This window comes from Nonomuraea sp. NPDC050786 (assembly GCF_040654115.1).
Classification (GTDB): Bacteria; Actinomycetota; Actinomycetes; order Streptosporangiales; family Streptosporangiaceae; genus Nonomuraea.
On sequence record NZ_JBFAHJ010000036.1, the window covers coordinates 56,380 to 112,406 of the forward strand.

Consider the following 56,027-nt stretch of genomic DNA (forward strand, 5'->3'; position numbering starts at 1 on the left):
GGCCAAGCTGGAGTTCGGCACGGCGGGCCTCCGCGGCGAGCTCGGCGCGGGCCCTAACCGGATGAACCGCGTCACCGTCATGCGCGCCGCCGCCGGCCTGGCCAAGGTGCTCGGGCCGGGCAAGCACGTGGTCATCGGCTACGACGCCCGCCACAAGTCCGACGTCTTCGCGCGCGACACGGCCGCCGTGCTCACGGGCGCCGGACTGCACGCCTCCCTCCTGCCCGGACCGCTGCCCACGCCCGTCCTCGCCTTCGCCGTACGGCACCTCGGCGCTGACGCCGGGGTGACGGTGACGGCCAGCCACAACCCGCCGCGGGACAACGGCTACAAGGTCTACTGGGGCGACGGCTCCCAGATCGTGCCGCCCGTCGACCGGGACATCTCGGCCGCCATCGACACCGTGGGCCGCGTGGACCTGCTCCCCCTCCACGGTCCCGGCACGCTGACGGAGCTCGGCGAGAGCATCGTCGACGACTACATCTCGGCCGTGACGTCCCTGCCCCTGGGCGACGCCCGCGGCCTGCGGGTGGCGTACACGCCGCTGCACGGGGTGGGCGGCGCCACCCTCACGGGCGCCTTCCTCGCCGCCGGCTTCGAGAACCCGGTCGCCGTCGAGGAGCAGCGCAACCCCGACCCCGACTTCCCCACGGTCTCCTTCCCCAACCCGGAGGAGCCCGGGGCGATGGACCTGGCCGTCGCGCTGGCCGCCAAGCTCAACGCCGACCTGGTCCTGGCCAACGACCCGGACGCCGACAGGTGCGCGGTGGGGGTGCCGCTGCCGGACGGGACGTGCCGCATGCTGACCGGCGACGAGGTCGGCGGCCTGCTGGCCGAGCACGTGATCACCCACACCACCGGCGATCGCATGGTCGCCACCACCATCGTCTCCTCCACGCTGCTGAGCAAGATCGCCCGCGCGCACGGCGTCCGTTACGGGGAGACGCTGACCGGCTTCAAGTGGATCATCAAGGCGGGTCCCGGGCTGGTCTTCGGCTACGAGGAGGCCATCGGCTACAGCGTCGGCTCCGACGCGGGCCTCCCGGTCCACGACAAGGACGGCATCGGGGCGGCCCTCACGGTGGCCGGCATCGCTGCGACGGCCAAGCGCTCGGGCCGCACCCTGCTGGACCTCCTGGACGACCAGGCCCGCCGCTACGGCCTGCACGCGACCTCCCAGCTCTCCTTCCGCGTGAGCGACCTCTCCCTGATCGCCGACGCCATGACCCGCCTGCGCGCCCACCCACCGTCCGCCCTGGCCGGCCGGGCGGTGGTGCGCACGGACGACCTGACGAAGGGCGACGGGGGCCTGCCGCCGACGGACGGGCTGCGCTACCTGCTCGCCGGCGACGCCCGCGTGGTCGTCCGGCCTTCGGGGACGGAGCCCAAGCTGAAGTGCTACCTGGAGGTCGTGGTTCCGGTGAGCGGTGAGGTGGCGGAGGCACGCGCCCAGGCCACCCGCGACCTCGACGCCCTCAAGGCCGACCTGTCCACCTCTCTGGGCCTCTGAGCAGTCTCACTGAGGCAGCGCGTGCTGACAGCAAGCCATCTTCCCGAGTAACAACCATTTTTGGTTGCTCCAAGTCTGGTACAACCAAAGATGGTTGTTACTCGGATGGAGGAGCCGTGGACGGATTCATAGGGCGAGGTCGAGAGCTCGCCGCACTCGGCCGCTACTTCGCGCGCGCGAGCACTGGAGACCGCCCCGGGCGTGCCATCCTCATGCGAGGCCGTCGCCGTGTAGGCAAGTCACGTCTGGCGGAGGAGTTCATCCACCGGAGCGGCGTGCCCAGTCTGTTCTTCACCGCAGCCCACGAGCCCATCACCGACCAGCTTGAACGCTTCATCGCGGACGCGGCGGCATCCGACCTCCCCGACGCCTCGCTCTTCGAGGGGGTGACACCGACCTCATGGGACAGCGCGCTCAGGCTGCTGGCTCAGGCAGTGCCCCAGGACTCACCAAGCATCGTGGTCCTCGACGAACTGCCCTTCATGATCGCGCAGGATCCTCATCTGGAGGGAAAACTGCAACGCCTCTTCGACCGCGAGTTCTCGCGCCGCCCCATGCTGCTCATCCTGATCGGCTCGGATCTGTCCATCATGGAAGCGATCAACCAATACGACCGACCGTTCTACATGCGGGCGTCAGAAATGGTGATCAATCCTCTCACCCCTGCCGACGTTGCCGAGAAACTGAACCTGTCGCCCGCTGATGCGATCGACGCGTATCTCATCACCGGCGGCCTCCCCATGATCTTGGATGAATGGCCCATGGGCGCCAACGCGCGGGACTTTCTGAACACAGCCATACCTGACCCCACTTCGGCTCTGACTGTGAGCGGCGAACGCGCCGTGGCCGCCGAGTTTCCGCCGGAAGCCCAAGCCAGAGTCCTGTTGAAAGCCATCGGCTCAGGTCAGCGGACCTACTCGGCCATCTCGAAGGCCTGCGGCGGGATATCTGGTACGTCGATCCAACGCGGTCTGCAGATTCTCCTCGAGAAGCGCATCATCACCGCGGAGCTGCCCCTGTCCGTCCGTCCTTCGAAGGACCGTCGCTACCACGTGACGGACTCTCAGCTGCGCTTCTGGCTGTCCTTCATCGACCCCGGCATGCCGGAGATCTACCGCGGCCGGGGCGATCTCGTGCTGCGGCGCATCTCGCGTTCATGGACGGCCTGGCGCGGCACCGCCGTGGAGCCGGTCATCCACGAGTCCCTCAGACGCATGGACGGGCTCCCCGAGCCGACTGGCGCCGTTGGCGGTTACTGGACACGCAGCAACGATCCGGAGATCGACATCGTCGGCGCCGACCGGGAGCCGATCGCGAAGCAGATCACCATGCTCGGGTCCATCAAGTGGCTGGAGAACCGGCCATTTGATCACCACGATATGAAAGAACTCATCGTCCACCAGTCGAAGATGCCGGGAGCGGACACGTCCACGCCGCTCTATGCGGTCTCCAGAAGCGGGTGCGACGTGGCGGGCATCACGCACATCACGCCGGAGCAACTGCTGGACGTCTGGCGATAAGGGGACTCCTCAGCCCGCCTCGGGATCGGCCAAGCCCGGCAGCCGCCCTCGCCGCCTCCGCCGCGATCACCGGCCTCGCCCTCTCCCCCGCCGCTGCCCAGGCGGCCACCACGTCGCTGAACCCGCGGCCGACCAGGGCCTGCCTTTGCCCGGGCCCTGCGGCGTCGCGTGCGGCGGCACGAACCTGGCCTGATGACGTGTCCGCGTCATCCGCGCCGGGTGTGACCTGCGGCGCATCACCCGCAGCACCGGCGGCTGCTCCGGCGGCGGAGCCCCCTTTTCCTCGGTCAGCGCCTGCTCCAGCGCATCCAGGGTCTCCCCGGCGACCGCCGGCCCCGGCTCCCAACCCAGACTCGGTGCCCGAAGCACGTACGGCGAGTGACATGACTTCTGTCATCACTCACTTGTGACTCCGGCGTCTACGCAGGCCCCATCCCCCTCGCGAAGATGGAACCATGACGAAGCGAGCGAAGAACACCCCCAGGTGGACCGCCGGCATGGCCTGCGGCCTCGCGATCGGCATAGGCCTCGGCATCGTCCTGGACAACATCGTCCTGGGCATCGCGCTGGCGCTCTGCCTCGGCGTGGCCCTCGCGTACGCCCTTCCCTCGAAGGACACCCAGGCTTAGCTTGTCGTTTACCCTCTGGCCTGGACAGCGAAGCGCGCCTGTCGCGAAGGCGATGCTTTTATGGGCTGGTGGTGTGGGGGGCCGCGCCCCCCACAAGGCGCTGTCTGAAGCTCTCGACGCGCGGAGCGCGCCCCTTGCGAAGGCGAGGCTTTAGGCGCCTTTGGCGGTCAGGCCAGCCGGAACTGGAGGTCGGTGTCCCAGTTGTTCATGTCGGGCTCCTCCAGCGGATTGGTCTTGTAGAACTCCAGGCGGCAGCCCCAGTGCTCGGTCCCGTCCTTCTCGGTCATGTCCCAGCTCAGCCCCTGCTCCTCGCCCCACTGCAACGTCGAGGAGATGACGCCGGCCAGCTGGTCCGGGTGGCCGTGGTGGGAGGCCGTGACGTAGCGGCCCGCCGGAAGGACGTCGGCGAAGATGTCGCCCTCTCCCTCCACCGGCGTGGCGACCGGCACCCCGGCCTGCACCACCAGCCGGTCCTCGGCCATGTTGATGCTGTCGTACCTGAAGAACGGGGCTCCGGCGGGGGCCACGCCGCGTTCGGCGAGCCAGCCGATCAGGCCGGCGATGCGGTCCCCGACCAGGCCGAAGCTGGTCATGGTGATGGTCTTGCGGATCCCGATGTATGGACGGTCCGGGAAATCGATGATGTGTGGCATGTTTCCTCCTTCACCCCTCAGTACGGAGCGCGCGGGCGAAACTCATCGGCAGATCGAAGAAGGGGAACAGACCGGGATCCAGGTAGGTGGTCACGCCCGTGATCCGGCCGCCCGCGACGTCGAGGACGACCAGGGCGAACGGCCGGCCGTCCAGGTACTGGCCGAAGGCCGGGGAGCCGTTGGCCCTGGTGGGCAGGAGGCGGGCGCCGGCGCACGGCGCGTCCGACGCCAGCAGCACCGCCCGGATGCTCTCGCGGCCCCGCAGCCACCACGTGAAGGGCGGCATCGACATCGTGGCGTCCTCGTGCAGCAGCGACACCAGTGCGGACACGTCGTACCGCTCGAAGGCGGACACGTAGCGGGACAGCAGTGCCTCGTCCACCTCCAGGTCGGCCGGCTCCACGGCGGGAAGCTTGGCGCGGGCCCGTTGCAGGGTGCTGTTGACGGACGCGACCGTGGTGGACAGCAGGACGGCGGTCTCGGCGGCGCTCCATCCGAGCACGTCGCGGAGGATGAGGACGGCGCGCTGCCGGGGCGGGAGATGCTGCAGGGCCGCCACGAAGGCCAGGCGGACGCTCTCGCGGGCCACCGCCAGCTCCTCGGGGCTGACCCGGCTGTCCGGGATGGGGTGGATCCAGCGTTCGGGAGGGAGGGGCGCGCCCAGTTCGGCGCCCGGGGCGGCGGCCGGGCCGAGGTCCATGGCGCGGGCGCGGCGTTGCGGGCCGCGCAGCATGTCGAGGCAGATGTACGTGGCCAGGTGGAACAGCCACGAGCGCAGCGGCCCGCGCGAGGCGTCGTACGTGCGCCACGCCCTGACGAACGTCTCCTGCACCGCGTCCTCGGCCTCGAACCCCGAGCCCAGCATGCGGTAGCAGTAACCGGTGAGCTCGCCCCGGTGCCGCTCCAGCTCCGTCGCGTCCACTACGCCGGGGTCACCTCGATCTGGAGCTCGGTGACCCATTCGTCCAGATTGTCGGGGCAGTAGAGGGAGATCTCCCTGGCCAGCCCCACAGAGCGGTAGCCGTTCTCCTCGATCCAGTGGGCCAGCGCCTGGAACGTCGGCATCACCGCGTCCATCGGCCCATGGTGGATGATCGTGGCCGCGGTCGGCATCGCGGGCAGGTCCACCACCTCGAAGTCGTACGGGTCGCCGGACGTCACGGCGACCGGCAGGCAGGCGTGGATCATGACGGAGCCGTCGTCCTCCGCCTCGTAGTAGGCGAGCCCCGGACCGGTGATCCGGACGGAGGCGGCCTCCAGCCGGCGGCAGATCTCGCCGAAGAGCGGCCCGACCACCGGGCCGATGTGCTCGCCTTCGTAGCCGGCCGCCCGGGCGCTCAGCTCCGCGACCCGGACGGGGCTCACGGACTTGAGGACGATCTCCGCCGTTCGCAAGTGGCCCTCCCTCTCGATGGTGCGCAATCGCGCCTCGACGCCTCGGAGCCTGGCCAGGTCGGCGTTGATCTGGGCTTCGAGCTGGGCGCGGCGCATGCGTACCATGCCGTGCAGCTCCTCCGCGCTGACCTTCTCGTCCAGGATCGCGCTGACCTGCTCCAGCGTGAAGCCGAGGTCCTTGATCGCGACGATCCGGTTGAGCCTGGACAGCTGCGCGGCCTGATAGGAGCGGTAGCCCGTGGCGGGGTCCACGTGCGCGGGGCGCAGCAGGCCGATGGCGTCGTAGTGGCGCAACATCCGCACCGACACCAGCCCGAGCCTGGCGAAGTCTCCGATGCTGAACATGACGCCTCCAGGTGTAGGGCCTCACACCGTGTCAGGGTCAACCTGCGCCGGGACCTAGGCGATGACGATCGCCACGACCACCAGCACCACGGCCACCACCAGCACCGCGATGGCGTCGTAGGACCACGTGACCCGGCCCGGCGCCGCCTCCTGGTCGCGGAACCTGGCCGACTCGGCGCGCTCGCGGATCTGCTCGCCCACCCAGTCGGCGTGCGTCTTGCCCGCGAACGCCTCCGCCGCCGCCTGCTCGGCCTTCGACAGCGTGGGCTCGGTGCGGTAGCGCCCCCGCGTCTGCCTGGGCACCCCGCGCCGCTGCGCCCTGGCCCGCTCCCGGGCGCTGCTCATCGGCGTCCAGAGCCGCAGCACCTGCCCGTCGCCGTGCTCGACGTTGATCGAGTGGGACACCGTCACGTCCCCGACCGAGGCCCACGGCACGAACGTGGTGCGCAGCGGGTTGCGGCCCACCAGGCCCTCCTCCGTGAACACGGTGGCGGGGCGCAGCGCGACCACGTAGACCAGCGCCGTCAGCGCGCCGAGCACGGCCAGGGCGACCAGCGAGGACTTGCCGGTGTAGTGGGCGATCAGGTCCCACACGTTGAAGGCGACGAAGGCCAGCCAGACCCACCCCAGCACGAACGCGGTCCTGGACCGGTAAACCTGCTTCACGGCTGCCACTTGAGCTGCGCGAAGCCCGGCTTGATCACGCCGTTGATCAGCGCCAGCCGCTCGTCGAACGGGATGAACGCCGACTTCATCGCATTGACCGCGAACCACTGCAGGTCATCCCAGCCGTAGCCGAACGCCTCGACCAGCTTGGCGCACTCCTGTGACACGCTGGTCGCGCTCATCAGCCGGTTGTCGGTGTTGACCGTGACCCGGAAGTTCAGCCGCCGCAGCAGCCCGATGGGGTGCTCGGCGATCGACGCGGCGGCGCCGGTCTGCAGGTTGGAGGTGGGGCACATCTCCAGCGGGATCCGCTTGTCCCGCACGTACGCCGCCAGCCGCCCCAGCTTGGCGGAGCCGTCCTCGGCCACGGAGATGTCGTCGATGATCCGCACGCCGTGCCCGAGCCGGTCGGCGCCGCACCACTGGATCGCCTGCCAGATCGACGGCAGGCCGAACGCCTCGCCCGCGTGGATGGTGAAGTGGGCGTTCTCCCGCTGAAGGTATTCGAACGCGTCGAGATGGCGCGTGGGCGGGTAGCCCGCCTCGGCCCCCGCGATGTCGAACCCCACCACGCCCACGTCGCGGTAGCGCACGGCCAGCTCGGCGATCTCCATGGAGCGCGCCATGTGCCGCATGGCCGTGAGCAGCGTGCCGACCCGGATGCCGCGCCCCGCCGAGCCCTGCCTGAACCCCTCGAGCACCGCCTCGACGACCTCGTCGAGGCTCAACCCCATGGTGGTGTGCTGCTCGGGCGCGAAGCGCACCTCGGCGTAGACCACGCCGTCGGCCGCCAGGTCCTGAGCGCACTCGGCGGCCACGCGCTCGAGCGACTCGCGCGTCTGCATGACGCCGACGGTGTGCTCGAACGTCTCCAGGTAGCGCTCGAGCGAGCCCGAGTCTGACGCCTCCTCGAACCACTGGCGAAGGTTGTCGGGGTCGGTCGTGGGCAGCCGATCGTAGCCGGTCTCCCTGGCCAGCTCGACGATCGTCTCGGCGCGGAGCCCGCCGTCGAGGTGATCGTGCAGCAGCACCTTGGGAGCCCGCCGGATCGCGTCAAGCGTGGGACTCATCTGGCCATGATAAGGGCCTTCACGTGGTACGGCTCAGTCGCGACCGGCGCTCTCCGGCGAGAAGGCGGGCAGGCACACCGCGATGTACTCGGCGCCCTCGGGACCGGTGCTGTAGCGGACCTTCTCCCCCGGCGACGTCACCACCGACTGTCCGGCCGCGACCTCCGTCGTGCCCCCGGCGTGCTCGACCAGCACCAGGCCGCGCAGGACCACGGTGTACTCGGTGAACTCCGGAGTCTGCGGCGGCTCGGTCCAGCCGGGCGGAGCCGTCATGTGGGCTATGGAGATCGCGTCGTCACCACTGTTGACGCGGCCGACGTGCTCGTCGATGAGCTTCCCGCCGGGAACGGGTATGCGGGCCGGGGCCTCGATCTTTCTCACCACGAGGTCAGTGTGCCACGTCGATGATCAGGCGGCTGGGATCGCCCTGCTCGTTGAGCTGGAACGCGGCCTGCCTGGCCAGCACCAGCCCGATGCCGACATGGCCCTCGAAGTCGCCGGTCCTGATGACTTCGGTGAGGTTGTCCAGGTTCGCGGGGAAGACGGGGCCGCCTGTCCACGTGGGCTTGCCGGCGGCGTCGTGGGCGTCGGCCGGGGAGAGCGTGACCTGGAGGTACGTACCGCCGCGTGCCTCGATGGGCTTGCCTGATCCCTCCTCCAGGAACTGCTCCACCCACCTGACGGTGTATCCGGGGACCTCGCCCTTCAGGTCGACGACCACGCGGTCGTACGTGTCGTGGGCGGCGTACCGTACGCCCGTCACGACGGCGGGCTCGATGCCGTCGCGCTGGACGTCCACCTCGGCGGTGCTCGTTGGCGCGCCGGGCTCGCGCCCGGTGACGGACGGGGTGCCCGTCAGTACGGCCTGCGTGCCCGTGCCGCAGGCGGTGAGCAGGACCAGGCAGGCCGGCAGGACGGCCGCGCGACAGCGGGACGATCGGCGCGCGGCCGGGGATGACGAGCGCATGCCCGGTAGATGCCCAGGTTGCGGGCCTGCAAGCAGCGGATCGGCGTGGAATCACACGACAGGGCCCCGCCGCGTGCGACGGGGCCCTGTGCCACTGAGTGGCGGTCAGACGGTCTCGTAGACCCGGGCGTTCTCGCCCTGGTCAGACGGTCTCGTAGACCGGGGCGTTCTCGCCGGCCTCCGCGACGGCCGGAGCCTTGCGGGCGCGCAGGCCGGTGGCCGAGATCGCCAGGCCGACCACGGCCAGCACCAGCGACACCACGATCGCCGAGCGCAGCGAGCCGATCGAGAGCGTCTCGCCGCCGCCCGAGGTGAGCACGGCGGTGACCACGGCCAGCACGATCGCGCCGCCCACCTGGCCGGAGGTGTTCAGCAGCCCGGAGGCCAGCCCCTGCTCGTCGTCGTCCACGCCGTTGGTGGCCTGGATGTTCAGCGAGGGGAACGAGAGCGCGAACGCGATGCCCATGAGGAGCATGCCCGGGATCACCATGCCGGCCAGGCTGGGGTCGCGGTCGATGCCGAGGAAGATCGCGTACCCGCCGGCCAGCGCGGCGGAGCCGATGACGATCAGCTTGCCGGTGCCGAACCTGTCGGCGAAGTCGCCCATCTTGGTCGAGGTGACCGCGACGAGCAGGCCCGCGGGCAGGAACGCCAGGGCGGTGCCCAGGGCCGACCAGCCGAGGAGGTTCTGGAAGTACTGCATCGCCACGAACTGGAAGGCCACGTACGAGCCCATGAGGATGAGCAGCCCCAGGTTGGCGCGGACGATGTGGCCGGAGCGCAGGATGCCGAGACGCACCAGCGGGTGCCGCATCCGCTGCTCGGCGAAGACGAACAGGCCGAGCAGCACGGCCACGCCCACCAGCGAGCCGATGGTCTGCAGCGAGGCCCAGCCGGCCTCGGGCGCCTGCACGACCGTGAACACCAGCAGCAGCATGGACGCGGTGATCAGCACCGCGCCGATCAGGTCGTGGCCGCCCTCGGCCCGCTCGTCACGGCCGCGCAGCACCTTCGGCGCGACCAGCAGGGCGAGGATCGCCACGGGGACCGGCATCAGCAGCGTCCAGCGCCAGCCGATCTCGGTGAGCAGGCCGGACAGCACGAGGCCGAGCGAGTAGCCGCTGGCGCCACAGGCGGTGAAGATGCTCAACGCCTTGTTGCGCTCGGGCCCCTCAGGAAAAGTCGTCGTGATGATCGACAAGGCCGCGGGGGCGGTGAACGCGGCGGCCACACCCTTGACGAACCGGGCCGCGATCAGCAGCCCGCCGTCGTCCACAATGCCACCGAGCAACGACGCCACGGCGAAGACGCCCAGAGCGACCAGGAACACCCTGCGCCGCCCGAGCAGGTCGGCGGTCCTGCCCCCGAGCAACAGAAGACCGCCATAGCCGAGCACGTAGCCGCTGACCACCCACTGCAGAGATGAGGTACTCAGGCCCAGGTCGTGCTGAATGGCCGGCAGGGCGACACCCACCATGGAGACGTCAAGGGCGTCAAGGAAGATCACTGCGCAGAGCACGGCGAGCGCGCCCCAACGGGAGGATGAGGAAGAGGACATGGGACAGAACACTACATGCAAGCGCATCTAATGCAAACGCATTTAATGCCGTTGCATAAAATTTAGCGAAGTGGTAACCTCCGCGACATGGACGAGGAGTTCGTGGTCGACACCTGGCATTACGTCCTGGCCAAGCACGCCAAGGCCATGTGCGCGCTGGAGCGCGAGCTGGGCGATCGGCACGGGCTGGGACCGAGCGAGTTCGAGGTGCTGGACCGGATCGTCCATCACGACAGGAAGCTCCGCATCCAGGAGCTCTGCGACGAGGTGCACCTGAGCCAGAGCGCCCTGTCCCGGGTGGTGGCCCGCCTGGAGAAGGCCGCGCTCGTGTCACGCGGGGTCTGCGACGCCGACCGGCGCGGAGTGTTCGTCTGCATCACGGACGAGGGCCGCGCCCGGCACGCCGAGGCCCTGCCCACGCAGCGCGCCGTCCTCGCCGACGTCTTCGCCGACGCCCCCGCCCTCACCCGCTGACGGCGCCTGAGGCGCCCCACCAGCGGCGACCCGACCCCTGCCTTCCCGGAGGGACGCCCGCGCACGTCAGCGACGCGCCTGAGGGCACTCAGACGCGCGCGCCCACATCGGGTGAAGCAGCTACGAGGCCGTGATGCGGTCGATGATCAGGGGAAGCTGCTCCTCGCTCGCCTCGCCCACCGCGTAGGCGCCCTCCAGCGCCTCCAGAGCCCGCTGGAACCGCTCCGTCTCGTCCGCGTGCAGCGTCATCAACGGCTGCCCCGCGCGCACCAGATCGCCCGGCTTGGCGTGCAGCATGATGCCGGCCCCGAACGACACGGGGTCCTCCTTGCGCGCCCGCCCGGCCCCGAGCCGCCAGGCCGCCAGCCCCACCGCGTACGCGTCCAGCCGGGTCAGCACGCCGGACGACGGCACCTCCACCGTCACCGTCTCCGCCGCACGGGGCAGCAGCCCGTCGGGGTCCCCGCCCTGCGCGCGGATCATGCGACGCCAGGCGTCCATGGCCGACCCGTCCGCCAGAGCCTTGGCGGGGTCCTTGCCGGACACCCCCGCGGCCTCCAGCATCTCGTTGGCGAGCCGTACGGTGAGCTCCACCACGTCGGCGGGCCCACCGCCCTCGAGCACCTCGACGGACTCCGCGACCTCCAGGGCGTTCCCCACGGCCCGCCCGAGCGGCCGGTCCATCGCCGTCAGCAGGGCCACCGTGCGCACGCCCGCGTCCGTCCCCAGAGCGACCATGGTCTCGGCCAGCTCCCGGGCCGCCGCAGGGGTCTTCATGAACGCGCCGGAGCCCACCTTCACGTCGAGGACGAGCGATCCGGTGCCCTCGGCGATCTTCTTGGACATGATCGACGAAGCGATCAGCGGGATCGACTCGACGGTGCCGGTGACGTCGCGCAGGGCGTACAGCTTCTTGTCGGCCGGCGCCAGCCCCTCCCCGGCCGCGCACACGACCGCGCCCGCCGAGCGCAGGACGTGCAGCATCTCGCCGTTGGAGAGCGAGGCCCGCCAGCCGAGGATCGACTCGAGCTTGTCGAGCGTGCCGCCGGTGTGCCCGAGGCCGCGGCCGGAGAGCTGCGGCACGTACGCGCCGCAGGCCGCCACCAGCGGAGCCAGCGGCAGCGTGATCTTGTCGCCGACGCCGCCCGTCGAGTGCTTGTCGGCGGTCGGCCGGTCGAGCCCGGACCAGTCCATGCGCTCGCCCGAGCGGATCATGGCCTGCGTCCAGTCGGCGATCTCGCGGCGGTTCATGCCGTTCAGGAGGATGGCCATGGCCAGCGCGGACATCTGCTCGTCGGCCACGCCGCCGCGGGTGTACGCGTCGATCACCCAGTCGATCTGGGCCGTGGTCAGCTCCCCGCCGTCACGCTTGGCACGGATGACCTCGATGGCGTCCATTCAGGCGCTCCGGGTCTCGTCGTCGGCGGTCATTCAGGCGCTCCGGCTGAGGTCATGCGGGCCGAACGCGTACGGCAGGATCTCGGCCATCCGCTTGGGCCCGTCCACGGTCTCGACCAGCAGGTCGTCACCGCCGAACTCGTAGAGGAGCTGGCGGCAGCGCCCGCACGGCATCAGCAGCTCGCCGTGCCCGTCCACGCAGGTGAAGGCCACCAGCCGGCCGCCGCCCGACGACTGGAGCGCCGACACCAGGCCGCACTCGGCGCACAGGCCCACCCCATAGGAGGCGTTCTCGACGTTGCAGCCGGTGACCACCCTCCCGTCGTCCACCAGCGCCGCCGCTCCCACGGGGAACTTCGAGTACGGCGCGTACGCGTTCCGCATGGCCTCCGCGGCCGTGTCCCGCAGGCCGTCCCAGTCGATGGCGGTCAATGCTGCTCCCCCCGGCGATAGCGCACGCCGTCGGCCTTGGGCATCCGCAGCCGCTGCGAAGCCACCAGGAGCACGAGCAGCGTGAGCACGTGTGGTGTGATGAAGACGAATTCGTTCGGCAACTGGTCGACGGTCAGCCAGAGCCAGAACAACACAACCATGCCCGCGGCGGCACCGGCCATCAGCGTGTAGTCCTTGGGGCTCCGGGACGTCAGCTCGGCGGGCTGGTCGGACGACAACATCCGGCGGACCCTGATCACGAGGTAGGCGAGCAGCAGCACCGCGCCGAACAGAAAGAACGCCGTGACGGCCCCGGAACTGCGCAGTTTCAGGCCTTCGGCGTAGCCGAACAACGAGGCGCCGGCCGCGAGCCCGCCGGGACGCCAGTTGCCGAAGATCATGGCGGCCAGGCCGATGAAGCCACGCCCCTGCGTCTGGCCCTCGACGTATTTCGTGGAGACGAAGACCAGGAACACGCCGCCGAGCCCGGCGAACGCGCCGGAGATGACGACCGCGACGTACTTGATCAGATAGACGTTCACGCCCAGCGACTCGGCCGCCCAGGGATTCTCGCCGGCCGAGCGCAGGCGCAAGCCGAAGGCCGTGCGCCAGAGCAGGAAGAACGTCAGCGGCACCAGCAGCACCGCCAGGATGACCAGGACGTTCACGTCGCGCGTGAGGCCGCCCAGGATGCCGGCGAGGTCGGAGAGCAGGAACCAGTGGGTGTTCTCGAGCTTTCCGAGCAGGTCAGGGCCGTCCGAGAGCAGCGGCAGGCTGATCTCCCACGGCTTCCCAGCGATCGCGGGCGAGGAGGTGATGCCCGCACCCGCGGCGGCCGCCGGCGTGCCCTCCTTGTAGAGCACCTCGGACAGGAAGCGGGTGATGCCGGGGCCGAGCAGGTTGATCGCAACACCGCTGATGATGTGGTCGACGCCGAACGTCACGGTCGCGACGGCGTGGATGAGCCCGCCGAGCGCGCCGCCGAGCAACCCGGCGAGCAGCGCAGCCACGGGGCCCCACTGGTATCCGGCCCAGCCGGCGAACCAGGTGCCGAGCACCATCATGCCCTCGAGGCCGATGTTGACCACGCCGGCCCGCTCTGCCCACAGGCCGCCGAGACCGGCCAGGCCGATCGGCACCGCGAGCAGCAGCGCGGCGGCGAACGTGCCGGAGGAGGTGATGTCGTTCTGGCCTGACACGATGCGGACCAGGGACATCAGCAGGATGAGCGCGGCGATGCCGACGAGCACCAGGTGGTACTTGGTGAACCTAGTCATGCTGCCACCTCAACCGGAGTGTTCCTGCCGAGCTGCCGGGCGGCCCGCTGTTCTTCGAGTCTGTGCGCCAGCCGGTTGGTCACCTCGTTCGCCACGACGACCAGCAGGACGATCACTCCTTGAATGATCGTGACGACGGATGCGGGGACGTCCGCGAACTGCAGCGCGCCCTGCGCCCGGTCGAGGAAGGCGAACAGCAACGCGGCGAGCGCGATGCCCACGGGCTTGTTCCTGCCGAGCAGCGCCACCGCGATGCCCAGGAAACCCAGGCCGGCGGTGAAGTTGGAATTGAAGGCGCCCTTGTCGCCGAGGATCTCGGGCAGACCGATGAGCCCGGCGATGCCGCCGGACAACACCATCGCCGCGATGATCATCTTCTTCGGGTCGATGCCGGAGGCGACCGCGGCCGGGTCGTTGAGCCCGCTGGCCTTCACGTTGAAGCCGAATCGGGTGCGCTCCAGCACCACCCAGACCACCAGGCCGAGCACGACCGCCAGAAGGAGGAAGCCCCACAAACCGCCCCCGCGGGTCGGCGAGGGCTGTCCGAACCAGTCGAAGATGAAGTTGATGTTGGGGAACATGGCCGAGTCCGCCAGCTCGGGCGTGGTGGTGGTGAGCTGGCCCTCGGCGCGCTGTCCCGCGAACGGTCCCCGCACGAGGAAGGACGTCAAGTTGATCGCGATGTAGTTCAGCATGATCGTCGCGATGACCTCGTTGACGCCTCTGGTCACCTTCATGACCGCGGGGATCAGCGCGTAGAGGCCGCCGACGGCCGCCGCCACCACAATGATCACTGCGATCTGGATGGGCGCGGGCGCGGTGAACGTCGAGCCCACGTACGCCGCGACGATGGCCGCGAGCCGGTACTGGCCCTCCACGCCGATGTTGAAGAGGTTCATGCGGAAGCCGACGGCCACCGCCAGACCGGCGATGAACAGCGGCACGGCACGGTTGAGGAACGTCGCGACGCCGTTGACCACTGCCCGTGGCGTTTCGCCGAAGTTGAAGAAGGAGGCGAACGCGTCCAGCGGGCTGGCGCCCGCCGCGATGATCGCCACGCTGGAGATCCCGATCGCCAGAACGATGGCGATGACGGCGCCCGCCACGGTGAGCAGCGCCCGGTTGAGCCCGGCGGGCATCACGTCTCCTCAGTTCCGGCGATGGCGCCGGTCATGTAGCCGCCCAGCCGCTCGGGCGTGACGTCGGATGGATCGAGAGCGGCCACGAGCCGGCCCCGGTAGATCACCCGCAGCGTGTCGGACAGGCCGATCAGCTCGTCGAGGTCGGCCGAGATGAGCAGCACGGCGAGGCCGGCCGCTCTCGCGCTGCGCAGGTGGTCCCAGATGGCGGCCTGGGCGCCGACGTCCACGCCACGGGTGGGGTGGGCGGCGATGAGGAACTTGGGCTCGCCGCTCATCTCTCGGCCCACGATCAGCTTCTGCTGGTTGCCGCCCGACAGGGCCAGGGCCAGCGTCTCGATGCTGGGCGTGCGTACGTCGTAGTCCCTGACGATGCGCTCGGTGTCGGCCTTCGAGGCTCGGCGGTTGATCCAGATGCCGTTGCGGGCGGGCTTCCTGGTCTGGTGGCCGAGCACGCGGTTCTCCCACAGCGAGGCCTCGAGCAGCAGGCCCTGCCGGTGCCGGTCCTCCGGGATGTAGCCGATGCCGGACTCCCTGCGCCTGAGCGTGGACCATTCGCTGATGTCCTGGCCGTCCAGCTCGATGCTGCCGTGCGCGGGCCGGATGCCCATGATCGCCTCGATCAGCTCGGACTGTCCGTTGCCCTCGACCCCGGCGATGCCGAGGATCTCGCCCTTGTGGATCTCGAACGACACGTCGTCGAGGAGCAACCGCTTGCCCTCTTCGCGCAGCTTGCCAAGGTCGGCGCCCGGGTGGTGGCCGTCGGCCTCCACCGTGAGGTGCTCGACCTTCAGCGTCACGACGTCGGTCACCGTGGACTCGCGGGTCTCGGGCGTGGGCAGCTCGCTGCCGACCATGAGCTCGGCGAGCTGGCGCGCGGTGACCTCGCCGGGGTCGACGCTCGCGACCGTGGTGCCGCGCCGGATCACGGTGATCGCGTCGGCGATGCCGAGCACCTCGTCGAGCTTGTGCGAGATGAAGATGACCGTCAGGCCGTCGGTCTTGAGCTCGCGCAGGTTCTGGAAGAGCTCCTCGACCTCCTGCGGCACCAGCACGGCCGTCGGCTCGTCGAGGATCAGGATGCGGGCGCCGCGGTAGAGGACCTTGAGGATCTCCACGCGCTGGCGGTCGCCGACGCCGAGGTCCTCCACGAGCCTGTCGGGGTCGACCCGTAGTCCGTGGTTCTCGGCGAGTTCGGTGATGCGTTTCCTGGCGGAGGCGGTGTCGAGCCTGCCGCCCTTCTTCGGCTCGGCGCCGAGGACGATGTTCTCCAGCACGGTCAGGTTGTCGGCCAGCATGAAGTGCTGGTGGACCATGCCGATGCCCACGTCGATGGCGTCGCTGGGCGTGCGGAAGCTCACTTCCTCGCCGTTGACCCTGATGGTGCCCTCGTCCGGCCTCTGCATGCCGTACAGGATCTTCATCAGCGTGGACTTGCCCGCGCCGTTCTCCCCGACGATGGCGTGCACGGTGCCCTGCTGGACGGTGATGCGAATGTCGTGGTTCGCGATGACACCGGGGAAACGCTTGGTGATGCCCTCCAGCTCTACGGCGGGTTTCACCGTGGCCAGGGTGTCAGCACTCATTGCCTCTCCTAGCGGGGGGCGGGGGATAGACGGAAGGCCCGAAGTCAAGGACTCCGGGCCCTCAGCTGTCACTCCTACCCCGATTACGGCTTCGACGGAACCGTGATTTTGCCGTCGACGATGTCCTTCTTTGCCGCGTCGAGCTTGTCCTTGATGTCGTCGATCTCGCCGCCGGTGGTGGACAGGCCCACGCCGTCGACCTTGAGGTCGTACGTGATGTTGGTGCCGCCCTTGGCGCCGCCCTGGAAGGCCTTGATGAACTCGAAGACACCGACGTCGACGCGCTTGAGCATCGAGGTCATGATGACCGGCTGCAGGTCGGCCTCCTTGACCGTCTGGCGCTGGTCGGAGTCGACGCCGATGGCCTTCTTCTTGGCCGCGGCCGCCGCCTGGAACACGCCCAGGCCCGAGTCGCCGGAGGCGTGGTAGACGATGTCGGCGCCGTCCTGGTACATCTTCTCGGCCGCGACCTTGCCCTTGTCGGGGGCCTTGAAGCCGGAGAAGTCACCGTCGGGGGTGAGGTACTTGATGTCGATCTTGGCGTCCGGCTTGACCGACTTCACGCCGGCCACGAAGCCCGCCTCGAACTTCTTGATCAGGTCGTTCTCGACGCCGCCGACGAAGCCCACGTGGTTGCTCTTGGACTTGGTGGCCGCCGCGACGCCCGCCAGGTAGGAGCCCTGCTCCTCGGCGAACAGCAGGCCGGTCACGTTGGGCCCGTTGGAGGCGGAGTCCACGACCGCGAACTGGATGTCCGGGTATTCGGCCGCCGTCTTCTTGATGTCGTCGCCGTACGCGAAGCCGACGCCGATGATCGGGTTGTAGCCCGCGTCGGCGAGCTGGCGCAGCAGGTCGCCGCGGTTGGAGCCGTCGGCCGCCGGGCTCAGCTCCTTGATGTCCGCGTTCAGGTCCGTCTTGGCCTTCTCCAGACCGGCGTAGGCGGCGTCGTTGAACGACTTGTCGCCCCGGCCGCCGACGTCGAACGCCAGACCCACCTTGAGGCCGCCCTTCGGCGCCTCACTGCCGGCGCCGGCACTGGGCGCCTCGCTGGCCGTGGTACCCCCACCACTGCCGCCGCAGGCCGCCGCTGCCATGAGCATGACGCCGGCCACGGAGCCGATCGCCATCCTGCTGAATCGCTTGCCGAGCAAGGCGACTCCCTTCCATTTCCCCGTCGTCCTCGCCGCTGTCAGGCCCAAAGAACGTACGGCACCTGCACGGAAGATAGTTGCTTGACCAGGGCGAACCAAACTGGCGCACAGGGTCGAAACCGCTCCGTTATCGACATCACTCGCGTCCGTGACCTGAGGCACGATTCGGACACCTATCACCACACCAAGAAAGATTTGCCCAACTTTGACCTCTTGTGCCCGGCCGGATCATGACGGAGATTCCGACAGACGGTGGAAGTCTTATCTCGGAGCGCTGAATGCACCCTTGGAAGGCCTTATCCATGCCCGTGGCCGCACTGCTCGTCGTGGCCCTGAGCGGCACCGCACCCGCCACGGCCGACACCCCGGCCGTCAGGATCGAGAACAACGCCACCCAGCCCGTCTTCTCCCGCGCGGACGCCGTCAAGCAGACGGTGTTCGTCGAGGTCGAGGGGACCGACAGCGACAACGACGGCCGGCCCGACCGGGTCGCCGTGGACATCCTGCGGCCCAAGGAGACCGACCAGGGGCTGAAGGTCCCGGTCATCATGGAGGCCAGCCCGTACTTCGCGGGCGGCAACGACGTCGCCAACCACCCCGTGGACGTGGACGCGACCGGCCATCCGCTGCCCGCCATGACCGCGATGGCGGACAAGATGGCCGCCGAGCCGTTCGACGGCTACTACGACAACTACTTCCTGCCCCGCGGGTACGCCGTCGCGCTGGTGGAGAACCTCGGCAGCGGCCGCGCCACCGGCTGCCCCACCTCGGGCGACCGCAACGAGACGGCCGGGCCGAAGGCCGCGATCGACTGGCTGAACGGCCGCGCCAAGGGCTTCGACGCCGACGGGAAACCCGTCGAGGCCACCTGGTCCACGGGCAAGGTCGGCATGATCGGCGTCTCGTACAACGGCACGCTGCCCAACGCGGTCGCCACGACCGGCGTCGAGGGCCTGAAGACGATCGTCCCGATCGCGTCGATCTCCAGCTGGTACGACTACTACCGCGCCAACGGCGGCGTCCTCGCCCCCGGCGGGTTCCAGGGCGAGGACCTGGACGTGCTCGCCAAGTACGTCCTGACCAGGGAGAACGGCCAGAACGCCTGCGGCGCCCTGATCGACGGGATCACCACGGCCCAGGACCGCGTCACCGGCGACTACAGCGCCTTCTGGGACGCCCGCAACTACCTGAACGACGTCGGCAAGGTCAAGGCCAGCGTCTTCCTCGTGCACGGGCTCAACGACTGGAACGTCAAGACCAAGCAGTTCGCGCAGTGGTGGTACGCCCTGGCCAAGCGGCACGTCCCGCGCAAGATCTGGCTGCACCAGGGGACCCACATGAGCCCGTTCAACTTCCGCACGGCCGAGTGGCTGCGCCAGCTGCACGGCTGGTTCGACTACTGGCTGTACGGGATCGACTCGGGCATCATGCGCGAGCCGCAGGCGGACGTGGAGATCGCGCCCGGCCAGTGGGACCGGCACGCCTCCTGGCCGCTGCCCGGCTCGGCCACGGTGCCTCTCTGGCTCGGCTCCGGCTCGAAGCTGGGGCTTGCGCCGAATCCGCTGTCGGCCAAGGAGACGTTCACCGACCAGAAGGACAGGACGGCCGAGCAGCTGGTGGAGGCCACGGGGGTCGATCCGAACCGGCTGGCCTACCTGACCGGCGACCTGCCCGCCGACGTGCGGATCTCCGGCACGCCCACGGTGTCGGTGCGGGCCTCGCTGAAGGACGGCGCGTCACCGTACCTGACGGCGTTGCTGGTGGACTACGGCACGGACGTCCGCGCGAACGGCACGCTGCTCTCGACGGGCGAGACCTACTGCTACGGCCAGGGCATCCCGGGTGACACGGGCTGCACGACGCTCAGGAGGCTCGGCACGGCCACGACCCCGTACAAGATCGTCACGAGGGGCTGGCTCGACGTCCGCAACCGGCACCGCCCGGACCGGACGGAGGCCCTCCGGCCCGGCAAGGAGTACACCTTCACGTGGGACTTCCAGCCGACGGACTACCTGGTCAAGAAGGGCCACCGGCTGGGCCTGGTGATCATCTCGACCGACCACGACTACACCCTGCGCTACCCGCCGGGCACCAGGATCACGGTCTCACCGGGGCGGTCGTCGCTGCGCCTGCCCGTGGTCCTCGGCAGGATGCCGCAGCTCTAGGCCGCTTCGTCACGGTCAGCCGCATGATCGGCTGACCGTGGCTCACACGCTCCCCGCCGCACTTCGGCGGGGAGCGGTGAGACGTGGGCTCAGGCCAGCGCGGTGGTGACCGGGTCGAGCGGGCCGACCTCCCACAGCGCCGTCAGCGCCGTGGCGGCCATGACCCGCACGCCCATCGCGATCGCCTTCTCGTCGATGTCGAACGTGCCCTGGTGGATGTCGTACGTCATGCCGCCCGGCGAACGCGTGCCCAGCCGGGCGAACGCGCCGGGGATCGACTCGAGGTACCACGCGAAGTCCTCGCCGCCCAGCGACTGCTGGGTCGGGACCACGGCGCCCGCGCCCAGCGCGCGCTCGGCGGCCTCGGTCAGCATCTCGACGCTGACCTCGTCGTTGACCACCGGCGGCACGCCGCGCGCGTAGTCCATCGTGGCCTCCACGCCGTAGGCGCCGGCCACCGACTCCAGGAGCGACTTGATCAGGTCGGGCGCGGCGTGCCAGGCGTTCTCGTCGAGGCAGCGGACGGTGCCCTCGGCGACGCCGTCGTCGGGGATCGCGTTGGCCGCCGTGCCGGCCTCGACCCTGCCCCAGACGAGGCTGAGCGAGGAACGCGGGTCGACCCGGCGCGACAGGGCGGCGGGCAGCTCGGTGAGGATCTTGGCCAGGGCGAAGACCAGGTCGGCCGTCAGGTGCGGCCGGGCGGTGTGGCCGCCGGGACCCGAGACCCTGACGGTCAGCCTGTCGCAGGCCGAGGTGATCGGGCCGGGCTTGAGCCCGAGCTGGCCGACGTCCACCCGCGGATCGCAGTGGAGGCCGAAGATGCGGTCGACGCCGCTGATGCCACCCTGCGCCATGACCTCGAGCGCGCCGCCGGGCAGCTCCTCGGCGGGCTGGAAGATCAGGCGCACGCGGCCGGGCAGCAGCCCCGCCGCGGCCTGCTGCGCGAGGAAGAGCGAGGTGCCGAGCAGGACCGTGGTGTGCACGTCGTGGCCACAGGCGTGGCAGGCGCCCGCCACGGTCGAGCGGTACGGGACGTCCTTCTCGTCCTGCAGGGGCAGCGCGTCGATGTCGGCGCGCAGCGCGATCGTCGGGCCGTCGCCGCTCCCCACGTCACAGATCAGGCCGGTGCCGCGCGGGAGCACAGAAGGGGCCAGGCCGGCGGCGGTGAGCCGCTCGGCGATCCGCTGCGTCGTGCGATATTCGGCGAAGGCCAGCTCGGGGTGCATGTGGATGTCGCGGCGAAACGCCACGAGATCCTGCTCGGTCTCCGCCAGGAACGCGTCGAGTTCGCCCCGCAGCTCACGTCCCCTCATATGTCACCATCCCGTCCATACCGCGCGTCCCAATATGTCTGACCACCGCGGCTCGTGCGCTGTGGAAGCTCATCCGTCCGCCGTGGCCCCCCGGTCGAGCGGCCGCTCGGCGAATCAAAAAGCACACCCACCTGGTAGGGGTGCGCGAGATCGTCAGCATGGGCCAGCGCGTCGTCAGGCGCGAGTGCCGCTGCAGCCCGGGAGCACAGCGGTCGGCCGTGAGCCCGATGGCGATGCTTCGACTTTATCGCCCCCACGAGAGTTCTCGGCGAGGGATATGCCAAAAACTCCCCCCAGCATGGCCCCTAAACCGGGGGTGACCACGCTCCGTGAGCACGCGCGTGATCCACAAATAGTTACAACGGATCAGTAGATCGTGACCCGATGTCGCCACTTCCAAACGTGGTCGGCGATTCCGAATCCTGTCACCTTCTGTCATGGTCATCACACTTCGGCGATGGCTGCATTTGAGAAGAATGCGTGTTTCACTCGCAATATGATCACTAATATCCCGTTCGGGGAGAAGTATGCCAGCTTGAGCATCTTCGAGCCGAGCGAGGGGACCATGGTGGTCGTACCCTCGCTCTCCCTTCCGCAGGATGAGCTCCGCCGGATCACGGCAGCCAGATCGTACGAGGAACGCCTGCTGTTCCTGCTGCTCACCCTCCGCGAACCCGGGGTCAAGGTGGTCTATCTCTCCTCGGCCCCCATCGATCCCGACGTCATCGACTACTACCTCGCGTTCCTCCCCGATCCGGATGACGCCGCCAAGCGGCTCACGCTGATCAGCCTCGACGACCCCTGGTCCCAACCGCTGACCAGGTCCCTGCTCGCCCGTCCCGACGCGCTGGAGCAGCTGCGCGGCGCCATCGAAGGCGATGCCTGGCTGGTGCCGTTCGTCCTGAGCGAGCTCGAGGAGGAGCTCGCCTCGTTACTCAACGTCCCCCTCTACGGTCCCGCCACCTCCCTGGCCTATTACGGCTCCAAGAGCGGGGCGCGCGAGGTCGGCCACGAGGCCGGCGTGCCGATGGCGCGCGGCTTCGGCGACGTGCGGAACGCACTCGAGATCGAGGAGGCGATCGAGGCCCTGCCCGGCGAGCGGGTGATCGTCAAGCTGAACGACGGCTACTCCGGGCTCGGCAACGTGATCGTCACCAAGGCCGACAGGTCGCAGACCAGCTTCTCGGCGGCGGGCGAGACCTGGGCCAGCTTCACCGCGAAGATCCGGGAGCGCGGCGCGGTGGTCGAGGAGTTCATCGAGCACCGGCCGCTGTACTACCCGAGCGCGCTGGCCTGCATCACGCCCCGTGGTGACGCGCAGGTCCTGGCCACGCACGACCAGGTGCTCGGCGGGCCCAACGGCCACGTCTACCAGGGCTGCACGTTCCCCGCCGCGCCCGAGTACCGCGCCGAGGTGGGCGCGTCGGCCGAGCGGATCGCGCGCGTCCTGGCAGACCGCGGCGTGGTGGGACTGTTCGGCATGGACTTCTTCGCGCTGAAGGCCGACGCCGGGTACGCGGCGCTGCTGTGCGAGATCAACCTGCGCATCGGCGGCACCACACATCCGTTCGGCGCGGCCGTGCTGACGACCGGGGCCTCGTACGATCCGGCCACCGGCCTGCTCATGACCGGAAATCAGCCGAAGTTCTACACCGCGACGGACAACTGCTCCTCCTCCTGCCTGCGCGGGCGCACCGCCGGCGAGGTCGTGCGCATGGCGGAGCGGCTCGGGGTCGGCTTCGACGCCGAGCGGCGTACCGGGAACGTGTTCCACCTGCTCGGGGCCATCCCCGAGCACGGCAAGCTGGGCTTCACGTCGATAGGCGACTCACGCGAGGAGGCAGACGAGCTGCACGCCCTCACCCGGCGTCTCCTGTGCGGCCCGTGACGGGCCCGCCCTGCCTCGCGGCCCCTCGGAGGCCGCGCCAGCCGATGATCCCCAACACGACGGCGAGAACGACGTTCACCGCGATCAGGATGCCGTGCACCACGTAGAAGCTGGTCGGATGCCCGTCGGCCAAGTTAAAACCCAGGTTCACCCATTCAAAGATCATAAATACGCCGAGAATGATGAGGAATGCGGCGATCTTTCGCGACATCTGTGCCTCTCTAGCATCAAAGGTGGATCTTCAGGGGATGTGTCGCCACATGGGCATTCACTCGAAGCTACGCTGAGATCGCCATGTGGACGAAACTCGTGCCGGTCACGGCACTCATCGCCTCGGTCTCGCTCACCGGCGGGACCGCATATGCCGCGCCATCGACACCCGTCGGCGGCGACGCGCTGGGCAGCCACGGTCTGGTGGCGCCCGAAGGTGTCAAGAAGCCGCCCAAGAACGAGGCTACGTCGTTCGTCATCGCGGACGTAGACACCGGTGATGTGCTCGCGGCCAAGGACGCCCACGGGCGCTACCTGCCGGCCAGCACGCTCAAGACGCTGACCGCGGTCACCCTCATCCCCAAGCTGGACAAGAACCGCAGGGTCCGGCCGAGCGAGAACGCCTGCAACCAGGAGGGCACGGCGGTCGGCCTGTCGCCCAAGACGACGTACAAGGTCGACGACCTGTTCAGGGCGCTGCTGATGTCGTCGGGCAACGACGCGGCGATGGCGCTGGCCGAGACGAACGGCGGCCTGGCCAGGACCATGAGCGACATGAACGCCGAGGCCAAGCGGCTGCAGGCGTACGACACGGTGGCCAAGACGCCCAGCGGGCTGGACAAGCCCGGGCAGAGCAGCTCGGCGTACGACCTGGCGCTGATCGCCCGGGCCGGCCTCGCCAACCCCGCGTTCCGGGGATACATCAGCACCAAGACCGCCAACTTCCCCGCCCCCAAGGGCCACTACGAGATCAGCAACCACAACAAGCTGCTCTGGCGCTACAAGGGCATGATCGGCATCAAGAACGGCTGGACCTCGAAGGCCCTGGGCAGCTTCGTCGGCGCGGCGACCCGCGACGGGCACACGATCGTCGTGAGCATCATGCGGCACGAGGGCTACTTCTGGGACGAGGTGGCCAAGCTGCTCGACTGGGGCTTCTCGGTCAGGGGCAAGGTCACGCCGGTCGGGAAGCTCGTGGACCCGCTCCCCGACCCTCAGGCCGCGCCGCGGGCTTCGGCGCCGGCCTCGCACGTCACGCCGGTCGCCCAGCCGCCGCTGCTGGACACCGCCGGCCGCAAGCAGAGCGACTCCACCAAGCTGATCGGGTCCGTCGTGATCGGCGGAGGTCTGCTGTTCGGGCTGATCTGGCTCGGGTACGGCATCCGCCGCCGTCGCCGTGGCGGGTCACGCGGCTGAGCTCCGGTACGACATCCGCCGCCGTGGCGGGTCACGCGTCTGAGCTCCGGTACGACATCCGCCGCTGTGGCGGGTCACGCGTCTGAGCCGGCCGGGCGGGCGCGTGTGCCCGGCGTCCGGTCCGGGCCGCAGGCCTCGCCCGCCTCGGGCGCCTCTCCCGGCCGTGCGCCCGAGTACGGGATCGGAGTCGGGGCCGGCGGGGGGCAGTAGCCGGCGGTGTCCGTCCAGGCGGCGACATAGAGCATCAGCCTGGCCGAGAAGTTCATCCACAGGAGCAGGCCGACGATGACGGCGAACGTGCCGTAGATCGGGTTGCTCAGCGTCTGCCCGAGCAGCAGCGTCGCCACCTGCTTGAGCAGCCCGAACCCGATCGCCCCCAGCAGTGCCCCCTTGGCGATCGTCCGGAACGGCCGGGTCGGCCTGGCCACCCACCCCAGCAGGATCAGGAACAGCAGCCAGTCGGCCCCCACGCTCGCCGCCACGCCCGCGGCCCGCAGCCCGTAGCCGGCCAGCGTCGACTCGCCGCCGAAGACGAAGTGCATGACCTTGTCCGTGGCCGTGGTGGCGAACCCCGCGACCAGCACGGACGCGATCATCGTCACCCCGATCAGGATGAGCGAGGCCAGGTCGCGCAGCTTGGCGAGGAAGAAGTTGAGCGGCGGCGTGGTGGTCATCGACATCTCGCGCAACGCCTCGCGCAGCGCGTCGAGGGCGCCGAGCCCGGCATAGAGGAGACCGAGCAGACCGATGATCCCGGCGGTCTCCTTGGCCCTGCCGATGGCCTCGAGGTTGAGCTGGGTGGCGATGCCGGGCAGCCGTTCGACGATGGCCTGCTCCAGGGCCTTCCTGGTGGCCTCGCTGGTCGCCACCACGAACCCGAGCACCGCGTACGAGAGGGAGACCAGCGGGAAGAACGACAGGAAGGCGAAGTACGTGACCCCGCCCGCCAGCCGGTCGCCCCCCTGGAGCTGATAGCGCTGGACCGCTCTGATCAGATGGTCGAGCCACAGCCTGCGGACCCGCCATGAGTCCACCCTGCGGAGTCCCCATGCCTTGATCGCCTCGATCCGCCCCATCAAGCTCGCCATCACGCCTCCCGGCCACCCCCTACCCGGCGATCACGAATCCACGACCGCACCCGCCGATTCTGCAAGAGCCGTCACGACCGCCGCCAGGTCGTGGTGGAGCAACTGCCCGCCACGCTTGACCACACGCCCCGCGACCAGAACGGTGTCCACCGAGCCGGTGTCGGCGTTCAGCACGACGGCGCCGATCGGGTCGTGGGCGGCGGCCATGCCGAGGGTGTCCGTACGCAGCAGCACCAGGTCGGCCTGCTTGCCCGGCCGCAGCGAGCCGATGACCTCCGCCAGTCCGAGCACCTCCGCGCCCTCGATCGTGGCCATGCGCAGCGCGTCACGGGTGGTGAAGCCCATGCCCGCGCCGTCAGGGCGGCCCCGTTCGAGCAGGTGGACGGTGCGCATCAGGCTGAACATGTCGCCGGGCGAGCACACCACCGTGTCGGCGCCGAGGCCCGTCGGGACCCCCGCCGCCCTGGCGCGGCCCGCGGCCGGGTAGCCGAGCCCCAGGTTCATCTCGTCCACGGGCGCGAGCGAGGCGGTGCCGCCGGCGGCGGCGATGCGCTTGAACTCCTCGTCGGTGTAGTGCAGCGCGTGCACGAAGGTCGTCGGAGTGGCGAGCAGCCCGTTCGACTCCAGGAACGCGAGCCCCCTGGCGGCGCTCTCGGGGCCGTGACCGCCCAGGTGCGCGGTGACCGGCAGGCCGAGCTCGGCGGCCACGCGCCACTCCTCCAGCGCCCGCTCCTCCCCCGCGATCTCCGGACCGAGGGCGGCCAACGCCATCGTGACCGGCCCGGAGTCGCCGGAGAGCAGGTCGTGCACCCTCCTGGTCTCCTTGGCCAGCTCGCCGGGAGCACCGCCGTGGCAGTAGCCGAACACGGCCCTGATCCCGGACTCGCGCAGCGCCCGCACGGTGGCGTCGGTGTGGCCGGGGCTGAACTGGATGTGCGACCAGTCGAGCAGCGTGGTGACACCCGCGTCCAGGCACTCCAGCGCGCCCGCCAGGTTGCCCGCGTAGACGTCCTCGGGGCGGTAGCGGGGCGCGAGCTCGTTGAGGATCCGGCGCAGGTAGCCGTCGAACGCGATGTCGGGCGCGACGGCCCTGATGCCGGCCTGCCAGGTGTGGCGGTGGGTGTCCACGAACCCGGGGAGCACGATCCGCCCCGTCGCGTCGATCACCTCCGCCCCCGGCGCCTCGGGCAGGTCGGGACCCACTTCGGCGATGACGCCGTGCTCGATGCGCACGTCCACCCGGCCCAGCACGACGGGCTCGGGCTCGGTGTCGACGACGACGCCGTTCTTGATCAGAGTGGTGGATGTCATGGCAGAAAGCTTAAAGAAAAGCTTTTTTAAAAGCAACCTGCTGCTCGGTATGCTCGATGGCGTGAAACCCGATGAGATCGACGCGATGGTCCCTCGGTGGGAGCAAGCAGGGCTGTCGCCGTCCCTCATCGCCGCCCTGGAGCTGGGCAAGCGGATGTCGCGGCTCCATCTGGCCTTCGAGCAGGCGGTCAAGGCCGAGCTGGCCGAGCTGGGGCTGACGTACGCCGAGTTCGACGTGCTGGCCGCGCTGAGCCGGGTGGAGCCGCCGCACCGGATGAAGCCGAGCGAGCTGACGAAGGCGCTCTTCTACACCTCCGGCGGGATCAGCAACGTGCTGCAGCGCCTGACGGCGGCGGGATACGTCGAGCGCGAGGCCAACCCGGGCGACGCGCGCAGCCGCTGGGTCCAGCTCACGGACGAGGGACGGCGGGTGGCCGACGCCGCGCTGGACGCCGCCGGGCGGGCCCACGGCGACGTGGCGGCCGGGATCCCGGACGAGGTCGTGCGCGAGGCGGCCGACGCGCTTCGCAAGGTCCTCTCCCACGTCGGCCGCCGCCACTTCCGCTGATCAGCCCTACCGCAGCCGGTGGCGCGCCGCCCAGTCGCGGAGCGCGGCCGCGATGGCCTCGGGGCGGTCCTCCTGCGCGTGGTGGCCGGCCGGCCCGCAGTGCTCGGCCTCGAGGGCGGCGATGTTCTCCGCGCACCAGGCCGCCAGCTCCTCACCGATCAGCAACGTCGGCGAGGAGTCGAACGTGAGCAGCAGCTTGGGCACCTCGAAGCTGCCTGCCAGCCACTTCCCGTATCCCTCCATCCGATCGGCCACGTCGGCGGGCTCCCCGTCGAGCGGAGCCGACCGCGCCCACTCCAGCAGCGGCCGCCGGCTCTCCCTGGTGGGGTACGGCGCCAGGTAAGGCCGCCGCTCCTCCTCGCTCAAGCTCGTCAGCACCCCGCCCGTGAACGCGGTCTCCACGAGGAAGTTCTGGTCGAGCACCAGCGACTCACCCTTGACACTCCTGATCAACTCGGCGCGGGCGCGCGGGGCTTCGCCCAGGTCACTCCAGCTCAGCGGGCGGACGAAGGTCTCCATGAACGCGACGCCACGCACCCGCTCCGGATGCCGGGCCGCCCAGTCGAAGCCGAGTGCGCCGCCCCAGTCGTGCCCCACCAGCACCACCTCCTCCAGCCCGAGCGCGTCGAACCAGGCGTCGAGGTAGCGGGCGTGGTCGGCAAACCGGTACGGGAGGTCCGGCTTCCCGGAGCGCCCCATGCCGATGAGGTCGGGAGCCAGCAGCCGGCCCTCCATCTCCGCCAGCACCTTCCGCCACGCGTGGGAGGAGGCCGGGTTCCCGTGCAGGAACACGAAGGGCAGGCCGGAGCCGCTGGAGTCCTCGTAGTACATGGTCGAGTCGAGCACGCCGATCTCGGGCATGACGATCCCTCATTTCGTAAGTGTCACTAACGTTCGTCGCACTAACGAAACTACATCGTTAGTGCCACTAACGCAAGCGACTAGGATCGGGGGCATGAGCATGACGGATGACACGCCAGCCACTCCGGCCTCGCTGCGCCTCCTGCCGAGCAGGATGCTGGCGGGGGTCGCCATGCACGCCGACCGGCTGGTGAGCGAGGGCCTGGCCCGCGCCGACGCCCGCAAGTGGCACTACGCCGCGCTCGTCGCGCTCCGCGAGGCCGGCCCGGCCAGCCAGGCCGAGCTGAGCAAGCGCACCGGCATCTACCGCAGCGACCTGGTCGCCGTCATCAACGAGCTGGCGGAGCGCGGGTTCGTGGAGCGCGCCCCGGACCCCGCCGACCGCCGCCGCAACGTCATCACCCTCACCCCGGAGGGCCTCGGTCAGGTACGACGACTCCAGGAACTCATCGCGGACCTTCAGGACGAGGTTCTGGCCCCTTTGAGCCGACCGGAACGCGAACAGTTCTCGGGATTCCTGGCCCGCCTGCTGGAGCACCACGCGCGCCGCGGCAGCTCCCCTGAGCAGGGCTGAATCCATGGCAGGCGATCTTCTGGAGCCCTAGCCTGATGTGACGTCGGGACCGACCCAGGAGGCGCCACGCCCATGGCCGAAATCAGCACCGGGCAGATGATCCGGCTCCAGCGCGAACGAAGAGGCATGAGCACCACCGCGCTGGCGACCCAGTCCGGCTGCACCCCCAGGCACATCGAGCTGATCGAGCACGGCAAGCGGACACCCTCGCTCCCCCTCCTCCGGGAGATCGCCAAAGTGCTGGGCGTGCGCACGGCCGTGCTCCTGGGCGAGGCGCCGCGCGACTCCCACGAGCCCAGCAGGCCGCAGATCAGCGACATCGAGCGCGCCCTGTTCACCTGCCGCTCGCTGGCGCCCGACATCGAGCCGCCGGACGCCGACCAGCTCGCCGAACGGGTGGCGTCGGCGCGCAACGCCTGGTTCACCTCGACGCACCGCTACTCCATCCTGATGTCCGCCCTGCCGTCCCTGATCTCCGACGCCGAGAACCTCGCGCTCGAGGGCACACCACGGGCGCACAGCGTGGCATCCGACGCGTACATGCTGGCCAGGGGCGTGCTCAAGCACCTGCGCCGGGTGGACCTCGCCCATCTCGCGGCCGACCGTGCCATGCGCTTCGCCGAGGAGACGGCGGATCCGCTGATCCGCGCGTGGGCGTACTGGAATCTGGGACAGTCGATGCTGTCGGACGACATGCACCAGATCGCGTACGACGTCGCCCGGCGCGGTCTCGAGATCCTGGAGCCGCACGTCGCCGACGGCGACGACCGCCACATCAAGGCGCTCGGCGCGCTGCACCTGCTCGCCGCGGTCAGCGCGGCCCGCGGGGGCAACGACGACGAGGCCAGGGAGCGCGTACGCGGGCCCGCGGCGCAGCTGGCGCAGCGCGTGGACGACGCGTCCGACGTCTACGACCTGGCCTTCTTCGGGCCCACCAACGTCGCCATCCACATGGCCAGCATCGAGAGCGACCTCGGCCGCCCGGAGGCGGTGCTGCAGATCGCCGACGACATCGACCTGCGGCGCACGCCCTCCATCGAGCGGCGCACCACTCACCTGAGCCAGGTGGCCCGCGCCTGCGAGGACGTGGGCGACGACGCCGCCAGCCTGCTCCACCTGCTGCGGATCGAGCGGGAGTCGCCCGCGGAGCTGGACCACAAGCTCCTGCTTCGGGAGATGGTGCGCTCGCTGGCCCGCCGGGCGCGGCCGTCGTGGGCGCCGGAGGTCCGCCATCTCGCCGAACGCCACGACATCGCGAACTAGTAGTTCGGTCGGGGCGAACAGGGAGATCTCTTGCTCGAGTTCGTCACGGAGCGGGTCCGAGGTGCCACGCTGTGCTCATGACCAGTGCGCCGAGTGCCGATTTCGTCATGGAACGACTGCTCCAGGAGGCGACGCGGGAGTTCCCCGGGTGGTCGTTCCAGCGGGACCACTCAGGCTGGACCGCCACTCACGGCGACATCCGGCTCACCCGGCCCAGCCTGGCCGCGCTGCGTGCCCTGCTGCGGCTCCACCGGGCGGCACGGAGGAACTGACCCTCACTGGCCGGCCCGGCCGAGAACCTTCGCGGCGAAGGGCTCGATGACGGCGGCGACCTGACCGGGAGCCCTGACCTGGGCGGCGTGCCCCTGACCGCGCAGCACCACCCGCTCCACCCGTGGCATCACCCGCTCCAGCGCGTCGAGCCTCTCCCCGAGATGCGCCGGGCTGCGATCGCCACCGAGCAGCACGGTCGGCACCTCGATCCCCGCGTAGGCGTCGAGCCGGACCCCGAGCGAGTCCATGCCCGCGTTGTCCTCGATCTGCGACGGAACGAGCGCCCGCATCCTCGGCACCACCGTCCCGAACACCCCGGCCAGGAACGCCACCCACGCGGGAACCCGCACGGAGCCCCGCAGGAAACCGCGTAACGCCTTCCCCGGCCGACCGGCCGCGATCGCCGCCCGGGCCCGCGCGTGGACCTCACCGTGCGGCCCGCCGAGCGGCGCCCCGATCACCGTGGGCGGCTCGTACAGGACCGCACCCGCGAACGCCGACGGCTCGGCCACCAGGGTCTCCAGCGCGATCACGGCACCCGAGGAGTGCCCGACGAGCACCATCGGCCCGCCGCCCAGCGCCGCCACCACCGCCAGGACGTGCTCGACCTCCTGAGCGACCGTGCAGGAGGCGCCGTCGACATCGAGCCGGTACCGGCGCCGGTGCAACCGCACGACGCGGTGGCGCGCGGTCAGCCGGGCGGCCACCTCCCGCCAGGACGAGCCGTCGTCGAGGCCGGGGTGGAGAACGAGCACGATCGGGCCCCGTCCTTCGTCAACGGCCCGCGCCTCGGTGCCGTCGGCCGTCATCACCTTGATCACCAGCTACCTCCTTAGCGATGCTAAGGCGAACTTAGCATCGCTAAGGCAGGACGGCCATTGCTCGTCCTCATGCGACTGTCCAGCCCGGGCAAGCCCTGCGCGGTTAGGACCAGAGGCCCACTGCCGTCCTCCTCCCGAAGGACCCGACAATCCCTACTTACGCCGGATTTTCAGCCGCCCGGAGCCGGTTGAAGATCGGTTCATGCGAAGATTCTCCGCATTACTCTTCGGGCTCATTGCCCCTCTCTCCCTCCTCACCCCGATGGCCGCGGCCGCGACGCCGGCCACCCCGGACCCGATCTCCTGGGCACCCTGCCAGGAAGATCCGGCCGTGGAATGCGGGACGCTCGCCGTACCGATCGAGTGGAACCGACCGGCGAACGGCACGTTCACCGTGGGCGTCGCCCGCCGCAAGGCCGCCGATCCGGCCGCCAGGATCGGTGCGCTCGTCCTGGGGGCGGGCGGCCCCGGTGGTTCGGGGGTGAACCTGGTCCTCCAGAGCACACGGATGCTCAGCCCCGAGGTCGTGCGCCGCTTCGACATCGTCAGCCTCGACCCGCGCGGCACGAACCGGAGCCACCCCGTGGTCTGCTCCACCGACCTGCTCTTGCAGGCCCCGGGCCCGATCTTCAAGAGCCAGGCCGACTTCGACCGGGCGTTGGAGTACAACGAGCGCCTGCGTGCCGACTGCCGGGCTCGCACCGGCCCGCTCTTCGACCACGTCGACTCCCTCAGCACCGCGGCCGACCTGGACGCCTTCCGCGCCGCGCTCGGCGAGGAGCAGCTGACCTTCTGGGGCGGTTCCTACGGCACCCTCCTCGGCCAGTTGTACGCCGAGCGCTACCCGCAGCGGGTCCGTGCCTTCGTCCTCGACAGCACGATGGACCACAGTCTGGGCACGCAGGGCTTCATGGACACCGAGACCTGGGGCGCGCAGGACGCCTTCAACGAGTTCGTGGCCTGGTGCGACCGGGACAGCCGCTGCCTGCAGCACGGGAAGGACGTCCGCGCGCTCTGGAGAGACCTGCTGGCCCGCGCCGACCGCGGCGAGCTGCACGTGCCGGAGGAGCCCGGCACCCAGGTGACCGCGCCCATGCTCATCGGCGCCGCCGTGGGCCACTTCTACGATCCGCGCGACTGGCAGTCGTTCTCCCAGCTGCTCGCCGATCTCGACAGCGGCCGTGCCCCGAGCCCGGGCGCCCTGTCCATGGCACCTCTGTCCATGGCTGCTCTCCCCATGGCGGCCGACACGACGCAGGAGGTCAGCCCCAACCCGTTCCAGATCTTCTGCCTGGACTTCCGGCTGCCCATCCGCGACTACAAGGAGTACGCCAGGCACCTGCGCCGGCTGGCGAAGATCGCGCCCGACATGCGCTACAGCTCTCTGGCGCTCGGCCCGGTCGTCTCGTGTCTCGGGCAGCCCGGCCCGATCCCCAACCCGCAACACCGCCTGAAGGTCCGTACGGGCACGCCGGTGCTGGTGGTCAACTCCCTGCACGACCCGGCCACCGTGTACCCGTGGGCGCTGAGCACCACCGGCCAGCTGGGCCGCTCGGGCCGGCTGCTCACGTACGAGGGCTGGGGCCACATCGTCTACACCCGCAGCACGTGCGCCACCGAGGCCATCGACGCCTACCTGATCTCGCGCACCCTGCCTGCGCCGGGCGCCCGCTGCCCGGCCGTCCCGCCCGCCGAGGTCCAGACGCTCCATGAGCCCGTCAGACCGCTTCCCGGCACGCCGGGGTGGATGTCGGCCAGGCTCTTCGGCTGACCTCCGGATGATCCTGTGATGAGGTGCGGCTCGTGCGCGTCGCGTGCGCGTACGAGCCCGCCTGCTCGGGACCTCGGGGACAGCCGGTAAAGGTGTTGTCCGCTCAGGACGCCGGTTCCTGCCGGGGACGTGGTCTGGCGCGGATGTGCATGCGTTCTCCTTGAGGACCGAACAGGTTGAGGACCTCAACAGCAGACTCGCCGGTGGGCCCGAACCAGTGAGGCAGGCGGGTGTCGAACTCGGCAGCCTCACCTGGCCCCAGGGTCATGTCATGATCGGCCACCATGAGCCGCAGGCGTCCGGACAGCACGTAGAGCCACTCGTAGCCCTCGTGGGTGCAGAGCTCGGGCCGGTTCTGCTCAGCGGGGATGATCGACTTCCAGGCTTGCAGCGGTCCCGGATGCGGGGTCAGCGGGATCACCGTGCGGCCGTTGCGGACGCGGGGCTTCGAGCGGATCCGGGGATCGCCGACCTCGGGCGCCCCGACCAGTTCGTCCAGCGGAACCTGATGCGCCTGCGCGATGGGCAGCAGGAGTTCCAGGCTGGGGCGGCGCTGTCCCGTCTCCAGCCTGGAAAGCGTGCTCTTGGAGATGCCGGTGGCCTCGGCCAGCGCGGACAGGCTCACGCCGCGTTCGGTGCGGATGCGCTTGAGGCGGGGACCGACCTGGGCCAGCGCGGTGGCGATCGGGGATTGCTCGTCCATGCCGATCATTTCACCTCCTGCGTCCCAGAATCAGCAACGGAAGTTGCTGATTCCCCACCGGGGCGCACACCATCGGGCGCGGAGGTGATCGCCGTGATCCAGGCGAAGAACGACCCGAACGGTGGCCCGCCGCGCGCCGCCGACGACGGGACTTACGACGTGGTGGCGGTCGGCGCCGGAGCGGCCGGCCTGAACGCCGCCCTGCTTCTGGGCCGGGTCCGCCGCGTCCTGGTCGCGACCGGGCTGCGCGACGAACTGCCCGGCATCCCCGGCGCGCGCGAACGGTGGGGCAAGGATCTACTGCACTGCCCCTACTGCCACGCCTATGAAGTACGTGACCAGCCGCTCGCCGTCCTCGGCACCCATCCAGGCGCGGTGCACCAGGCTCTGCTCCTGCGCGCGTGGAGCGACGACGTCGTCTTCTTCCCCCACACCCTCGAGTTGACGGCGCAGGACCGAGAGAGGCTGGAGGCGCGCGGCCCGCGCGATGAGTTGCTGACCCACCTGGGCTGTGCCGAGGACGGCAACGGCTGGGTCGCCACCGACCGCACCGCGACCGTAAGAGGTGATGGCCGGTGAGCGTCGACACCGCACAGCAGCAGGTGCCGGTCTCTCGCGCGAGACTGCCGCTCGGCGTCTACCTGCTCGCGTTCAGCCTGTTCGCGATGGGCAGCGCGGAGTTCCTGCTGGCCGGCGTCCTGCCGGCGATCGCCGATGACCTTCAGATCACCCTCTCCTCCGCCGGCGCGCTGATCTCGGCGTTCGCCGCCGGTGTCGTGGTCGGTGGGCCTCCTTTCGCCATCATGACGTTGCGCTGGCCGCGACGGACCACGCTCGTGGCCACTCAGGCGGTGTTCGCCCTCGCGGTGGCGAGCGGCCTTGTGACCGGGAGTTACGGCGTGCTCCTGGCCACCCGCTTCGTCTGCGGTCTCGCCTATGCGGGGTACTGGGCGGTCGCAGCGGTCACCGCGGTCAGTCTCGTCCCGCCCGATCGCACCGCACGCGCCTCCGGCGTCGTGGTCAGCGGTCTCAGCCTGGCGATGATCGCCGGGGGCCCGGCCGGCGCGCTGCTCAGTCACTTCACCGGATGGCGGAGCGGCTTCTGGGGCGTGGTCGCCCTGACCGCCGTCGGTGCGATCTCGAGCGTGCTGGCGATGCCGGCGACCGGCTCGGGACCCGAGCCCAGCGTGCGGCGTGAGCTTCGCACCATGAGGCGACCACAGCTGTGGGTCGTCTACACCGTCACCGTCCTGAGCACCGCCGCCTACATGATCTCGTTCAACTACCTCGCGGCGTTCCTGACCGATGTCACCGGTATCCCCGGCGTGTGGGTTCCCGGGATCCTCGCGCTGTTCGGCGTGGGTGCCTTCACCGGCCTGTCCATCGGAGGCCGGATCGCCGACAGGCGGCCCTTTCAGGCGCTCCTGGCCGGAGCGCTCGGGATATTGGCCAGTTCTGTCCTGCTCGCGCTCCTGGCCCGGCATGCGCTGGCCGTCGTCCCCCTCGTCTTCCTCCTCGGGATCGCTGGATTCGTGCTGAACCCGGCCATCTATGGGCGGGTGTTCACCATCGCGTCGGCGGCGCCGACACTCGCCGGTGCCACCACCGTCTCCGCGTTCCAGCTCGGCATCAGCCTCGTCCCGGCGCTCGCCGGGGTCGCCCTGAATGCCGGGGCGGGCATCACCTCCGCCACCTGGATCGGCGCCTGCCTGGCGGCGGCCATCGTGCCTGCCGCCCTCCTCGACCGGAGGATCTCCCGCCACCGGTCGCAGATGACGGTGAACGGAGCCGGCTCGCCGGGCTGAGCCAGGCATCTCCGCCGGTATGTGCGTCCGCTCGTACGCGTGCGGGATCCGCGCCTCCTGGCGACGACTGCCCGAAGGCAAGCGTGCCGTGGTCCCGGGCGATCCCGTGACCACGGCACGCACTCAGCCGGTGCCGGCCGCCACCGCGGCCAGAGCGGTGTGGGCGTCGGTGACGGGTTCACCGTGGCCGACGCATGCCAGCGACACGTCGAGCCCCGCCAGCCGGCGGAAGGAGCGAAGCATCTGCGCCGTGTCGAGATTGAACACCCCGGGCATGACCTGCCCGTTGACGTGCGCGACCGTGTCCCCGGTGAACAGTACGCCGGCGCGGGGCAGGTGGAGGGCGATGCTGCCGTCGGTGTGACCGGGGGTGTGAATCACCTGCGCGCCACCCCCGAAGTCGATCGTGTCGCCGTCCTCCAGCTCGACGTCCACCCGGCAGGCAGGTGCGGCCGGCAGCAGGTGGGCGCCGAGACTGCGGTGCAGGGCGCGCTCCTGCTCGGTGAAGTTCGGCGGCGGAGCGGGCCGCTCGCCCCGGATCACCGCGGCGTCCAGTCGATGGGCCAGCACAGTCACCTCTCCCCAGCCGCTGATCTCGGCTGCCCCGCCACAGTGGTCCTCATGGAAATGGGTGAGCACCACACGCTTGACGTCGCTCTTGCGGTGGCCGAGCCCCTCGATCGCGGCCGCGATCTCCTCGCCGGAGGTGGCGATGCCGGTGTCGACGAGGGTGAGCGCGCCAGCGTCGTTCCACAGATAGGACTGGCCGAACTCCAGCATGAGCAGCCACAGGTCGGGACGGATCTCCACCGTCTTCATGTCATAACCCCTTTCAGCAGGAGCCAGCCAACCCGCCGCAGGGGCACGGTGTCCAACAGCGATCGGGGCCCAATTGACAACCAACGGTGGTGAATCCACGCTCAGCAGGTGGAGGCGGACATCGAAGGTCTGCGCGCGTTCGTCATCACCGCGCAGGAACTGCACTTCGGACGGGCCGGGGAGCGGCTGTTCATCAGCCAGCAGGCGCTGTCCAAACGGATCCGCCGACTGGAGGCGGCACTGGCGGCGCCGCTGTTCACGCGGACCACCCGCGCCGTGGAACTGACCGACGCGGGACGGCGGCTGCTGCCGCACGCCGTCGAGGCGGTGGCCGCCTTCGACCTGGCGGTCCGGGTGGTGCGCCCGGCCGACGAGCCGCTGCGGGTCGACGTCTACGACGAGCGATTCACACCGTTGCGGATCGTCCGCCGGGCGAGCGAGTTCGACCCCCGGCTACGGGTCGAACTGAGCATGCGGCAGGGACTGTCGGTGGCGCTGCCCGCGTTGCGGCGTCAGGAGATCGACGCCGCCTTCGGCCGGGTACACGACACACCGGCGCCCTGGCCCGCCGACCTGGCCCACCGGCTCGTACACCTCGAACCGTTGCACGCGTTCGTGCCTGAGGACCATCGGCTGGCGGACAGGGACATCCTGCGACCGGCCGACCTGCGCGAGTCGGGCATCGCGATGCCCGACCCGGCAGGCGCGGTGGAGTGGCGCCGCTATCTCGAACGGCTGGCCGCCCGCTTCGACGTGCCGTTGCGGTTCAACGCCCCGGCGATCGGCCAGCGGCATCTGGTGGAGCAGTTCCTGGCGGAGAAGGCGGCGGTGGGGCTGGGCGAGATGAGCATCGACCCGGGGGACAGCGGCCTGCGTCGCATCCCGATCGTCGATCCGACCCCGCTCATGCCCTGGTCGGTGGTCTGGCACCGGCACAACCCGCGACCACTGCTGCGTGCGCTTCTACGACAGCTACGTACGCCGGCCTTGCCGGCACCGTCCGACCCGCAGGTGTGGGTTCCGGAGATCGATTTCGTACGAGAGCTGAATTCGTCAGACGCTCCAAGTCAGCGCGCCTACTGATCGTCTGGTGGTGGTTCCTCCGCGGTTCGCAGGCGTGCCGCGTCCTGGTACGCCCGGGTCACGGCGGCGATCATGGCGAGCAGCGCGACGACGGGCGCGACGAGCCAGCCGATCTCGCCGGGGACGTACCAGGCGGGAACCAGTTGCGCGACGGCCAGGAAGACCCAGAAGCCGGACGTTCCGGGGACTCTCAAAACCGGCTCTCCCATACGTACCAAGGGCCGCGGATGTGCGTGTACCCGGTGTGGGACTCGTCCGGCGGCTCGCCGCCAGGACTCCACGCGAAGCCGTAGTGGTCGAGGAACCCGGTGTCGCTCACCAGGAACCGCGCCCCGCCGTCAATCCGCTCGATCGACGTCAGCGGGTAGAGCCCCGCCCAATGATCGTCGTGCTGGGCGGACTCGCCCCCTGAGGCAACCGTGCGGGCGACCTGCTCCAGGCTCGACTCCGAGAGCGCGAACCGGGCGGTGAAGGGCAGGTCCGCGTATACGAGACCAAGTACGGCCACCCCCATGAGCGGCGCGCACGCCCAGCGCACCCAGTGCCGGCGCAGCCCGGAGCGGCCGTCCGAACGCAGCAGGCCCACGACGAACCGGGCGGTCCAGACGATCACCGTGGCGGCCCCCAGCATCAAGCCCGTCAACATCAGCGAGAGGGAACCGCCGCCCGGCAGGCTGAAGTAGTTCAGGATGATCAGCGCGAGCAGTGCGACAAGGGGAAGCAGCACCTTTCCGGGCGGACCGGTCAGAATCCGGGTGAGGTCCGGTAACGGAGGTTGCGCGGTGGCGTTGTCGGACATGCCGGGAGCGTATCGCGGCCTGTCCGCTACAACCTGGGAGTAACTGTCGGATCGCGCCGAAATGCCCGAGCCCGCCATCGGGCGTCAACGGTGGACGACTTGGTGTCGAGGAGTACCAGCCTGCGCCGGACGACCGCCGTCTCCTCGGGGCCGAGGTCGAGCACATCGGCCACCTCCTGGGAAGGGCGCACCTCTTCCACGCCGCGCAGCCGGTTCGTACCGACACATTAAAGGTACTCAGGCCATATTCCTTAATGCCTTTCGCGAGTTGCAAAGGCAGCGGGTTGATAGCTGAGGCTAGGTCGCAGGGCGATAGCGCGGCCGAAGGCCGCCTGAGGGAGGGCAGCCCGAGCGACAGCGAGGACCGCTCGGGGCGGGCTCCAGCAGGCTCACCCGGTAACCGGGCAACGGGCGAGGGAGGTGGGTGACAACCCACCTGGCTCTACCCGCTCCGCCCGCCGTGGCGGCATCCGGGATCGGAGAAGTTTCGATTGTCAACAATGACATCGGCGTGGGAGCGAGGATCAACTTCTGCGTCGTACATCTGCTCGGCCGGGATGTAGCAGCGGCGGTAGCTCTCGGCTGCCGCCTGCGCGGAGTCCATCCAGGCAGAGTCTCGAGCGGTGCCCCGGGCCAGCGCCAGGTCGAAATCGATCTCGACGAAGATCCGGAAGTCCCAGAAGTCGCGGAGCTCGGGACGGAGCAGGTAGGCGCCGTCGGCGATCAAGACAGCGTCCGAGGGCACGGGCTGCACCTCTACTGGAAACGGTGTCTGGTTCCGTTGATCGAAGAACCTCAAGCGGACCTGTCGATCCCCATCCGGCCCAAGGGGTGACAGCAGGAGCGTACGGATCGCGTCGAGATCGTACGCGCCGCGGTAGAAGCCATCTGGGCCTGGCGGCCGTTCGCCCCGTGGCCGCTTGAAGTCGTCAAGCTCCGCCCGAAGGCATGTCCGGCCGTGGTCCCCCACCATCGCTGCGAGCTCGTTGGCCAACGTGGACTTACCGGCCGCAGAGAATCCGTCGATACCGACCCGAATCGGATGCGGACGTTCGATCTCGGTGATCAACTGGGCCAGACAGCGGAGAACCGCCGTGCGCCGCCTGGTATCGGCGCCAGGCGTTGCATGCCGCTTGTCCACGCGGCCGAGTCTAGAACAGCCGTAGTGCCGAGATCGTGTGGTCCTCATGGTTCCCCCGGCTGGTGGCGGCGGCGGGTCCCAGCCGGACATACGTCGGACGGCTGGACCGTCACGGCCAACCGCTGGCCGCCGATCTCCCCGGACGACAGGGCGGCCTTAGGCGAGGGCGCGGCCGAAGGCCGCCCCAGGAAGAGCCGCCCGAGCGAGAGCGAGGGCCGCTCAGGGTGGGCTCCAGCAGGCTCACCGGTAATCGGGCAACGGGTGGGGGGAGGTGGGTGACCTACAGCGTGGGGAGGAAGCCGACCTTGTCGCGGACCTGCGCCATGGTCTGCTTGGCCACCGTCGACGCGCGTTCCGCGCCGATGGCCAGCAGGCGGTCGAGCTCCGCCTCGTCCGACAGCAGCTTCTCCGTACGCTCCCTGATGGGCGTGAACGTGTCGGCCACCGCCTCCGCCACGTCCTTCTTGAACGTGCCGTACCCCTGCCCCTCATAGCGGGCCACCAGCTCGGGGATGGGCGTGCCGGTCAGTGCGGACTGGATGCGGAGCAGGTTGGAGATGCCGGGCTTGTTCTCCTCGTCGAAGAGCACCTCGGAGCCGGTGTCCGTGACCGCCCGCATGACCTTCTTGCGCAGCGGGCCGGGCTGCTCCAGGACGTCGAGGATGCCGGCGGGGCTCGAGGAGCTCTTGGACATCTTCGCCGTCGGGTCCTGGAGGTCGGTGATCTTCTCGACCTCCTTGAGGATGTACGGCTCCGGCAGCGTGAACGTCTCGCCGAAGCGGTGGTTGAAGCGCTGGCCCAGGTCGCGGGTGAGCTCCAGGTGCTGCTTCTGGTCGGCCCCGACCGGGACGCGGTCGGCCTGGTAGAGCAGGATGTCGGCGGCCTGCAGGATCGGGTACGTGAAGAGGCCGACGCTGGCCGCGCTCTCGCCGAACTTGGCCGACTTGTCCTTGAACTGGGTCATCCGGCCCGCCTCGCCCATGCCGGTGAGGCAGATCAGGATCCACGCGAGCTCGGTGTGCTCGCGTACGTGCGACTGCACGAAGACGGTGGAGCGCTCCGGGTCGAGGCCGGCGGCGAAGAGCTGGGCGGCGGCCACGCGGCTGCGGCGGCGCAGCGCGGCGGGCTCGGTCGGCACCGTGATCGCGTGGAGGTCGACCACGCAGTAGAAGGCGTCGTGGGTCTCCTGCAGCGTGACCCACTGGCGGACCGCGCCCAGGTAATTGCCCAGGTGGAAGGAGTCCGCTGTGGGCTGGATGCCGGAGAGAACACGAGGTCTGGCCATAGCAGCCAATTGTGTCAGGAATCCCGCTCAGGCGGCGACTCGGTCACGGAACGTCGTTTCACTCTAACCCTGGAGATACGGCGCCCGTCCAACTCGGTTACTGTCATCTCAAATCCCGTTATTTCCACCTTTTCTCCTACGGCTGGCACATGCCCCAGCATCGCCATGACGAATCCGGCCAGCGTCTCGTACGGGCCGTCGGGCAGCCGGAGGCCGGTCTCGCCGGCGAAGTCGTTGAGGTTCGTGAGGCCGTCGATCTCGATCTCCCCGGCGGGCAGGATCACGACGTCCTCCTCGACGTCGTACTCGTCCCTGATGTCCCCGATCAGCTCCTCGACCAGGTCCTCCATGGTCACGATGCCCGCCGTGCCGCCGTACTCGTCCACCACGATCGCCAGGTGCTGCCCCTCGTCGCGCATCTCGTTCAGGGTGCTGAGCAGCCGCTTCGACGCGGGCACGAACTTCGCCGGCCGGATGGGCACCACCGCGCTGATCGGCTCGGTCCGCCCGTTGAGCTCGGGGTCCAGCAGGTCGCGTACGTGCACGAACCCGATGACCTCGTCGTAGGTGTCCCGGTAGACGGGGAAGCGCGAGTGCGGCAGCCCGGCGGCCAGGCGGGCCGCCTCGTCCAGCGGCGTGTCGGCGTCCATGAACTCCACCTCGGTACGCGGCAGCATCACCTCCCTGAGCTGCCGTTTCCCCGCCGCGAACACCTCGGCGATCAGCTTGCGCTCGTCGGCGGTGAGATCGGTGTGCCCGACCACCATGTCGCGCAGCTCCTCGGTGGTGACCTCCTCGCGGCCGGCCTCCGGGTTGCCGCCGAGCAACCGGACCACGAGGTCGGTGGACTTCGACAGCATCCAGATGATCGGCCGCGACAGGGACGCGATCCGGTCGAGGAACGGGGCCACGTACAGCGACAGGCCCTCGGCCCGCTGCAGTGCCAGGCGCTTGGGCGCCAGCTCGCCCAGCACCAGCGACGCGTACGAGATCGCCAGCGTCACCAGCACGAGCGCGAGCACGGGGGCGACGGCCGCGGGCACCCGCCACTGCTCGAGCAGCGGCACCAGTTGCCCGGAGAGCCGGTCGGCGCCGAACGCGGCCGACAGCATGGTGGCCACGGTGACGCCGATCTGGACGGCGGACAGGAAGCGGTTGGGGTCGAGGGCGAGCTTGGCCACCCGCTCGCCCCGCCGGCCCCGCTGCGAGAGCTTGCGCACCTGGCTGTCCCGGAGCGAGACCATCGCGATCTCGGCGGCGGCGAAGAAGCCCCCGATCAGGATGAAGAGCAGAACCAGGGCAATGTTGGCCGCGACGGTGTCAAACATGGTGGTTGGCAGCGTACTCGGCGGCTTTCCCACGTATGCTGAACGGCAAGCCGTACAAAATCAAACATGTTTGCACAGGAGCGCACATGAGGCTACTGGTCACCGGGGGTGCCGGGTACGTCGGCAGTGTCGTCGCGGCACAGCTCATCGAGGCAGGGCACGACGTGACCGTACTCGACGACCTGTCAACGGGACATCAGGACGCGGTGCCGGAAGGTGCCAGATTTGTCCAAAAAAGCATCACGGAGGCGCATGACGCGCTCGACGGCATGGACGCGGTGCTGCACTTCGCGGCCAAGTCGCTGGTGGGCGAGTCGGTGGAGAAGCCGGGGCTCTACTGGTCCAACAACCTCGGCGGCACGCTGGCCCTGCTCGACGCCATGCGCGACAAGACGGTGAACAGGATCGTGTTCTCCTCGACGGCGGCCACGTACGGCGAGCCCGAGCGCTCCCCGATCGAGGAGGACGACCCGACGCGCCCGACCAACCCCTACGGCGCCTCCAAGCTGGCCGTGGACACGGCGCTGAGCGCGTTCGCGGGGATCCGCGGCCTGGGAGCGGTGAGCCTGCGCTACTTCAACGTGGCCGGCGCCTACGGCCGTTACCGCGAGCGGCACACGATCGAGACCCATCTCATCCCGAACGTCCTGAAGGTCGCGACCGGCGAGCGGGAGTCCGTGAGCGTCTTCGGCAGCGACTATCCGACGCCCGACGGCACCTGCGTGCGCGACTACATCCACGTGGCCGACCTCGCGCGGGCGCACCTGCTGGCGCTGGAGGCGATCGTGCCCGGCCGGCACCAGATCTACAACCTGGGCAGCGGCAGCGGGTTCAGCGTGCAGGAGGTGATCTCGGTCTGCCGCGAGGTCACCGGGCACGAGATCCCGGCCGCCGTCGCGGAGCGCCGCCCCGGCGATCCGGCCGTGCTGGTCGCGTCGTCCGCGAGGATCCAGCGCGAGCTGGGCTGGAAGGCCGAGCGGCCGTCGCTTCGCGACATCGTGTCCGACGCGTGGGAGGCGCTTTCCGCAAATGCGTGATACGGCGCCCAGAAATGTGCTGTGATACCGAAATGTGAGGAACTTTTCACCAAGGGTCACGAAGCTGCTCTTCGGTGTCCTCATCGTGACCGGTAGCCTGCTGGCCGCCGCGGGCGTGGTCTTCGCCACGCCGCAGGCCGCACCCGCCGAGCAGCGCGTGTCCTGTACGCCCTGAGGCCCCCCGCTCTCCGCGCGGGGGGCGGGCCGGCCGTCAGATCAGGCCGAGAGCCTTCACCGCGTCGCGCTCCTCCGCCAGCTCGCGCACGCTGGCGTCGATCCTGTCACGGGAGAACGCGTCGATCTCGAGACCCTGGATGATCTCGAACGTGCCGTTGGCCGCGCGGACGGGGAACGACGAGATGAGCCCCTCAGGGACCCCGTAGGAGCCGTCGGAGACGACGGCGGCGGAGGTCCAGTCGGTGCCGTTGACCCAGTCGTAGACGTGGTCCACGGCCGCGTTGGCGGCCGAGGCGGCCGAGGAGGCGCCGCGGGCCTCGATGATGGCGGCGCCGCGCTTGGCGACCGTCGGGATGAACGTCTCGCGCAGCCACTCGGGGTCGACCTGCTCGGCCGCGATCTTGCCGCCGACCTCAGCGTGGAACAGGTCGGGGTACTGCGTCGCGGAGTGGTTGCCCCAGATCGTCATCTTCTTGATCTCGGTGACCGGGACCTGCAGCTTGGCGGCCAGCTGGGAGAGCGCGCGGTTGTGGTCGAGCCTGGTCATCGCGGTGAAGCGGTCGGCGGGCACGTCGGGCGCGTTCTGCTGGGCGATGAGGGCGTTGGTGTTGGCCGGGTTGCCCACGACCAGGACCTTGATGTCGTCGGCGGCGTGGTCGTTGATCGCCTTGCCCTGAGGGCCGAAGATGCCGCCGTTGGCGCCGAGGAGGTCGCCGCGCTCCATGCCGGCCTTGCGCGGCATGGCGCCGACCAGCAGGGCGACGTTGGCGCCGGCGAAGGCGACATTGGGGTCGTCGGTGATCTCGATGCCGGACAGCAGCGGGAACGCGCAGTCGTCGAGCTCCATGGCGGTGCCCTCAGCGGCCTTCACCGCCTGCGGGATCTCCAGCAGGCTGAGCTTGACCGGGACGTCGGCACCGAGCAGCTGCCCCGACGCGATGCGGAACAGCAGTGCGTAGCCGATCTGGCCGGCTGCTCCGGTGACGGTCACCTTGACGGGCCCCATGGCCTTCCCCTCACTCGCGGGATATTCGCTGACGCTTTGGGATGTTACCCGCTTGTCATCAGCAGGTTTCCATCGCGGGCACCTTGAGCTCCGGTTTGAACTCGACCCTGGCGAAATGCCTGATGAGGAGCTGCTTCATGACGCCCGTACGGTAGAGGTCGGCGATCACGGCCTTGACCGCCTTGCAGGTCTTGACGTCGCCGTTCCTGATGCCGACGGCGTAGCGCTCGTTGTTGAGCTTGACGCCGAGGATCTTGTAGCGCATGTTCTCGCGGGCGGCGAACCCGGCCAGGATCAGGTCGTCGCCGGGGACCGCGTCCACTTCGCCGCTCCTGAGCCGGTCCATACAGAGGGCGTAGTTGCCGGCGCTGACGGGCTCGACCTTCACCTTGTCCTGCACCTCGCCGACGGACGGGCTGTCGGGCGCGCAGAGCTTCTTGCCCGCCAGGTCGTCGAGGGAGTCGATGCCGCTGCCCGCGCGGACGAGGACGTCGTGGTGCGCCAGGTAGTACGGCCCGGCGAACTGCGTCTCGCTGTTGTCGACCGAGTACGTGGCCACGACCAGGTCGACCTTGCCGTCGGCCAGGGCGCTGGCCCGGCTGTCCCGGCTGACCTGGACGAACTCGGGATCCTTCGCCCCTAACTCCGCGGCGATGCGCCTGGCGACCTCGACGTCGAAGCCCTCGAAGCCGCCGCCGTCCAACAGACCGACACCGGGCAGGTCGGCTTTGACGCCGATCACGATCTTGCCCGTCTGTGCCACCTTGTCGACGACTGTGGCGAACGTGCCGGTGACCTCCTGATTTGCCGTCTCCGTAGGCTCCGGCTGCTCGCCGAACGCCAGGGGCCAGCCCTTCATCGCCAGCGCGACGGCCGCCGCGGCGAGCAGGACGATGGCGGTGGCCAGCGCGATCCAGACCTTCGCGCGGCGCGACCGCGTGGGCGCGGCGGGCTCGGTCAGCTGGTACGGCACCGCCTCCGGCGGCGTCGTCACGGCCGCCTCGTTACGCGCAGGCTCGTTTCGCGCAGGCTCGTTACGCGCAGGCTCGTTACGCACGGGCTCATTGCGTGCGGGCTCATTGCGTGCGGGCTCGTTACGGGAGGGCGGCGCCGCCGGTACGGCGTCCTTCCGCGAGGGCAGATCCGTGATCGACCCCGCCGACACCCTGCTGAACGGCGTGGTGTCGTCGCTGGCCACCTGCACGCCCCGGGTGAGCACCGCCGTGGACGCCCCCACCGTGGACGGCTGGCCGAGCAGCCGCAGCAGGATCTGGTCGGCGGAGGGCCGGTCGGCCGGCGACTTGGCCAGCGCCGAGCGCACCACGCCCTGCAGCGGCTCCGGCATCATGCCGACGTCGACCTGGTGGTTGAGAATGCGGTTGAGCACCACGGCGATGGAGTTGCCCTCGAACGCCGGTTTACCGGTGGCCGCGAACGCGATGGTGGCGCCCCACGAGAACACGTCCGTATAGGGCCCCACGTCGTCACCGGCGATCTGCTCCGGCGCCATGTAGGCGGGCGTGCCGATGGCCCGGCTGGTGATCGTGCCGGTGGAGTCGATGATCCGGGCGATGCCGAAGTCCACCACGCGCGGCCCGTCGGCCGCGATCAGCACGTTGTCGGGCTTGAAGTCGCGGTGGACGATCGAGGCGTGGTGGATCGCGGTGAGCGCGGTGGCGGTGCCGATGGCCAGCCGGTCGAGCACGGTGCCGGTGAGCGGTCCGTCGGTCTCGACGATCTCCCTGAGCGGCCGGCCGTCGATGTACTCGCTCGCGATGTACGGCGTGTTGCCGTCGAGATCGGCCTCCATCACCCGGGCGGTGCAGAACGACGCCACCCGCTGCGACGCCTTGAGCTCCCTCGCGAAACGCGACCTGGCGATCGTGTCGCCGCTGAACTTCACATGCAGGAGCTTGATCGCGGCGCGCTCGCCTTTGTCGTTGACGCCCAGGTAAACGATGCCCTGACCGCCTTCTCCGACCCGTCCGGACAGCCGGAAGGACCCCAGATGGGCGGGATCGCCGGCGACCAGCGGCGAGATCTGCGGCATTCGTCATCCCCACGTGTGCTGAACCCCAACCACGCAAACTTTACGACGGTCAGCAACTTCTCAGGGATCCGTTAACCGTTCGTGACGTCACGGTTTTACTCGCCGCGTTGAGTGGCCTGCTTGTTTACGTGGGAGGGTGGGGATCATGGACCGCCCGTACGACATCGTGCTCTTCGGAGCGAGCGGCTTCACCGGCGCGCTCACCGCCGCCTACCTCGCCGGCGCCGCGGGCCCCGGCACGCGGTGGGCGCTGGCCGGGCGCGACCGCGCCAAGCTGGAGCGGCTCGGGCTCGACGTGCCGATCCTGCTCGCCGACGCCACGGATCCGGCCTCGGTGGCCGGACTCGCCCGTCAGACGCGCGTCCTGGCCACCACGGTCGGCCCCTACGTCACGTACGGCGAGCCGCTGGTGGCGGCCTGCGCCGAGGCCGGCACGCACTACCTGGACCTGACGGGCGAGCCCGAGTTCGTGGACCTGGTCTACGTCCGCTACGGCGACAGGGCGGCGAGGAGCGGCGCCAAGCTCGTGCACGCCTGCGGCTTCGACTCCATCCCGTTCGATCTGGGGGTGCTCCACACCGTCGGCCACCTGCCCGAAGGCGTCCCGCTCAGGGTGCGGGGCTTCCTGCGGGCGCGGATGAGCCCGTCGGGCGGCACCCTGGCCACCATGGCGTCCATCGTCGGCCGCGCCCGGCAGGCGGTGGAGCAGGGCACACAGCGCCGCTCCGCCGAGCCCAGGCCCGCCGGCCGCAAGGTGAGCTCCCTGCCCGGCGGCGTCCGTTACGTGGGCGGCTGGGCGCTGCCGATGCCGACCGTCGACCCGTTCATCGTCGGCTACTCCGCGCGCCTCCTCGACCGCTACGGCCCGGACTTCACCTATCGCCAGCACTACGCCGTCAGGACGCTCCCCGCGGCCCTGGCCACGGCGGCCGGCGCGGGCGCCTTCGCCGCGCTCGCCCAGCTCCCGCCCGTACGCGGCTGGATCCAGCGCCGCGTACGGCCCGGCGACGGCCCTTCGGCCGAGCAGCGGGCGAGAAACTGGTTCAAGGTCACGTTCCTGGGCGAGGGCGGCGGCGAGCGCGTGGTGACGGAGGTCGCGGGCGGCGACCCCGGCTACGGCGACACGGCGAAGATGTTCGCCGAGTCGGCCCTGTGCCTGGCCTTCGACGACCTGCCGGACCGGGCGGGCCCGCTCACGACGGCCTCGGCCATGGGACAGCCGCTCATCGACCGGCTGCGCGCGGCGGGCATCACGTTCACCACCAGGCAGGCGCCCGTCAGTAGGGCAGGCTCCACTTCGCGAACGTCTTGCGCAGATAAGGGGTCTTGAACTTCGGGTACGCCACCGTGCTCATGTCCCCGTCCGACGTGTAGCGCATGTCCGGGTTGCTCTTGAGCCAGTCCAGCCAGGCCTCCGAGCAGAACTGCTTGCAGTCGCCCTTCTTCTCCATGACCTTGATCCGCGGGATCGCCACCGGGTCGAACGCCTTGCTGAAGGGCGACGCCGAGGGCGTGTACCCCGCCAGGAACGCGCCCTGGTGGTTGTACTCCTTGCCACCGCGCATGGCCCACTCCCTCTGGCTCGGCTGGTTGCCGTACGGCAGGGCGATCGTGATCGGGTTGATGCCGGTCAGGGAGTGGATCTGCTTGGCGATCGAGCCGATCTGCTCCTCGACCTCCTTGTGCGAGCGGCCGCGCAGGTTGATGTGGTCGCGGGTGTGGTTGCCGATGTCGAAGCCGTTCTCCTTGAGCCAGCCCAGCGTCTCGGCCTGCTCCTCGCGCACGGTCTTGCCGAACATGTCACGGGTCACGTAGAACGTCGCCTTCGGGCGGAACCCGGGGTTCTTGGCGGCCACGTCCTTCAGGATCGCGACGGCCGTGTTGGGCGCGGGGACGCCCACCTCGTTGAGGGTGAGCTGCGAGGGGGACGAGTCATCAAATGTCAGGACCACGGGGTGCTTGCCGGCCGGGATGTCGATCTTTCCGGTCACCATCTCGGCGGCCGAGATCGGCACGTACCCCTCGCGGACCAGCCGCTCCAGGTCCGCGCGGAACTGCTGCGGCGTCCTGTCGTCCGTCGTGGACGGCTTGTCGATGACCCGGTGGAACATGAGCACGGGGATCTGCCCCAGCTCGTTCGCCTTGACCTTGGCGGCGAACTGCGCCTTGGCGACCTTGGCCGCCGCAGCCTTGGCCGCGGCGTTGACCTTGCTGTCGGCCATCTTGACGGTTGTGGGCTGCGAGTCGCACCCGGTCAGGCTCGCCGCGGCGGCCAGCAGGCCCAGTCCACTGAGAATACGCAGTCGCATCCGAACCCCCCGAGACACGTACGACTGTTGCTGAGGGGGCTCTTACCCAGCTGATCAACTACGGCACGCCGCGCCACCGTCAAGAGATGGTCTGGGAACCACGCAGGTCAGGGAGGGGGTTACGGGCCAGGACTAGTTTGGTGGTCTTCGCGGCATATGCGGTCGGGGCGTCGTCCCAGTCGGCGGTCAGGGTGGTGACGCGCTCGGCGGGGAAGCCGGTGCGGTGGACGAAGTCGAGCAGGTCCGGGAGGTTCGCGCGGGCGTGCGAGACGCCGACGCGGAGGGTGGCGTCGGTGGCGTACATGCGCATGAGGGGCAGCCGGGTGCCGGTGGCCAGGTAGTAGCCGACCGCGGTGCAGACCCCGCCGGGCGCCAGCGAGCGCAGCGCCGTCCGGAGCCCGCCGGCCCGTGAGGTCGCCTCCACGACGATGTCGTACGCCCGGCGCGGCCGGCTGCCGGCGTGGGCCCGCGCGCCGAAGGACTCGGCGATGCGCGTCGCGCGGGATCGTCGTCGAAGTAGTCGACGAGCTCCGCGCCGAGGGCGACGGCCAGCCCCGCGGCGTACAGGCCGATGCTCTTGGCGCCGCCGCCCAAGATCAGCACCGTGCCGCCGTCCCGGGCCAAGGGCGCGACCGCCCGCCAGGCGTCGGCGAGGTTGTCACTGGCCGCCGCGACGCGTGCGGCGGGGATGCCGTCGGGCACCGGGACGAGCAGGTGGTCGGCGAACGGGACGCGGATCCGATCGGCGATCATGCCGCCCCAAGGGCCGCTGGCCGGCCCGAACCCGAACGCCGCCAGCACATCGTCCCCGACGCAGGTGGCGCATTTGGAGGTCAGGCCGCGCAGGCACGCGGGGCACGAGCCACAGGAGACCGCCCACGGAACGACCACCGCCTGCCCGACGCGCACCCGGCTGACCTGCGGCCCGACGGCCGTGACCTGGGCGACGCATTCGTGCCCGATCGCGAACGGTCCCCGGAAGGGGACCCTCCCGCAGATGCGGCCGACGACCGGGTCGATGAGGCCGAGCGCCATGCCCGCCTCTCCCGCATCGTCAACCCCGAACCCGTCAACCCCGCCATCCCCGCCGAACTCGTCGTCGACCACTCCATCATCGCCGACGTCTTCGGCCGCCCCGACGCCCTCGCGCGCAACGCCGAGCTGGAGTACGAGCGCTACCGCTTCCTGCGCTGGGGGCAGGCGTCACTGCGCGGCTTCACCGTGGTGCCGCCGGGCAAGGGCATCATGCATCAGATCAACGTGGAACACCTGGCCCGCGTGGTGATGCGCCCGGACGAGCTCGGCCTCACCGGCCGGGAAACCACCGCCATCACCGGCCTCACCGCACTCGCCGGAGCGTCTTACATCCCGCCCACCCTGACCGTCACCGCCGACAACATCACCTTCCAGGCCCGCCTCCGCCTCGACACCCCTCGCGAGGCCGACTACTACCGGCACGGCGGGATCATGCCCTACGTCCTGCGCGGCCTGCTCGCGGAGCCGGCCGGCTGACATGCGAAACGGCCCCTACCCTTGCGGCGTAACCGCAGGTAGAGGCCGTTTTCGGCGTTCAGGCGGACATCTTCTTCTTGAGGTTCTCGTCCAGCGCCGCCAGGAAGTCCTGGGTGGTGAGCCACTTGGCGTCGCCGCCGACCAGGAGCGCCAGGTCCTTGGTCATCTGGCCGCCCTCGACGGTCTCGATGCAGACCTCCTCCAGCTTGTTCGCGAATTCGGTCACGGCGGGGGTGTTGTCGAGCTTGCCGCGGTGGGCAAGGCCGCGCGTCCACGCGAAGATCGAGGCGATCGGGTTGGTGGAGGTGGGGTTGCCCTTCTGGTGCTCGCGGTAGTGGCGGGTCACGGTGCCGTGCGCGGCCTCGGCCTCGACGGTCTGGCCGTCGGGGGTCATCAGGACCGAGGTCATCAGGCCGAGCGAGCCGAAGCCCTGGGCCACCGTGTCGGACTGCACGTCGCCGTCGTAGTTCTTCGCGGCCCAGACGTAGCCGCCCTCCCACTTCAGCGCCGCGGCGACCATGTCGTCGATGAGGCGGTGCTCGTAGGTGAGACCGGCCTTCTCGAAGTCGGCCTTGAACTCGGTCTCGAAGACCTCGGCGAAGATGTCCTTGAAGCGGCCGTCGTACGCCTTGAGGATCGTGTTCTTCGTGGAGAGGTAGACCGGGTAGTTGCGGGCCAGGCCGTAGCGCATCGAGGCGCGGGCGAAGTCGCGGATCGACTCGTCCAGGTTGTACATCGCCATCGCGATGCCGCTGCCGGGGAAGTCGTACACGTCGAGCTCGATCGGCTCGGAGCCGTCCTTCGGCGTGAACGTCAGGGTCAGCGTGCCCTCGCCCGGGATCTTCAGGTCGGTGGCGCGGTACTGGTCGCCGAACGCGTGACGGCCGACGACGATCGGCTTGGTCCAGCCCGGCACGAGGCGCGGCACGTTGGACATGATGATCGGCTCGCGGAAGATCACGCCGCCGAGGATGTTGCGGATGGTCCCGTTGGGGGACTTCCACATCTTCTTGAGACCGAACTCCTCGACCCGCGCCTCGTCCGGGGTGATGGTGGCGCATTTCACACCGACGCCGTACTTCTTGATGGCATTGGCGGCGTCGATGGTGACCTGGTCGTCCGTCGCGTCCCGGTGCTCGATGCCGAGGTCGTAGTACTTCAGGTCGACGTCGAGGTAGGGAAGGATCAGCTGGTCCTTGATGAACTGCCAGATGATCCGGGTCATCTCGTCGCCGTCAAGCTCGACGACCGGACCCTCCACCTTGATCTTGGGCATGCGAATGGTTCCCCTTCAATGAATCGATGCGTTGAGGCTATCGGACCGTCCGGTCAACGGGCGAAAAGGGACAGGATCAGCGCCTTGAGCTCGTTGTTGTAAAGCAAGAGTGAGGTCAGGACCAACACGAACCCGAACCCGGCAAGGGTGGTGACATCGATCCTCTTGCTGCGTACCGACAGCGGCCCGCCGTAGCCGGCGAAGCGGAGAGCGGCGGCCGTCATGATCACGCCGCCCAGCACGAACCCGCCCCAGTGCAGGTCCACGAGAAGGATCACGAGCACGCCGACGACCGCACCCGCCAATATCAGCGGGTACGGTCCCCAGCTCTCGCGCTCAGTCCGATGATCGCTCAACGCTCACACTCAACGCTCTCGTTCATCGCTCGTCGATCGGCTTCCACTTCTGGTCGGTCTCTCCGATGTACTCACTGTCGGGCCGGATCAGCCTGTTGTCCGCGTGCTGCTCGATGACGTGCGCCGTCCAGCCGGACATCCGGCTGACCGAGAAGACCGGCGTGAACAGGTCGGTCGGGATGCCGAGATAGTGGTAGACCGAAGCCGCGTAGAAGTCGACGTTCGGATAGAGGCCCTTGGTCTCGAAGACGACCTCCTCCATTTCCTTGGACATCCGATAGTAGGTGTCGTCGCCGCTCGCCTCAGCCAGTTCGGCGGACATCCTGCGCAGGTGGGTGGCGCGCGGGTCCTCGGTCTTGTAGACGCGGTGGCCGAAGCCCATGATCTTCTCGTGGGCGGCGAGCTTGTCGCGTACGGTCTGGGCCACCTGGCCGGGCGGGATCGACTCCAGCGTCTTCATGACCTGCTCGTTGGCGCCGCCGTGCAGCGGGCCCTTGAGGGTGCCGATGGCCGCGACGATCGCGGAGTGCATGTCGGAGAGGGTCGCGGCACAGACTCGGGCGGCGAACGTGGAGGCGTTCATGGTGTGGTCGGCGTGGAGCACCAGGCACTCGTCGAAGATCTCGACCTCACGGGGGTCGGGAACGCGGCCGGTGATCTCGTGCAGGAAGTTCGCGGCGATGCTCAGGGACGGGTCCGGCTCGGGGACGCTGCCGCCGGTGCGGGCGGCGTGGTAGCGGGCCACCAGGAGGGGTTGCTGCGCGGTCAGCCGGGCCGCCTTGCGCAGGTTGGCGTCGGGGGCGATGGAGTCCTTGTCGGGGTCGTCCGCGCCGGCGAGCGACACCAGCGAGCGCAGCGCCTCCATCGGTTTCTGCTTCTCGGCGATCTCGGCGATGTTCGCGGAGACGAGGGCGCCCAGCTCGCGGCCCTGCGCCAGCTCCTCGCCGTAGGCGTCGAGCTCGGACCGGGTGGGCAGCTTGCCACGCTGGAGCAGGTGTGCGGTCTCCTCGAACGTCGCACGGCCGGCCAGCTCGTGGATGTCGTATCCACGGTAGAAGAGCCGGCCGGCCTTTCCGTCAATGTCGCTCAGCGCGGTGGACGCCGCTACGACATCGGCCAGACCTTTCGTGGGCTTGTCCGCCATGAGTGTTTCCTCCGCTTATCTTCGTCCGAAGTCTACCCGTGAGCAGGCAAAACCGTCCGCAAAGGTCCAGACCAATTTCACGCCGGATTCTCCTTTCAGCAAAGGCGATTCCGCATCCCCTCGTTTGGGTAAGCCGGAGCTGTAGTAATAGTTACGGCGGGCTACCTGGGGAGGAACTGCCGTGCCCAGGAGGAGGCGTGCCGTTCATACGCTGCCTCACAAGGGGAGGAACCGCCAGTGGAGGGGCCGTTCATACGCATCGAGGACACTGGCGAGGTGGTCCCGTTGCGCCCCGAGATCACGACGGTCGGGAGGGGCCGGGGAGTCGACATCCGGCTCACCGATCCCAGCGTGTCCCGGCTCCATGCCGAGTTCGTCAGACGAGGACCCTACCTGTACGTCGTCGACCTGGGCCTGTCCAGGAACGGCACGCGGGTGAACGGCAGGCCGATCGCCCGGAGGGTCCTTGACGACGGCGACGTCGTCTCGTTCGGCGCGGCGCGGGGTCGCATCGGTGGAGTCCCCCGTGAGGACTTCACCCCTGAGGTCGAGCTGCGCAGGGCGGCAGCGCCCGAGCTGACCAGGCGCGAGGTCGACGTGCTCACCTCGCTCTGCAGGCCGGCGCTGTCGGACGAGGCGTTCGTCGCCCCGGCGACGGCACGCGAGATCGCCGACGACCTGGTCGTGACCGAGGCCGCGGTCAAGCAGCATCTGCTGCGGCTCTACCAGAAGTTCAGGATCCCCGAGGGCACCAACCGGCGCACCCGCCTCGCCAACGAGGTCGTCGCGCTCGGTCTGGTCCGCCCGACCCCCGTGGTGCCACCACAGCGGTCATCGGGCACCTCGACCGAGCAGCCATCGGCGGCTGGGCGAAGGGCATCTTGAGGACGGGCTTCTTCAGGGACGGTTCTTAGGGACCGGGTCGCGACCGGGGCTTCGGCGAGGGGTTCCGGCAGCGTCGGGACCCCTGGTGCAACCGTGCCCGCGCGGAGGTCACGGGCGGCGGGCAGTCGCCGGCCGGGAACACCGGCCGGCGACGCGAGCAGGCGCAGCGCGCTCTCAGATCAACGCGCAGCGCGCCGCCCTCAGATCAAGGCGCAGCGCGCCCTCAGATCAACGCGCAGCGCGCTCTCGGATCACGCAGCGCGCCCTCAGATCACCCTGAAGCCGTTGCTCGGCTTGCTGGTCCGGTTGGCCCGGTCCACCGCCACCACGTAGTAGTGGTCGCCGCGCTTTCCGTCCGGGTCCGTCCAGCGGACCTGGCGGTCGCCGGGCACGATCGCGACGAGGTTGCGCGCGTCGGCGAACGCCTCCGGGGAGGCGTGCCCGTCGAAGCGGAAGATCGCGAAGAGGAACGGTTCCTTCCTGCCGGTGGCCACGGCGCGCACCTCGACCCCGCCGGAGCGGCGCAGCGCGTACGCCAGCACGGGCCGGTGCGGCGGCTCGCCGTCCGCCAGCCTGTGCAGCACGGGGGCGAGCGCCGGCCGCTGGTAGTGGTCGTTGACGGCGGTCGTGATGGAGCCGATCCTGTCGACCTTGACGTCGTTGGCGTTGTACCAGATGTCGCCGCCGACCTCGGGGTGCTCCCGGTTGAGGGTCAGATGGCGGGACAGCTCGCCGGGGGCCTGCCACTGGGCCGCCTGCGCCGGGTCGCCCGCCTTGTAGGCGGCCTGGCCGATCCAGAGCTGGGTGTTCGTGCCGCTGGCCACGTCCGACCACCAGGGGACGAGCTTGGCGTAGTCGGCCGGCGGCTGCCCGATGTACCAGTAGAGCTGCGGCGCGATGTAATCGAGCCAGCCCTTCTTGACCCAGCCGCGGGTGTCGGCGTGCAGGCCGTCGTACGACTGGCCGCCGCTGGTCTCGGAGCCGAGCGGGTCGCTGGCCTTGTTGCGCCAGATGCCCGACGGGCTGATGCCCCACGCGATGTCCGGCTTGGCCGCAAGGACCCGCTGCTGCATCTCCTGGACCATGAGGTCGACGTTGTTGCGCCGCCAGGAGGCCAGGTCGGGGAAGCCGGCGCCGTACTTGGCGAACGCGGCGCTGTCGTCGAAGGCCGTGGTGTTGGTGGGGTAGAAGTAGTCGTCGAAGTGCAGGCCGTCGATGTCGTAGCGGGTGACCGCGTCCATCATCGCGTCCTGGCAGAACTTGCGCACCTCCGGCAGGCCCGGGTTGTAGTAGAGCTTGCCGCCGAACGGCAGGATCCAGTCGGGGTGCTTGCGGCCGGGGTGGTCGGGGTGGAGCTTGGCGGGGTCGGGCTGCATCGAGACGCGGTACGGGTTGAACCAGGCGTGGAAGGCCAGGCCGCGCTTGTGCGTCTCCTCCACGGCGAACCCGAGCGGGTCGTAGCCGGGGTCCTGGCCCTGGGTGCCGGTCAGGTACTGTGACCAGGGCTCGAACGGCGACGGCCAGAACGCGTCCGCGGTCGGCCTGATCTGCACGAACACCGAGTTGAGCTTGCGCTGCTGAGCCACGTCCAGCCAGGCGAGATACTCGGCTTTCTGCTGCTCCGCGGTCAGCCCAGGCTTCGAGGGCCAGTTGATGTTGACCACGGAGGCGATCCACATGCCGCGCATCTGGTGCAGCGGCGGAACGTAGTCCGCCGCTTCTGCTAACGCGGGCAGCGGTACGGCGACGGAGGCGGCGGCGAGGGCGAGACCCTTGAGGAGAGTCCTTCTGCTGGGCATTGGGGGGTGGCCTCTCGAAAGTGGTTGTATCGAAGGCGACGATGACAGAAAATTACCTTCAGATCAACAACCGTGAAGGAAAATGCCGATGAGCGGTGACCTGTCCAGACTGGCGATGACCGTGCTTCATCCAGGGTACGAGGGGATCTCCGCTCCCGACTGGCTGCGGCGCGCCCTGGGCGAGGGTCTGGGCGGGGTCGTCCTGTTCGCGCGCAACGCCATCGACGCACAGCTCGTACGGCATCTGCGCGCCGAGAACCCGGCGGCCGTCATCGCCATCGACGAGGAGGGCGGCGCGGTCACCCGCCTGGAGGTCGAGAACGGCAGCTCCTTTCCCGGCAACAGGGCGCTGGGCGTGGTGGACGACGTGGCACTCACCGAGCGGGTGGGCCGCCAGATCGGCAGGATGCTGGCGGAGCTGGACATCACGCTCGACTACG

The 56,027-nt window shown here is 69.6% G+C and carries 54 protein-coding genes and 2 pseudogenes (2 of these 56 only partly in view); 20 read left to right on the plus strand and 36 right to left on the minus strand.

What is annotated here, in order from left to right:
* From AB0H84_RS44270 to AB0H84_RS44280, 3 genes are all read left to right on the plus strand, one after another.
* On the plus strand, positions 1-1,510 hold the 3' portion of the coding sequence (locus AB0H84_RS44270) for a phospho-sugar mutase (protein ID WP_357618469.1). It extends 119 nt beyond the left edge of the window; only the last 1,510 of its 1,629 coding nucleotides appear in the window; its start codon lies beyond the left edge, outside the window; its stop codon occupies positions 1,508-1,510.
* A gap of 116 nt (positions 1,511-1,626) precedes the next feature.
* Entirely contained in the window at positions 1,627-3,030 is a 1,404-nt protein-coding gene (locus AB0H84_RS44275; protein ID WP_357618472.1) for a DUF234 domain-containing protein, read from the plus strand.
* Between the two features lie 455 nt (positions 3,031-3,485).
* On the plus strand, positions 3,486-3,659 hold the full coding sequence (locus tag AB0H84_RS44280; protein WP_357618475.1) for a hypothetical protein: 174 nt from the start codon (positions 3,486-3,488) through the stop codon (positions 3,657-3,659).
* Positions 3,660-3,826: 167 nt separating this feature from the next.
* On the opposite strand, the gene AB0H84_RS44285 is transcribed toward AB0H84_RS44280, so the two are convergent.
* The 8 genes from AB0H84_RS44285 to AB0H84_RS44320 all read right to left on the minus strand — a co-directional run bounded on the left by AB0H84_RS44285 (position 3,827) and on the right by AB0H84_RS44320 (position 10,313).
* On the minus strand, positions 3,827-4,312 hold the full coding sequence (locus AB0H84_RS44285) for a GyrI-like domain-containing protein (RefSeq protein WP_357618478.1): 486 nt from the start codon (positions 4,310-4,312) through the stop codon (positions 3,827-3,829).
* Positions 4,313-4,322: 10 nt separating this feature from the next.
* Positions 4,323-5,234, minus strand: coding sequence for a sigma-70 family RNA polymerase sigma factor (locus AB0H84_RS44290; RefSeq protein ID WP_357618481.1), 912 nt, complete (start codon positions 5,232-5,234; stop codon positions 4,323-4,325).
* On the minus strand, positions 5,234-6,052 hold the full coding sequence (locus AB0H84_RS44295) for a MerR family transcriptional regulator (RefSeq protein ID WP_357618484.1): 819 nt from the start codon (positions 6,050-6,052) through the stop codon (positions 5,234-5,236). Before AB0H84_RS44295 ends, AB0H84_RS44290 begins: the two co-directional genes overlap by 1 nt.
* A 54-nt stretch (positions 6,053-6,106) precedes the next feature.
* Positions 6,107-6,718 carry a hypothetical protein gene (locus AB0H84_RS44300; protein ID WP_357618488.1) on the minus strand — a complete coding sequence of 204 codons (612 nt, stop codon included), beginning with the start codon at positions 6,716-6,718 and terminating at the stop codon, positions 6,107-6,109.
* Complete coding sequence (locus AB0H84_RS44305) at positions 6,715-7,788, minus strand: adenosine deaminase (protein WP_357618491.1); 1,074 nt, start codon at positions 7,786-7,788, stop codon at positions 6,715-6,717. The genes AB0H84_RS44300 and AB0H84_RS44305 overlap by 4 nt, the downstream gene beginning before the upstream one ends.
* 33 nt (positions 7,789-7,821) lie before the next feature.
* Positions 7,822-8,172, minus strand: coding sequence for a cupin (locus AB0H84_RS44310; protein ID WP_357618494.1), 351 nt, complete (start codon positions 8,170-8,172; stop codon positions 7,822-7,824).
* A 4-nt stretch (positions 8,173-8,176) separates the two neighbouring features.
* Positions 8,177-8,755: a hypothetical protein gene (locus AB0H84_RS44315; RefSeq protein ID WP_357618497.1), complete on the minus strand. Its 579-nt coding sequence runs from the start codon at positions 8,753-8,755 to the stop codon at positions 8,177-8,179.
* A gap of 142 nt (positions 8,756-8,897) precedes the next feature.
* Positions 8,898-10,313: an MFS transporter gene (locus AB0H84_RS44320; RefSeq protein ID WP_357618500.1), complete on the minus strand. Its 1,416-nt coding sequence runs from the start codon at positions 10,311-10,313 to the stop codon at positions 8,898-8,900.
* Between the two features lie 87 nt (positions 10,314-10,400).
* Here AB0H84_RS44320 and AB0H84_RS44325 point away from each other — a divergent pair, with 87 nt between their 5' ends.
* Entirely contained in the window at positions 10,401-10,787 is a 387-nt protein-coding gene (locus AB0H84_RS44325) for a MarR family transcriptional regulator (protein WP_357618503.1), read from the plus strand.
* Positions 10,788-10,907: 120 nt separating this feature from the next.
* Here AB0H84_RS44325 and AB0H84_RS44330 read toward each other — a convergent pair whose 3' ends face one another.
* The 6 genes from AB0H84_RS44330 to AB0H84_RS44355 form a co-directional block, all read right to left on the minus strand.
* Positions 10,908-12,185, minus strand: coding sequence for a thymidine phosphorylase (locus tag AB0H84_RS44330; protein ID WP_357618506.1), 1,278 nt, complete (start codon positions 12,183-12,185; stop codon positions 10,908-10,910).
* A 33-nt stretch (positions 12,186-12,218) separates the two neighbouring features.
* Complete coding sequence (locus tag AB0H84_RS44335) at positions 12,219-12,617, minus strand: cytidine deaminase (protein WP_357618509.1); 399 nt, start codon at positions 12,615-12,617, stop codon at positions 12,219-12,221.
* Positions 12,614-13,894 carry an ABC transporter permease gene (locus tag AB0H84_RS44340; protein ID WP_357618513.1) on the minus strand — a complete coding sequence of 427 codons (1,281 nt, stop codon included), beginning with the start codon at positions 13,892-13,894 and terminating at the stop codon, positions 12,614-12,616. Before AB0H84_RS44340 ends, AB0H84_RS44335 begins: the two co-directional genes overlap by 4 nt.
* Entirely contained in the window at positions 13,891-15,033 is a 1,143-nt protein-coding gene (locus tag AB0H84_RS44345; RefSeq protein ID WP_357618516.1) for an ABC transporter permease, read from the minus strand. Before AB0H84_RS44345 ends, AB0H84_RS44340 begins: the two co-directional genes overlap by 4 nt.
* On the minus strand, positions 15,033-16,619 hold the full coding sequence (locus tag AB0H84_RS44350; RefSeq protein ID WP_357618519.1) for an ABC transporter ATP-binding protein: 1,587 nt from the start codon (positions 16,617-16,619) through the stop codon (positions 15,033-15,035). Before AB0H84_RS44350 ends, AB0H84_RS44345 begins: the two co-directional genes overlap by 1 nt.
* An 83-nt stretch (positions 16,620-16,702) precedes the next feature.
* On the minus strand, positions 16,703-17,770 hold the full coding sequence (locus AB0H84_RS44355) for a BMP family ABC transporter substrate-binding protein (protein WP_357618521.1): 1,068 nt from the start codon (positions 17,768-17,770) through the stop codon (positions 16,703-16,705).
* Between the two features lie 302 nt (positions 17,771-18,072).
* On the opposite strand from AB0H84_RS44355, the gene AB0H84_RS44360 reads away from it, so the two are divergent.
* A complete protein-coding gene (locus AB0H84_RS44360; RefSeq protein ID WP_357618524.1) occupies positions 18,073-19,935 on the plus strand; it encodes a Xaa-Pro dipeptidyl-peptidase in 1,863 nt (620 codons plus the stop codon).
* Between the two features lie 89 nt (positions 19,936-20,024).
* Here the strand turns inward: AB0H84_RS44360 and AB0H84_RS44365 are convergent, their stop codons facing one another.
* Positions 20,025-21,248 carry a M20 family metallopeptidase gene (locus tag AB0H84_RS44365; RefSeq protein ID WP_357618526.1) on the minus strand — a complete coding sequence of 408 codons (1,224 nt, stop codon included), beginning with the start codon at positions 21,246-21,248 and terminating at the stop codon, positions 20,025-20,027.
* 496 nt (positions 21,249-21,744) lie between these two features.
* Here AB0H84_RS44365 and AB0H84_RS44370 point away from each other — a divergent pair, with 496 nt between their 5' ends.
* Positions 21,745-23,136 (plus strand): peptide ligase PGM1-related protein, encoded by a 1,392-nt coding sequence (locus AB0H84_RS44370; protein WP_357618529.1) that lies wholly within the window; start codon positions 21,745-21,747, stop codon positions 23,134-23,136.
* On the opposite strand, the gene AB0H84_RS44375 is transcribed toward AB0H84_RS44370, so the two are convergent.
* A complete protein-coding gene (locus AB0H84_RS44375) occupies positions 23,108-23,347 on the minus strand; it encodes a hypothetical protein (RefSeq protein WP_357618533.1) in 240 nt (79 codons plus the stop codon). The two genes, AB0H84_RS44370 and AB0H84_RS44375, sit on opposite strands and share 29 nt — an antisense overlap.
* Before the next feature lie 83 nt (positions 23,348-23,430).
* On the opposite strand from AB0H84_RS44375, the gene AB0H84_RS44380 reads away from it, so the two are divergent.
* Positions 23,431-24,543 carry a D-alanyl-D-alanine carboxypeptidase gene (locus AB0H84_RS44380; RefSeq protein ID WP_357618536.1) on the plus strand — a complete coding sequence of 371 codons (1,113 nt, stop codon included), beginning with the start codon at positions 23,431-23,433 and terminating at the stop codon, positions 24,541-24,543.
* Between the two features lie 74 nt (positions 24,544-24,617).
* Here AB0H84_RS44380 and AB0H84_RS44385 read toward each other — a convergent pair whose 3' ends face one another.
* Together AB0H84_RS44385 and AB0H84_RS44390 are read right to left on the minus strand one after the other, a co-directional pair.
* Entirely contained in the window at positions 24,618-25,631 is a 1,014-nt protein-coding gene (locus AB0H84_RS44385) for a YihY/virulence factor BrkB family protein (protein ID WP_357618538.1), read from the minus strand.
* A gap of 30 nt (positions 25,632-25,661) precedes the next feature.
* Positions 25,662-26,942 carry an amidohydrolase family protein gene (locus AB0H84_RS44390; RefSeq protein ID WP_357618542.1) on the minus strand — a complete coding sequence of 427 codons (1,281 nt, stop codon included), beginning with the start codon at positions 26,940-26,942 and terminating at the stop codon, positions 25,662-25,664.
* Between the two features lie 61 nt (positions 26,943-27,003).
* On the opposite strand from AB0H84_RS44390, the gene AB0H84_RS44395 reads away from it, so the two are divergent.
* Positions 27,004-27,510: a MarR family transcriptional regulator gene (locus AB0H84_RS44395; protein ID WP_357618544.1), complete on the plus strand. Its 507-nt coding sequence runs from the start codon at positions 27,004-27,006 to the stop codon at positions 27,508-27,510.
* Between the two features lie 6 nt (positions 27,511-27,516).
* Here the strand turns inward: AB0H84_RS44395 and AB0H84_RS44400 are convergent, their stop codons facing one another.
* Positions 27,517-28,371 carry a haloalkane dehalogenase gene (locus tag AB0H84_RS44400; protein ID WP_357618547.1) on the minus strand — a complete coding sequence of 285 codons (855 nt, stop codon included), beginning with the start codon at positions 28,369-28,371 and terminating at the stop codon, positions 27,517-27,519.
* A 94-nt stretch (positions 28,372-28,465) separates the two neighbouring features.
* Here AB0H84_RS44400 and AB0H84_RS44405 point away from each other — a divergent pair, with 94 nt between their 5' ends.
* The 3 genes from AB0H84_RS44405 to AB0H84_RS44415 all read left to right on the plus strand — a co-directional run bounded on the left by AB0H84_RS44405 (position 28,466) and on the right by AB0H84_RS44415 (position 30,480).
* Entirely contained in the window at positions 28,466-28,945 is a 480-nt protein-coding gene (locus AB0H84_RS44405; protein ID WP_357618550.1) for a MarR family transcriptional regulator, read from the plus strand.
* 72 nt (positions 28,946-29,017) lie between these two features.
* Positions 29,018-30,208: a helix-turn-helix transcriptional regulator gene (locus AB0H84_RS44410; RefSeq protein ID WP_357618553.1), complete on the plus strand. Its 1,191-nt coding sequence runs from the start codon at positions 29,018-29,020 to the stop codon at positions 30,206-30,208.
* Between the two features lie 77 nt (positions 30,209-30,285).
* Positions 30,286-30,480: a hypothetical protein gene (locus AB0H84_RS44415; RefSeq protein ID WP_357618556.1), complete on the plus strand. Its 195-nt coding sequence runs from the start codon at positions 30,286-30,288 to the stop codon at positions 30,478-30,480.
* A 3-nt stretch (positions 30,481-30,483) separates the two neighbouring features.
* On the opposite strand, the gene AB0H84_RS44420 is transcribed toward AB0H84_RS44415, so the two are convergent.
* Positions 30,484-31,302 carry an alpha/beta hydrolase gene (locus AB0H84_RS44420; RefSeq protein ID WP_357618558.1) on the minus strand — a complete coding sequence of 273 codons (819 nt, stop codon included), beginning with the start codon at positions 31,300-31,302 and terminating at the stop codon, positions 30,484-30,486.
* 202 nt (positions 31,303-31,504) lie between these two features.
* Between AB0H84_RS44420 and AB0H84_RS44425 the strand changes: the two genes are divergently transcribed.
* Entirely contained in the window at positions 31,505-33,073 is a 1,569-nt protein-coding gene (locus tag AB0H84_RS44425) for an alpha/beta hydrolase (RefSeq protein ID WP_357618561.1), read from the plus strand.
* A 103-nt stretch (positions 33,074-33,176) separates the two neighbouring features.
* Here AB0H84_RS44425 and AB0H84_RS44430 read toward each other — a convergent pair whose 3' ends face one another.
* Positions 33,177-33,776: an XRE family transcriptional regulator gene (locus tag AB0H84_RS44430; protein WP_357618564.1), complete on the minus strand. Its 600-nt coding sequence runs from the start codon at positions 33,774-33,776 to the stop codon at positions 33,177-33,179.
* Between the two features lie 93 nt (positions 33,777-33,869).
* Here AB0H84_RS44430 and AB0H84_RS44435 point away from each other — a divergent pair, with 93 nt between their 5' ends.
* A complete protein-coding gene (locus tag AB0H84_RS44435) occupies positions 33,870-34,355 on the plus strand; it encodes a hypothetical protein (protein ID WP_357618568.1) in 486 nt (161 codons plus the stop codon).
* Positions 34,352-35,581 carry a Cmx/CmrA family chloramphenicol efflux MFS transporter gene (locus AB0H84_RS44440; protein ID WP_357618571.1) on the plus strand — a complete coding sequence of 410 codons (1,230 nt, stop codon included), beginning with the start codon at positions 34,352-34,354 and terminating at the stop codon, positions 35,579-35,581. Before AB0H84_RS44435 ends, AB0H84_RS44440 begins: the two co-directional genes overlap by 4 nt.
* Before the next feature lie 123 nt (positions 35,582-35,704).
* Here AB0H84_RS44440 and AB0H84_RS44445 read toward each other — a convergent pair whose 3' ends face one another.
* Positions 35,705-36,400 (minus strand): MBL fold metallo-hydrolase, encoded by a 696-nt coding sequence (locus tag AB0H84_RS44445; protein WP_357618574.1) that lies wholly within the window; start codon positions 36,398-36,400, stop codon positions 35,705-35,707.
* Positions 36,401-36,508: 108 nt separating this feature from the next.
* Between AB0H84_RS44445 and AB0H84_RS44450 the strand changes: the two genes are divergently transcribed.
* Positions 36,509-37,483, plus strand: coding sequence for a LysR family transcriptional regulator (locus AB0H84_RS44450; protein WP_357618577.1), 975 nt, complete (start codon positions 36,509-36,511; stop codon positions 37,481-37,483).
* Here AB0H84_RS44450 and AB0H84_RS44455 read toward each other — a convergent pair.
* The 5 genes from AB0H84_RS44455 to AB0H84_RS44475 all read right to left on the minus strand — a co-directional run bounded on the left by AB0H84_RS44455 (position 37,477) and on the right by AB0H84_RS44475 (position 42,036).
* Entirely contained in the window at positions 37,477-37,677 is a 201-nt protein-coding gene (locus AB0H84_RS44455; RefSeq protein WP_357618580.1) for a hypothetical protein, read from the minus strand. The genes AB0H84_RS44450 and AB0H84_RS44455 overlap by 7 nt on opposite strands.
* Complete coding sequence (locus tag AB0H84_RS44460) at positions 37,674-38,282, minus strand: hypothetical protein (RefSeq protein ID WP_357618583.1); 609 nt, start codon at positions 38,280-38,282, stop codon at positions 37,674-37,676. The genes AB0H84_RS44455 and AB0H84_RS44460 overlap by 4 nt, the downstream gene beginning before the upstream one ends.
* 442 nt (positions 38,283-38,724) lie before the next feature.
* Positions 38,725-39,423 carry a uridine kinase gene (locus tag AB0H84_RS44465; protein ID WP_357618586.1) on the minus strand — a complete coding sequence of 233 codons (699 nt, stop codon included), beginning with the start codon at positions 39,421-39,423 and terminating at the stop codon, positions 38,725-38,727.
* Positions 39,424-39,703: 280 nt separating this feature from the next.
* A complete protein-coding gene (gene trpS / locus AB0H84_RS44470; RefSeq protein ID WP_357618588.1) occupies positions 39,704-40,708 on the minus strand; it encodes a tryptophan--tRNA ligase in 1,005 nt (334 codons plus the stop codon).
* Positions 40,709-40,722: 14 nt separating this feature from the next.
* Entirely contained in the window at positions 40,723-42,036 is a 1,314-nt protein-coding gene (locus AB0H84_RS44475) for a hemolysin family protein (RefSeq protein WP_357618591.1), read from the minus strand.
* An 86-nt stretch (positions 42,037-42,122) separates the two neighbouring features.
* Between AB0H84_RS44475 and galE the strand changes: the two genes are divergently transcribed.
* Positions 42,123-43,073 (plus strand): UDP-glucose 4-epimerase GalE, encoded by a 951-nt coding sequence (gene galE, locus AB0H84_RS44480; protein WP_357618593.1) that lies wholly within the window; start codon positions 42,123-42,125, stop codon positions 43,071-43,073.
* 211 nt (positions 43,074-43,284) lie between these two features.
* Here the strand turns inward: galE and AB0H84_RS44485 are convergent, their stop codons facing one another.
* Together AB0H84_RS44485 and AB0H84_RS44490 are read right to left on the minus strand one after the other, a co-directional pair.
* The gene (locus AB0H84_RS44485; RefSeq protein WP_357618596.1) at positions 43,285-44,256 is read right to left on the minus strand and encodes a malate dehydrogenase; all 972 of its coding nucleotides are present in this window, start codon (positions 44,254-44,256) and stop codon (positions 43,285-43,287) included.
* A gap of 58 nt (positions 44,257-44,314) precedes the next feature.
* The gene (locus tag AB0H84_RS44490) at positions 44,315-46,306 is read right to left on the minus strand and encodes a transporter substrate-binding domain-containing protein (protein WP_357618599.1); all 1,992 of its coding nucleotides are present in this window, start codon (positions 46,304-46,306) and stop codon (positions 44,315-44,317) included.
* A 145-nt stretch (positions 46,307-46,451) separates the two neighbouring features.
* Between AB0H84_RS44490 and AB0H84_RS44495 the strand changes: the two genes are divergently transcribed.
* Positions 46,452-47,636 carry a saccharopine dehydrogenase NADP-binding domain-containing protein gene (locus tag AB0H84_RS44495; RefSeq protein WP_357618602.1) on the plus strand — a complete coding sequence of 395 codons (1,185 nt, stop codon included), beginning with the start codon at positions 46,452-46,454 and terminating at the stop codon, positions 47,634-47,636.
* Here the strand turns inward: AB0H84_RS44495 and AB0H84_RS44500 are convergent.
* The 3 genes and pseudogenes from AB0H84_RS44500 to AB0H84_RS44510 all read right to left on the minus strand — a co-directional run.
* Complete coding sequence (locus tag AB0H84_RS44500) at positions 47,584-48,615, minus strand: polysaccharide deacetylase family protein (protein WP_357618605.1); 1,032 nt, start codon at positions 48,613-48,615, stop codon at positions 47,584-47,586. The two genes, AB0H84_RS44495 and AB0H84_RS44500, sit on opposite strands and share 53 nt — an antisense overlap.
* A 79-nt stretch (positions 48,616-48,694) precedes the next feature.
* A complete protein-coding gene (locus AB0H84_RS44505) occupies positions 48,695-49,039 on the minus strand; it encodes a hypothetical protein (protein WP_357618628.1) in 345 nt (114 codons plus the stop codon).
* A gap of 350 nt (positions 49,040-49,389) precedes the next feature.
* Positions 49,390-49,650: pseudogene (locus tag AB0H84_RS44510) on the minus strand (alcohol dehydrogenase catalytic domain-containing protein); the annotation flags it as partial.
* A 21-nt stretch (positions 49,651-49,671) separates the two neighbouring features.
* On the opposite strand from AB0H84_RS44510, the pseudogene AB0H84_RS44515 reads away from it, so the two are divergent.
* Positions 49,672-50,127 (plus strand): annotated as a pseudogene (locus AB0H84_RS44515) (aconitase family protein); the annotation flags it as partial.
* A gap of 58 nt (positions 50,128-50,185) precedes the next feature.
* Here AB0H84_RS44515 and AB0H84_RS44520 read toward each other — a convergent pair.
* Genes AB0H84_RS44520 through AB0H84_RS44530 form a run of 3 tightly spaced genes read right to left on the minus strand, consistent with a single transcriptional unit; the run spans position 50,186 to position 52,903 of the window.
* Positions 50,186-51,403 (minus strand): NADP-dependent isocitrate dehydrogenase, encoded by a 1,218-nt coding sequence (locus tag AB0H84_RS44520; protein WP_357618608.1) that lies wholly within the window; start codon positions 51,401-51,403, stop codon positions 50,186-50,188.
* 53 nt (positions 51,404-51,456) lie between these two features.
* Positions 51,457-51,759, minus strand: a complete 303-nt coding sequence (locus AB0H84_RS44525) for a DUF3017 domain-containing protein (RefSeq protein ID WP_357618610.1) — start codon at positions 51,757-51,759, stop codon at positions 51,457-51,459.
* Positions 51,760-51,781: 22 nt separating this feature from the next.
* Entirely contained in the window at positions 51,782-52,903 is a 1,122-nt protein-coding gene (locus AB0H84_RS44530) for a citrate/2-methylcitrate synthase (RefSeq protein ID WP_357618613.1), read from the minus strand.
* A gap of 237 nt (positions 52,904-53,140) precedes the next feature.
* Between AB0H84_RS44530 and AB0H84_RS44535 the strand changes: the two genes are divergently transcribed.
* Positions 53,141-53,788 carry an FHA domain-containing protein gene (locus AB0H84_RS44535; protein ID WP_344997321.1) on the plus strand — a complete coding sequence of 216 codons (648 nt, stop codon included), beginning with the start codon at positions 53,141-53,143 and terminating at the stop codon, positions 53,786-53,788.
* A gap of 266 nt (positions 53,789-54,054) precedes the next feature.
* On the opposite strand, the gene AB0H84_RS44540 is transcribed toward AB0H84_RS44535, so the two are convergent.
* Positions 54,055-55,587, minus strand: coding sequence for a family 10 glycosylhydrolase (locus AB0H84_RS44540; protein WP_357618616.1), 1,533 nt, complete (start codon positions 55,585-55,587; stop codon positions 54,055-54,057).
* A gap of 88 nt (positions 55,588-55,675) precedes the next feature.
* Here AB0H84_RS44540 and AB0H84_RS44545 point away from each other — a divergent pair, with 88 nt between their 5' ends.
* A protein-coding gene (locus AB0H84_RS44545; RefSeq protein WP_357618619.1) for a glycoside hydrolase family 3 protein crosses the window boundary here: on the plus strand, positions 55,676-56,027 show its 5' portion. Its footprint extends 1,085 nt past the window's final position; only the first 352 of its 1,437 coding nucleotides appear in the window; it begins with the start codon at positions 55,676-55,678; its stop codon lies beyond the right edge, outside the window.

Coding starts and splice junctions, on each gene's coding strand:
- AB0H84_RS44400 (WP_357618547.1), bottom strand. CDS start 28,371: ATGCCCGAGATCGGCGTGCTCGACTCGACCATGTACTACGAGGACTCC.
- AB0H84_RS44350 (WP_357618519.1), bottom strand. CDS start 16,619: ATGAGTGCTGACACCCTGGCCACGGTGAAACCCGCCGTAGAGCTGGAG.
- AB0H84_RS44375 (WP_357618533.1), bottom strand. CDS start 23,347: ATGTCGCGAAAGATCGCCGCATTCCTCATCATTCTCGGCGTATTTATG.
- AB0H84_RS44475 (WP_357618591.1), bottom strand. CDS start 42,036: ATGTTTGACACCGTCGCGGCCAACATTGCCCTGGTTCTGCTCTTCATC.
- AB0H84_RS44390 (WP_357618542.1), bottom strand. CDS start 26,942: ATGACATCCACCACTCTGATCAAGAACGGCGTCGTCGTCGACACCGAG.
- AB0H84_RS44280 (WP_357618475.1), top strand. CDS start 3,486: ATGACGAAGCGAGCGAAGAACACCCCCAGGTGGACCGCCGGCATGGCC.
- AB0H84_RS44345 (WP_357618516.1), bottom strand. CDS start 15,033: ATGCCCGCCGGGCTCAACCGGGCGCTGCTCACCGTGGCGGGCGCCGTC.
- AB0H84_RS44330 (WP_357618506.1), bottom strand. CDS start 12,185: ATGGACGCCATCGAGGTCATCCGTGCCAAGCGTGACGGCGGGGAGCTG.
- AB0H84_RS44285 (WP_357618478.1), bottom strand. CDS start 4,312: ATGCCACACATCATCGATTTCCCGGACCGTCCATACATCGGGATCCGC.
- AB0H84_RS44365 (WP_357618526.1), bottom strand. CDS start 21,248: ATGAGGGGACGTGAGCTGCGGGGCGAACTCGACGCGTTCCTGGCGGAG.
- AB0H84_RS44410 (WP_357618553.1), top strand. CDS start 29,018: ATGGCCGAAATCAGCACCGGGCAGATGATCCGGCTCCAGCGCGAACGA.
- AB0H84_RS44370 (WP_357618529.1), top strand. CDS start 21,745: ATGATCACTAATATCCCGTTCGGGGAGAAGTATGCCAGCTTGAGCATC.
- AB0H84_RS44430 (WP_357618564.1), bottom strand. CDS start 33,776: ATGGACGAGCAATCCCCGATCGCCACCGCGCTGGCCCAGGTCGGTCCC.
- AB0H84_RS44425 (WP_357618561.1), top strand. CDS start 31,505: ATGCGAAGATTCTCCGCATTACTCTTCGGGCTCATTGCCCCTCTCTCC.
- AB0H84_RS44405 (WP_357618550.1), top strand. CDS start 28,466: ATGAGCATGACGGATGACACGCCAGCCACTCCGGCCTCGCTGCGCCTC.
- AB0H84_RS44540 (WP_357618616.1), bottom strand. CDS start 55,587: ATGCCCAGCAGAAGGACTCTCCTCAAGGGTCTCGCCCTCGCCGCCGCC.
- AB0H84_RS44460 (WP_357618583.1), bottom strand. CDS start 38,282: ATGTCCGACAACGCCACCGCGCAACCTCCGTTACCGGACCTCACCCGG.
- AB0H84_RS44320 (WP_357618500.1), bottom strand. CDS start 10,313: ATGTCCTCTTCCTCATCCTCCCGTTGGGGCGCGCTCGCCGTGCTCTGC.
- AB0H84_RS44360 (WP_357618524.1), top strand. CDS start 18,073: ATGCCCGTGGCCGCACTGCTCGTCGTGGCCCTGAGCGGCACCGCACCC.
- galE (WP_357618593.1), top strand. CDS start 42,123: ATGAGGCTACTGGTCACCGGGGGTGCCGGGTACGTCGGCAGTGTCGTC.
- AB0H84_RS44485 (WP_357618596.1), bottom strand. CDS start 44,256: ATGGGGCCCGTCAAGGTGACCGTCACCGGAGCAGCCGGCCAGATCGGC.
- AB0H84_RS44500 (WP_357618605.1), bottom strand. CDS start 48,615: ATGCGACTGCGTATTCTCAGTGGACTGGGCCTGCTGGCCGCCGCGGCG.
- AB0H84_RS44305 (WP_357618491.1), bottom strand. CDS start 7,788: ATGAGTCCCACGCTTGACGCGATCCGGCGGGCTCCCAAGGTGCTGCTG.
- AB0H84_RS44445 (WP_357618574.1), bottom strand. CDS start 36,400: ATGAAGACGGTGGAGATCCGTCCCGACCTGTGGCTGCTCATGCTGGAG.
- trpS (WP_357618588.1), bottom strand. CDS start 40,708: ATGGCCAGACCTCGTGTTCTCTCCGGCATCCAGCCCACAGCGGACTCC.
- AB0H84_RS44490 (WP_357618599.1), bottom strand. CDS start 46,306: ATGCCGCAGATCTCGCCGCTGGTCGCCGGCGATCCCGCCCATCTGGGG.
- AB0H84_RS44325 (WP_357618503.1), top strand. CDS start 10,401: ATGGACGAGGAGTTCGTGGTCGACACCTGGCATTACGTCCTGGCCAAG.
- AB0H84_RS44380 (WP_357618536.1), top strand. CDS start 23,431: ATGTGGACGAAACTCGTGCCGGTCACGGCACTCATCGCCTCGGTCTCG.
- AB0H84_RS44495 (WP_357618602.1), top strand. CDS start 46,452: ATGGACCGCCCGTACGACATCGTGCTCTTCGGAGCGAGCGGCTTCACC.
- AB0H84_RS44520 (WP_357618608.1), bottom strand. CDS start 51,403: ATGCCCAAGATCAAGGTGGAGGGTCCGGTCGTCGAGCTTGACGGCGAC.
- AB0H84_RS44340 (WP_357618513.1), bottom strand. CDS start 13,894: ATGACTAGGTTCACCAAGTACCACCTGGTGCTCGTCGGCATCGCCGCG.
- AB0H84_RS44530 (WP_357618613.1), bottom strand. CDS start 52,903: ATGGCGGACAAGCCCACGAAAGGTCTGGCCGATGTCGTAGCGGCGTCC.
- AB0H84_RS44415 (WP_357618556.1), top strand. CDS start 30,286: ATGACCAGTGCGCCGAGTGCCGATTTCGTCATGGAACGACTGCTCCAG.
- AB0H84_RS44295 (WP_357618484.1), bottom strand. CDS start 6,052: ATGTTCAGCATCGGAGACTTCGCCAGGCTCGGGCTGGTGTCGGTGCGG.
- AB0H84_RS44315 (WP_357618497.1), bottom strand. CDS start 8,755: ATGCGCTCGTCATCCCCGGCCGCGCGCCGATCGTCCCGCTGTCGCGCG.
- AB0H84_RS44385 (WP_357618538.1), bottom strand. CDS start 25,631: ATGGCGAGCTTGATGGGGCGGATCGAGGCGATCAAGGCATGGGGACTC.